A 42,799-nucleotide genomic window follows, 5' to 3' on the forward strand; every position below is an offset into this window, starting at 1 on the left:
CATGCCGAGTTTATCAAGGACAGCAAAGCGACCCTTGAAGCACGCAACTTCTACTTCAACCGTGATTTCCGTCAAGACGGTGCGTCCCAAGCCAAGCGTGAAGAATGGGCCCAAGGCTTTATTCTGCGTGCAGACTCCGGCTACACCGAAGGCACTTTCGGTTTCGGTCTGGATGCCATTGGCATGCTCGGCTTTAAGTTGGATTCCGGTGATGGCACCGCTAACACCGATTTGCTGGTTCCGGATCGCTCCGGCGGTTCACAGGATTACTCCTCTGATCTGGCCGTAGCGGCAAAAGCCAAAGTGTCCAAGACCACCTTGCGCGTCGGCAGCATGCAGTTCAAGAACATGGCCATTGCCTCCAGCGATAGCCGCCTGACCCCGCAGGTTTTCAAGGGCGGCCAGCTGATTTCTCAGGAAATCGACGGGCTGACCCTCGACGGCGGCTATGTGCGGGAAGTGAACAACCGTAACTCAGGTGACTTCGAAGACCTGTCCATGACCACCGGCGGCCGTCGTGGGATTAGTGTAACGGGCGATAGCACCACTGACGCGTTCACCTTCCTCGGTGGCACCTACAAGCTCACTCAGAACCTGACGGGTGCGTATTACTATTCCAACCTGGAGGATTTGTATAAGCAGAACTCCTTCAACCTGGTGCACGTCTTGCCGCTGGCGGACAAGCAGAGCCTGAAGACCGATCTGCGCTATGCCCGCTCCACCGATGACGGGCGCAGCAACGTCGACAACAAGGCGTTGGGTGCCATGCTGACCTACGGCATCGAAGGTCACAGCTTCGGCCTGGGCTACCAGAAGATGAGTGGCGATACGGGCTTTGCTTACTTGGCAACCAGCACGGATCCGTTTCTGGTCAACTATGTGCAGATCAGTGACTTCGCCAACAAGGACGAGCAGTCCTGGCAGGCGCGTTATGACTTCAACTTCGCCAGCATCGGCATCCCTGGCCTGACCTTTATGACCCGTTACCTGACCGGTGACAATGTTGACCGCGGCGCCACTGCCTCCGAAGGGAAAGAGTGGGAGCGCAATACTGAGCTGATGTATGTGTTCCAGGAAGGCGCGCTGAAGAACCTCGGCGTGCGCTGGCGCAATGCGACTGTGCGCTCGAACTTTACTAACGACATCGACGAAAACCGCCTGATCGTCAGCTACACCCTGCCGCTGCTCTGATTGTGGCGGTTTCAGGCTGAGCTGTTGCATCCAGCCTGGCCTGAACAGCAACCAAAACCCGGACTCTGTTCCGGGTTTTTTATCGTCTGCGATTTACCCCTGTGCTGTGTGGCAGGCAGGGCTTGTTATTCAATATATAAAATAATATATTGTTTTTATCTTAACTGAGCCGCTCGCCATGACCCCTGAACATCCGCCACTGGATATCCAGCAACTGCGTGCCAATGCCGATGCGGCGGGGCAGCTGCTCAAGGCCCTGAGCAACCCGGACCGTCTGCTGCTGCTGTGTCAGCTGTCCCAGGGCGAACGCAATGTCAGCGAACTGGAGACGCTGCTGGGTATTCAGCAGCCGACCCTGTCGCAGCAACTGGCGGTGCTGCGGCGTGAGGGCTTGGTGGAAACCCGCCGTGACGGCAAGCAGATCTATTACTGCATCAGCAGTCCGGCCGCCCTGGCGGTGATCAACACCCTGTATCAGCTGTTTTGCGCCGGTGAGCCTCGATGAGCATCGACTGGTACCACTTTACGCCCTGGAGCGCCCTGGCCGGTGGTGCGCTGATCGGCCTGGCCGCCAGCCTGTTCGTCGTGCTGAATGGCCGGGTGGCCGGCATCAGCGGCCTGCTCGGCAGCTTGCTGGCGCGTAGTGAAGGGTGGGGCGAGAAGGGCCTGTTTCTGCTGGGTATGCTGCTCGCGCCGCTGCTCTGGCAGTTGTTTGCCCGCCTGCCCGAGATTGAGATTCACAGCAGCGGGCTGGCATTAATGGTGGCCGGCCTGCTGGTCGGTGTCGGTACCCGCTATGGCGCCGGTTGCACCAGCGGACATGGTGTCTGCGGTTTATCGAGGCTGTCGCCGCGTTCCCTGGCGGCAACCCTGACGTTTATGGCTGCCGGGTTTGCCACGGTGTTTGCCCTGCGTCATCTGTTGGGGGGCTGAATATGCGCAAACTGTTGGCGTTTCTCGCCGGTGTGATTTTCGGCCTCGGCCTGTTGACCGCCGGTATGGCCAATCCGGCCAAGGTACTGGGCTTCCTCGACCTGGCCGGCGCCTGGGACCCATCGCTGGCCCTGGTGATGGCGGCGGCGATTGGTGTGGCGTTGTTGCCCTTCAGCTGGGCGCGTTCGCAGCGCAGCAGCCTGCTCGGCGCGCCGATGCAGTTGCCGGGCACGCGTGCGCTGGATCGCCGGTTGATCGGCGGCAGCCTGCTGTTCGGTATTGGCTGGGGGATTGCCGGCCTCTGCCCGGGGCCGGCCGTGGCGCTGCTGCTCACCGGGCGCTGGCAGGTGCTGCTGTTTGTGGCGGCCATGCTGGTGGGCATGCTGGTATTTACGCTGCTGGAGCGTCGTGTGGCTGGGCGGCGGCCAGCACTATGAGCCTTGCGTCCATAGCGTCTGGAGGTGCTTTACCAGCCCGCATCCAGGCGTTTTTCGACCCCGCCAGCTCGACCTACAGTTATGTGGTCAGCGACCCGGCGACCGCGCAGTGCGCCATTATCGATTCGGTGTTGGACTACGACCCGGCTGCCGGGCGCACCGCGACGGCCAGTGCCGATCGGTTGATCGCCTACGTGCGCGAGCAGCGCCTGAGCGTGCAATGGCTACTGGAAACCCATGTGCATGCCGATCATCTGTCCGCCGCGCCCTATCTCAAGGCTGCCCTGGGTGGGCAGTTGGCCATCGGTGAGCAGATCCGCGTGGTGCAGAACACCTTCGGCAAGCTGTTCAATGCCGGCAGCGAGTTCGCCGTCGATGGTCGCCAGTTCGACCAGCTATTCAGCGATCAGCAGGCGTTCCAGATCGGTTCGCTCAACGCCCGCGCCCTGCATACGCCAGGGCATACCCCGGCCTGCATGACCTACCTGATCGGCAATGCGGCGTTTGTCGGCGACACCCTGTTTATGCCCGATTACGGCACCGCGCGCTGCGACTTCCCCGGCGGCGATGCGCGCAGCCTGTATCGCTCGATTGCCCGGCTGTTTGCCCTGCCAGACAGCACCCAGCTGTTTATGTGCCACGATTACCTGGCGCCGGGGCGCGAGCAGCATCGCTACCAGACCACGGTGGCCGAGCAGCGCGCGCACAACGTGCATGTGCACCAGGGCATCGACGAAGAGGCCTTTGTCGCCATGCGTCAGGCTCGCGATGCCAGCCTGGGCATGCCGGCGCTGATGCTGCCGGCGGTGCAAGTGAATATGCGCGCCGGCCATTTGCCGCCTGCCGAAGACAATGGCGTGCGTTACCTCAAGGTGCCGTTGAATGTTCTCTAGATGGCCGCTGCTGAATACCTTGCGCAGTTACGACCGCGACCAGGCCGGCCGCGATCTGCTCGCCGCCTGCCTGGTCTGCCTGCTGCTGGTGCCGCAGGCGCTGGCCTATGCGCAGCTGGCCGGGTTGCCAGCGGTGGTGGGGTTGTACGCGAGTATTCTGCCGCTGGTGGCGTATGCCTTGATCGGTGCCAGCCCCGGCGTGGCGTTGTCGTTCGGCCCGGTGGCAGTGCTGTCATTGATGACCGCAGCGGCCTTGGCGCCAGTGGCGGTCGTGGGTAGCGCAGCGTATCTGGTAGCGGCCACCACCCTGACTCTGCTGGTCGGCGTGCTGATTGCCCTGGTGGGCTTTGTCGAGTCGGTGTCCATTGCCCAGAGCCTGGCCATGCGCAAGCGTCAGTCGATCAAACCGGATCTGGAGTTGCTCGGCCAGGGCGCGGCCAATATCGCCGCCGCCTGCAGTGGCGGCATGCCGGTGGCGGCGAGTTTTTCCCGCTCGGCGCTGGCGGTGCAAGGCAGTGTCGCCACGCCGTTGGCCGGGGTATTGGCCGCTTGCCTGATGCTGGCAGCGGTGCTGATGCTGGCGCCGTTGCTGCAACACCTGCCGCAGGCGGTATTGGCCGCGAGCATTATCGTCGCCGTAATGGGGCTGATCGACTTATCCAGCCTGCGCCGCACCTGGCGCTATTCCCGCGAGGAAGGCGCGGCACAACTGGCGACGGTGCTCGGCGTGCTGTTGTATGGCGTCGAGGCCGGCATTCTGCTCGGTGTCGGCCTGTCGTTGCTGCTGTTTCTCTGGCGCACCAGCCGGCCGCATATGGCAGTGGTCGGCCAGGTACCGGGCAGCGAGCATTTTCGCAATGTCGAACGCTACCAGGTGGTGGAAAGCCCCAGCGTGCTGTCGCTGCGCGTGGATGAAAGCCTGTACTTTCCCAATGTGCGATATCTGGAAGAACGCATCGCTGCGCTGATCGCCCAGCGCCCCGGGGTACGTCATCTGGTGCTGATGTGTTCCGGGGTCAATCAGATTGATGCCAGCGCCGTGGATACCCTGGAGGCGATCAGCGAGCGCCTACACAGCGCTGGCGTACAGTTGCACCTGGCCGAAGTGAAGGGGCCCGTGATGGATCGGCTGCGGCGTTCGGAGTTTATCCAGCGTTTTGCCGGGCAGGTGTTTATCAGTCAGTACCAGGCCTTGCAGGCGCTTGATCCGGCAAGCGTTGCCCGCGCAGCGAGGCCTCTTTAATAAGGGGCTGTGCAATGACGGGCGGTACGCGGCACCGCCCGTCATAGGCTTCAGCGCTGTTGCGGCGCGGGTTGCTGCTGGGTGATGCAGTGGATATTACCGCCACCCAGGAGAATCTCGCGGCCCGGCACCATCACCACGCGATGCTCGGGGAACAGGCGCCGTAGAATCGCCTCGGCCTCGGCGTCCTTGGGGTCGTCGAATGTGGGCGCGATGATGCCGCCGTTGACGATCAGGAAGTTGACGTAGGAGCCGGCCAGGCGGATCGACGGATCACGCTCCTGGGAGCCAGCCGCCAGGTCGACGCCGGCGCATTCTTCATCGCTGGCATACAGCGGGCCGGGAATCGGCATCTTGTGCACGATCAGTTGACGGCCCTTGGCATCGCGGGCGCTTTCCAGCACGCGCATGGCGGCCTGGCAACGCGGATAGTTGGGGTCGCTGGCGTCATCGGTCCAGGCCAGCAGCACTTCACCGGGGCGCACGTAGCAGCAGAAGTTGTCGACGTGGCCGTCAGTTTCGTCGTTGAACAGGCCGTCCGGCAGCCAGATCACCGTGTCGATGGCCAGATGCTCGGCCAGGTACTGCTCGATCTGCGCGCGGTTCAGGTGCGGGTTGCGGTTGGGGTTAAGCAGGCATTCCTCGGTGGTGATCAGGGTGCCTTCGCCATCGACATGGATCGAGCCGCCTTCGAGGATCAGCTCAGCGGTGCGGTAACGCGCGCAGCCTTCAAGCTGCAGAATCTTGCGCGCCACCTGATCGTCACGCACCCAGTTGGCATACAGGCCGCCATTCAGGCCGCCCCAGGCGTTGAAGGCCCAGTCCACGCCGCGCACTTCGCCACTGTTATTGGTGACGAAGGTCGGCCCGGTGTCGCGTACCCAGGCGTCGTCGGTGCTGATCTCCACCACGCGGATATTGCCGTGGGCCAGGCGCTCGCAGGCGTTCTCGTACTGGCCGGCGGACACGCACACGGTCACCGGCTCGAATTCGGCGATGGCCCTGGCCACGGCGGTAAACGCGGCTTGCGCGGGCTTGCCGCCCAGGCGCCAGTTGTCCGGGCGCTCGGGCCAGACCATCCAGGTTTGGCTGTGGCTTTCCCACTCGGCGGGCATGCGAAAGCCGTCGGCGCGTGGGGTAGTCGTCAGGGTTGTCATAAATTCACCAAAGCATTGAGCGGGAACGGATGGGCTGAGCGTACGCTAGCCGTCGCGGGTAATCATGGGTATCGACGCTGCGCATCTCAACCCATCCTACGAGGTGCTGTTACTCCGAGGCCAGCTGGCCGTCGAGGGTTTTTAGCGGGCCGTAGAGGTTCGGCCGGCGGTCACGAAAGCTGCCCCAGGCGCTGCGGATATGCTCCAGCTGGTCCAGATCGAAGCTGTGCATCAGCACTGCCTCGTCGGTCTGGTTGGCTTCCTGCACCTTGGCACCGAACGGGTCGGCAATAAACGACGAGCCATAGAAGTTGATGTGGTAGTCGCCCTGGTCTTCGCGGCCGATGCGGTTGCTGGCGATCAGCGGCATCAGGTTGGCGCCGGCGTGGCCCTGTTGCACGCGCTGCCAATGGTCGCGCGAGCTGATGCTCGGGTCATGCGGCTCGCTGCCGATGGCGGTCGGGTAGAACAGAAGCTCGGCACCGAGCAGCGCCATGCTGCGCGCGCACTCGGGGAACCACTGATCCCAGCAGATGCCCACGCCGATCTTGGCGTAGCGGGTGTTCCACACCTTGAAGCCGCTGTCGCCGGGGTTGAAGTAGTACTTCTCGTGATAACCCGGGCCGTCCGGGATATGGCTTTTCCGATAAATCCCGAGGTTGCTGCCGTCGGCGTCGATGATCGCGATGCTGTTGAAGCGCGCGCGGCCGGCCAGTTCGTAGAAGCTGATCGGCAATACCACTTGCAGCTCCTTGGCGATGTTCTGGAAGTGCAGGATCGCCGGGTTGCTCTCGGCTGGGGTGGCCAGCTGCAGGTAGTCCGGGTTGGGCTTCTGGCAGAAGTACGGGGCCTCGAACAGCTCTTGCAGCAGGATGATCTGTGCGCCTTGGGCCGCGGCCTGACGCACCAGGCGCTCGGCGTTGGCGAGATTCGCGGCAGTGTCCCAGGAGCAGGCCATCTGGGTAGCGGCGACGGTAACGATACGGGGCATGGTTTGGCACCTCAAGAGCAGTTGGGGCGGTCATCTGGCACCGGCAGACGGTTGTGGCTGGCTTTGGCGTACCGGTGAGATATGGCAGTGGATGGCCTATTTATATCCGATAAAAATCGGCTTTAAAAGTAAAATATACGGCTGCTGTCGGGTTTTAATCGATAAATTGCGAATAAAAATCGGCTTATCAAGCTGCGCTGAAGCTCGAGGCTGATCAAAGACAAGGCGAAACGCCGCCGCGCAGGCTGAAGTGCTGCGGGCGTGAGCGGGCTGTGCAGGGAGTTAAGGCGAGGGGTCAGGCGCTGTAGCGTTTGTGCAGCTCGAATTGTTCGTGGCCGTCGTCCCAGCCGGCTTCCCAGGCGGCGATCAGCACATCGGCGGTGAGTGTACGCGGGGTATTGGTTTGCCCGGTCAGTCCGGCCATATAGCCCTGTTGGTAAGCCTTGTTGAGGCTTTCCAGACTCCAGTGCTGATCATCTTCCGTGTTGAGGTCGGCGCAGGCCATGGCGGCAGCTCGCAGTGGATTTACCCGTGCAATGCTAGCCGCATCGCCTGGAGCGGACTGCGCCGCCGATCATGCTTTTGCCACCGCTGGCAGGTTATGTGATGCAGTTGGCGAAATGCCGGCTGCGCGCGAGCCGGCATTCGCCTGAGTTATACCGCCAGGGCCAGGATGCTGGCCTGATAGGCCGCGGCAAAGCTGTCGAAGTCGCCTTCTTCCTGGGCTTCCAGTTCGGCCTGGTCGTGCAGCGACTGCGCTGTGCTGGCCTCGAAGGCCGCCTGTTGCTCGGCGCTCAGCGGCTGGCTGCGGAAATACGCGGCGTGCAACTTGCTCTGGCGCAGGGCGAACTCGGTAAAGCTGACGCCCTGTTGCAGTTGCGCCAGCACCTGGGCGGACGGGGTCTGGCTGGCATCGGCGACTTTGGCCTGCTGCGCCTGCAGGGCCAGACTATGGGCGTTGTCGCCCTGGTTCTGGTCGAGCAGTTCGGCCAGTGGACGGATTTGCTCAAGTAACTCATTGGCCCAGGTTTGCAGCGCCACCGGCTGGCCATGGCGTTGCAGCTGTAAGCCCGGCTGACGGCCTTGCTTGACCACGGTCAGGAAGTTATCGGTGCAGGCATGGCACTCGCGGCTTTCCAGCAGCGGGCTGTCGGCCAGCGCGCAGAACAGCAGGAAGGCGTCGAGGAAGCGCGATTCGCTGAGATCGATGCCCAGCGGCAGGAAGGGGTTGATGTCCAGGCAGCGCACTTCGACGTACTGCACGCCACGGGCCATCAGCGCCTGGATCGGCCGTTCGCCGCTGTAAGTCACGCGCTTGGGGCGGATGTTGGAGTAGTACTCGTTTTCGATCTGCAGGATGTTGGTGTTCAGCTGCAGCCACTCACCATCTTTCTTTGCGCCGATCTCCACATAGGGCGGGTAGGGCGTGCCGACGGCCTGGCGCAGGCTGTCGGTGTAGCTGACCAGGTCGTTGTAGCAGGGCGTCAGGCCCGCTTGCGCGGTGCTCTGGTAGCCCAGGTCACTCATGCGCAGGCTGGTGGCATAAGGCAGGTAGAGGGTTTCGCCATCCAGCTCCTGCAACTGGTGCGGGCGGCCGCGCATAAAGCCCTTGTGCAGCGCCGGCGAGGCGCCGAACAGGTACATCAGCAGCCAGCTGTAACGGCGGAAGTTGCGGATCAGCGCGATATAGCGCGCCGACTGGTAATCCCGTGCGCTGCGCGTGTCGCCTTCGGCCTGCTGTTGCAGTTGCCACAGCGCTTCGGGCAGGGAGAAGTTGTAATGAATACCGGCGATGCACTGCATGGTCTTGCCGTAACGCAGGGCCAGGCCCTTGCGGTAGACGTACTTGAGTTCACCGATATGCGAGCTGCCGTAGCGGGCGATCGGAATCGTCTCTTCGTCCGGCAGGGCGCAGGGCATCGACGGGCTCCACAGGTATTCGCCGTCCAGCTTGCTGTAGGCGAAGCGGTGGATCTGCTCCAGGTCGGCCAGGGTCGCGGCCGGGTCCGGTTCGGCCGGGGTGATAAATTCCAGCAGCGATTCGGAATAGTCGGTGGTGATCTGCGTGTGGGTCAGCGCCGAACCGAGAGCCGCCGGGTGCGGAGTCAGGGCCAGCTGGCCGTCGCCATCGACGCGCAGGCATTCGCGCTCGATACCGTGCAGGCACTGGGCAAGCAGGGAGAGGTTGGCGCGCTCGCCAAGCTGGGCCAGGCGGCGGGATAACAGGTCGCTCAAGATTGCATTCCTTCACGCATCGGTTGCCCCAATATGGGGACGCCTGGCGCGCTCTACAAGGGGGCGAGAAAACCGCTTTCAGCGGTCGATAGCGCTTTATAACCCGGCGCGGGTGAAGAAGGTTATAGCTGGACGCAGTGCATTTGCGTCAGGACGACGCGTTGCCGTGGATGGTGAGGGTCAGGGGCAAGTGATCGCTGATACCCAGCCAGTCTTGCCTCGTGCCAATTTCAAATTGGCAGTGTGGCAGCAGATTGCTGGCCACGAATGCGTAATCGATGTGGTAGGGCTTTGCAGTGTTGCGTTGCAAAAAGAAGGTCGGTTGTTGCTCGCTTCCCTGCAGCTCGCCGGTTTGCTGATGGTAGATGCTGTGCAGTTTTAGCTCGGTCAGTTCGCGCACCACGTCCGAGTGGCTCCACCATCTGTCGGGCTTATCCCAGATGGCATTGCTGTTTAAATCGCCCAAGATAATCACGTTGTTCTTGGCCAATTCGCTACGGTGAATTTGCAGGTATTTCCACAGTTGCCCGACATAGGCGAATGCTTGGGTGTCGTTACCTTTGGTCCATACGGCGAGTGCGGTCAGGTGTTCATTGATCGAAAACGGCAGGAAGTATTTCAGGTCACGACTGTGCCAGGTATGTGAGGGTGCGGCGCTGGCGAGCCCGCTGATGCTGTATGTGCCAGACCATGCGAGGGCATCAACCCGATGATTATTCTTCGGGAAAACGCCGATGCCTTTGTTTTTTGAATCACCGACCCACAGGTAATTTCCAGCCCATTGTCGATATGCCTCGGTAGACCGAGCCGGATCCTCGCACTCCTGAATGACCAGCACATCGGCCTCTAACGCATCGGCGTGGGCTAGTTTGTTGCGCAGTGCGCCGTTACAGTTCCAGGTCACGATTTTCATAGGGCACTCGAGAAGGTAACGACGAGGCGGGCGGTCTACTTCTTCGGCTGTAGGATGGGTTGAGCAACGCGATACCCATCCGGGCGGTGATGGCTATCGGTGCTGCGCCCCTCAACCCATCCTACGGATTGGCGGCGGCTACTTTTTTAGCTGCTTGGCATTGGCAAACAGCGCTGCCATGCCGCTATTGACCGGCGCGGGTTTGTCTTGGCTGGAATGACGCTCGCTGCGCGGCGCATTGCCGGCCGGCTTGCCGCCACGGGATTGTCCGCCGCGTGGGCCTTCGATCTTCTCGCCAGGCGTGTCGCCCATGCGCATCGACAGGGCGATACGGTTGCGCGGGATGTCCACTTCCATGACCTTGACCTTGACCACGTCGCCGGCCTTGACCGCTTCGTGTGGGTCTTTGATGAACTTCTCCGACAGCGCCGAGATATGCACCAGGCCGTCCAGGTGCACGCCGATATCGACGAAGGCGCCGAAGTTGGTCACGTTGGTCACCACGCCTTCGAGCATCATGCCCAGCTTGAGGTCGCTCAGGGTTTCCACGCCTTCCTGGAACTCGGCGGTCTTGAACTCCGGGCGCGGGTCGCGGCCGGGTTTTTCCAGCTCGCTCAAGATATCGCCGATGGTCACCAGGCCGAATTTATCGTCGGTGAACTGCTTGGGATCGAGGCGCTTGAGGAAGGCGGCATCGCCGATCAGCGAGCGGATATCGCGGCCGGTGTCGGCGGCGATGCGCTGCACCAGCGGGTAGGTCTCCGGGTGCACGGCGGAGGCGTCCAGCGGGTTGCTGCCGTTCATTACCCGCAGGAAGCCGGCGGCCTGTTCGAAGGTCTTGTCGCCCAGGCGCGGCACCTTGAGCAGCTCGGCGCGGCTGTTGAATGCGCCGTTGGCGTCGCGGTAGGCGACGATATTCTGCGCCAGGGTGGTGTTCAGCCCGGAGATGCGTGCCAGCAGCGCGGCGGAGGCGGTGTTTACATCGACGCCGACGGCGTTTACGCAGTCTTCGACCACCGCATCCAGCGAGCGCGCCAGCTTGAGCTGCGACACGTCATGCTGGTACTGGCCGACGCCGATGGATTTCGGGTCGATCTTCACCAGCTCGGCCAGCGGGTCCTGCAGACGGCGGGCGATGGACACCGCGCCGCGTAGCGACACGTCCATATCCGGGAATTCCTTGGCCGCCAGTTCCGAGGCGGAGTACACCGAGGCGCCGGCCTCAGACACCATGACTTTGGTCAGCTTCAGGCCGGGCAGCTGCTTGATCAGGTCGGCCGCCAGCTTGTCGGTCTCGCGGCTGGCGGTGCCGTTGCCGATGGAGATCAGGTCGACCGCGTGCTTGGCGCACAGCTTGGCGAGGGTCGCCAGGGTGCCGTCCCAGTCATTGCGCGGCGCATGCGGGTAAACCGTGGCGGTTTCCAGCACCTTGCCGGTGGCATCGACCACCGCCACTTTGCAGCCGGTGCGCAGGCCCGGATCGAGTGCCAGGGTGGCGCGCGGGCCGGCCGGGGCGGCCAGCAGCAGGTCGTGCAGGTTGCGGGCGAACACGTTGATCGCTTCGTTCTCCGCGGCTTCACGCAGCTCGCCGAACAGGTCGGTTTCCAGGTGGGTGTAGAGCTTGACCTTCCAGGTCCAGCGCACCACTTCGCCCAGCCACTTGTCCGCGGCGCGGCCACGGGCGCTGATGCCGAAACGCTCGGCGATCATGCCTTCGCAGGGGTGCATGGCGCCCGGCAGCTCGTCGCCGACTTTCAGGCTGGCGCTCAAAACGCCTTCATTGCGGCCACGGAAAATTGCCAAGGCGCGGTGCGAGGGCGCGCCCTTGAGCTTCTCGTCGTGCTCGAAGTAATCGCGGAACTTGGCCCCTTCGTGCTCTTTGCCGGCGACTACGCGAGCGCTGAGGATGGCGTTGTCCTTGAGGAAGCCGCGCAGGCTGGCCAGGAGGTTGGCGTCTTCGGCGAAGCGCTCCATCAGGATGTATTTGGCGCCTTCGAGCACGGCCTTGACGTCGGCAAAGCCTTTTTCGGCGTCGATAAAACGCTCGGCTTCGGCTTCCGGGGTCAGGTTCGGATCGTTAAACAGCGCGTCGGCCAGCTCACCGAGGCCCGCTTCCAGGGCGATCTGGCCCTTGGTGCGGCGCTTCTGTTTAAACGGCAGGTAGAGGTCTTCCAGGCGGGTCTTGGTTTCGGCCAGGTTGATTTCACGGGTCAGTTCCGCAGTCAGCTTGCCCTGTTCCTCGATGCTGGCGAGGATGCTGGTGCGGCGCTCGTCGAGTTCGCGCAGGTAGCGCAGGCGCTCTTCCAGGTTGCGCAACTGGGTGTCGTCGAGGCTGCCGGTGACCTCTTTGCGGTAGCGCGCGATAAACGGCACGGTGGCGCCTTCGTCGAGCAGCGCCACGGCGGCGGCGACCTGTTGCGGGCGTACGCCCAGTTCTTCGGCGATGCGGTTGTTGATGCTGAGCATATAAAGCTACCCACAAGGCGATCATGCCAACGGCATGGCGCGCGAAAATTCAGTTGAGTCGGCGTGGCCTGCCCTCATCCGGCGCTTCGCGCCACCTTCTCCCTGGGGGAGAAGGGCAGATTGAGGTTGTCGCTGCGCGACTGCCACGTCGATACGGCCGCGCATTATAAACACTGCCCGGTAGCGCGCCGGGAACCAGTCGGGGAAAAATCTGCTAACAATGGGCTGCACGTCGGCTGCGGCAGCTGAGCCATAATGCCGGTCGTTGCACCCTGCCAGCGCGCCCGCGCCCGGCGGATGCCCGGACAAGGAGCCCTGAATGAGCAGCACTGCACTTCCCGTTGAAGGCGAAAAAATCCTCATCGTCGATGACGACGCCCGTCTGCGTCGCCTGCTTGAACGCTTCTTCGACGAGCAGGGCTACCGCGTGCGCGCGGTGGAAAACGTCGAGCAGATGGACCGCCTGCTGGCCCGCGAGTTGTTCAACCTGGTGGTGCTCGACCTGATGCTGCCGGGCGAGGATGGCCTGTCGGCCTGCCGCCGCCTGCGTGAGGCAAACAATCAGGTGCCGATCATCATGCTCACCGCCAAGGGCGACGAGGCCAGCCGTATTCAGGGCCTGGAGCTGGGCGCCGACGATTACCTGGCCAAGCCGTTCAACCCGCGCGAGCTGTTGGCGCGGATCAAGGCCGTGCTGCGCCGCCAGGCCCCGGTGGTGCCGGGCGCGCCGGGTAGCGAAGATGAGAGCGTGAGTTTCGGCGAGTACGAACTGTCCCTGGCCACCCGTGAGCTCAAGAAGGGTGACGAGGTGCATATGCTCACCACCGGCGAGTTCGCCGTGCTCAAGGCGCTGGTGCAGCACGCCCGCGAGCCGCTGACCCGCGACAAGCTGATGAACCTGGCGCGGGGCCGCGAATGGGACGCCCTGGAGCGCTCCATCGACGTGCAGATCTCGCGCCTGCGCCGACTGATCGAGCCGGACCCGTCCAAACCGCGCTATATCCAGACGGTCTGGGGCGTGGGTTATGTGTTTGTGCCGGACGGTAATAAATAGAACAGCCGTAGGGGGATGACGCTTTACTCATCCACCACCATTTCACCGCGGTGGATCGATGAGGCGCGATCCACCCTACGACCACGTCGAGTCTCCATGAAAACCCCTCTCTGGTTCCCGCAAAGCTTCTTCGCCCGCACCCTGTGGCTGGTGTTGATCGTGGTGCTGTTCTCCAAGGCGCTGACCTTGGTTTATCTGATGATGAACGAGGACGTGCTGGTCGATCGTCAGTACAGCCACGGCGCGGCGCTGACCCTGCGCGCCTACTGGGCGGCGGACCCGCAAGACCGCGCCAGCATCGCCGCCGCCGCAGAGCTTAAGCGGGTGCCGTATGAGCAGGTCCCGGCCACCGAACAGCATTGGCCTTACAGCGAGATCTTTGCCCGGCAGATGCAAACCGAACTGGGCCCGGCCACCGAAGTGCGGGTGAGCGCCAAGCACCCACCGGCGCTCTGGGTGCATGCGCCGAGCCTGGGCGACGACTGGCTGCGGGTACCGCTGTATCCGCACCCGCTGCGCGGCCAGCGGATCTGGAATGTACTCGGCTGGTTCCTGGCCATCGGCCTGTTGTCGACGGCGGCGGCGTGGATTTTCGTCCGTCAGCTCAGCGCACCGCTCAAGCGCCTGGTGTTTGCCGCGCGGCAGATCGGTAAGGGGCGCAGCGTGCGTCTGCCGGTGGGGGATACGCCGAGCGAGATGGCCGAGGTCTACCGCGCCTTCAACCAGATGGCCGAAGACGTCGAGCAGGCCGCCCGCGAGCGAGAGCTGATGCTCGCCGGGGTGTCGCATGACCTGCGCACGCCGCTGACCCGGCTGCGCCTGTCGATGGAATTTCTGCACACCGATTCGGAGCTGACCGAGGACATGGTGCGCGATATCGAGGACATGGACGCGATCCTCGACCAGTTCCTCGCCTTTATCCGCGATGGCCGTGACGAACCGCTGGAGCAACTCGATCTGCTTGAGCTGATCCGCGAAGTGGTCGCGCCCTACAACCAGAAACAGGAAATGGTGCGCCTGTGCCTGGAGCCCGTACCGGCCTTTCCGCTTCGGCGGGTGTCGCTCAAGCGGTTGCTGGTCAACCTGATTGAAAACGCCCTGCGCTATGGCGGCAACGCGGTGGAAGTGGCGGTTTCCCTGTCTGGCGATCACAGCGCGCCTTATGTGGTGCTGAGTGTGCTGGACCGTGGCGCAGGGATCGATCCGGCCGAGCTGGGCAGCATCTTCAACCCCTTTATCCGCGGCGACCGTGCTCGCGGCGGGCAGGGTGCCGGGTTGGGGCTGGCCATAGTCCGGCGCATCGCCGCCTTGCACGGTGGCAGCGTCGAATTGCGCAACCGCTCCGGCGGTGGCCTGGAGGCGCGGGTTTGCCTGCCATTAGGGCTGCTGTTGCCGCGCGACGCGGTGTAAGAAAACCTGGGCATGCTGCCCCTACTGCGCTGAACTATGCTCTAGCAGCGCGACGACATGAGGTCAGCATGCCTGCAGTTCCCCATCGCCTCTCCCTGTGGACCTGGTTGCTGCCGCTGCCAATGCTCCATCTGGCCACTTGGCTATCCCTGGCGACCCAGTTCACCGATGGGGCAGCGCTCTGGTATCCACCGTTTGCCCTGGCGCTGGTGTTTGCCTTGTGGTGGGGGCCACGGGTGCTGCTGGCGGTGTACCTCAATGCCATGTTGTCGATCCCCCTCTGGGATTTGCCCTGGCAGTGGGCCCCGCTCTATGCGCTGTCGGAAACCTTGGGTGTCGCCCTGGCCTGGCTGTTACTCAGGCTGCGCCCGTTTGATCCGGCCTTGCCTGATCTGAGCCATTTGCTGCGGTTTATGCTGCTGGGCGTGTTGTTGCCGGTCATTCCCGTGGCGCTGGGGGTGCAAGGCAATCTCTGGCTCTCGGGTTACGCAAGGTTGCAGGACCTGTCCTCGGGCAGCATGACGCTGTGGCTGGCCGACAGCTTGACCGCGCTGGCCATCGCCACCCCCTTGCTGGCTTATCTGACGCCCTGGCTGCGCCGCCGCAGCTGGCTGGCTGCACCCGTACTCAGCGGTTGCGAGCAGGTGCCCGAGGTGTTGCGCCAGGTGCCACCCTGGCCACTGCTGGTGCTGTTGTTAATCGCTATGCCCTGGCTGCTCGGGGTGTTACCACTGACCCTGAACCTGCCGCTGATTGGCGTGATGATGTTGGCGTTGGCACTGGTCTGGGGCTTTGCCGGCGGCATCTGCGGTGCGCTGCTCAGCGTGCTGGTGGTGCTGATCCTGCCGCTGCTGCGTGGCCTGGGGGATACCGCCGCCTGGCTCGACCCGCAACGCCTGGAACTGCACTTCAGCGTGCTGCTGTTTATGCTCGCCACCCTGCTGGTGGGGCGCAGCCTGAGTGATCTGCGCCAGGCGCTGGCGCGCAGCGCGCAGATGCAACAGCAGTTGGCCCTGGCCAACCTGGCCCTTGAGGCCAGCCCGCTGGGGGTGATCATTGCCGATGCGCGCCAACAAGGGTTGCCGCTGATCTACTGCAACCCGGCGTTCGAGCAGATTACCGGCTACAACCGCGAGGAAATCCTGGGCAACAACTGGAACTTTCTGCTGCGCGATGATCGGCAGCAACAGGAATTGGGCCGTTTGCAGCAGGCGTTACGCGAGGGGGTGGGCTGCGACGTGGTGCTGCGCAACTACCGCAAGAGCGGCCAACCGTTCTGGAATCAATTTACCCTCGCGCCCATGCGTGACGACCAGGGCCTCAGCCATTTCGTCGCCTTGCAGAGCGACGTGACGGCCCGTGAACAACTGGCCACTCAGGTGCGTTCGCAGAGTGACGAGCTGCTCAGGCAGAGCCATCTGTTCAGCCAGACCGAGCATATCGCCAACCTGGGGGGCTGGGTGCTGAATGTCCCGCAGCAGAGCATGGATTGGAGTGCCGGCTGCTTTCGCATCTACGAACTGGACCCGAAAAATGGTACGCCGGATCTAAACAAGGCCCTGAGTTACCTGGATGCCAGTGGCCGCGCCCTGTCAGAGCAGGTGTTGCAACAACTGATCGATGGGCTGGAGCAATTCGATATCGAGGTGCGCCTGCTGACCGCCAAGGGCAATACGCGCTGGTTGCGTATTCGCGGCGTCAGCGAGCGCGACGGCAGTGAGCTGGTGCGGGTGTATGGTGCGCTGCAGGACGTCAGCGCGCGCAAGTATGCCGAACAGCAGCTGCGCGAGCGCGACGAACGGCTACGGCTGTTTTTCGAAGCGCCGCTGATCGGCATGGCCCTGACCAGCCCGAACCTCGCCTGGGAGGAGGTCAACCACAAACTCTGCAGCATTCTTGGGCGTTCGCGCGAACAGCTGCTGGGGTCTAGCTGGGAAGCGCTGTCGCTGGACGACGACCTGCAGATCGAACAGCCGCTGCTCGACCAGGTGCTTAGCGGCAGTCGTGAAGGCTTCGAACTGGAAAAACGCTTTCGCCGCGCCGATAACAGCCTGGTGCATACCCGCGTCAGCCTGCGTGCGGTGCGCCACAGCACGGGCCGAGTGCGCATGTTCCTGCTGTTGGTTGAGGACATCAGCCAGCGCCTGCAAGCCGAGGCGCGCTACCGCACCATCGTCGAGAATGCGCCCGAGGCGATCATGCTGTTCGACCTGCACGGCCGCTTGGTCGAGTGCAACGACAATGCCCTGCGCCTGCTGCGCTACAGCCGCGAAGAAATCGTTAGCAAGTGCGTGTTTGAACTGAGCCCGAGCAAGCAGGCCGATGGCCAGTTGACCGCCGAGCTGGGGCAGCGCTATTTGCAACGGGCGATGGCCGGCGAAGCGCCGGTTTTTGAGTGGTTGCACCGTGACAGTGGCGGGCGGCAGATTCCCTGTGAGGTGCGCCTGGTGCGTATGCCCGGTGAGCCGGTGCTGATTCGCGGCAGCATCACCGATATTTCCGAGCGCCAGCGCTATCAGCGCGAGATCGAACGACTGGCCTTTAGCGACGAACTCACCGGTCTGCCCAATCGGCGCCTGCTGCTCGACCGTCTGCAGCATGCGATGGACCGTGAGCAGCGCGAGAACACCCTGGGTGCGCTGCTGTTTATCGACCTTGATCACTTTAAAACGGTCAACGACAGCCTCGGCCATCTGGTCGGCGATGGCTTGCTGCGCGAGGTTACCACGCGTTTGGCCGGTGGCTTGCGTGCCGAAGACACCCTGGCGCGGATGGGTGGCGACGAGTTTGTGGTGCTGCTCGAAGGGCTCGACAGCAACCCGCGGCAGGCCGCAGAAGCGGCGGCGATCACTGCTGAAAAACTGCTGAAAAGCCTGGTCGGCAGCTGCTGGATCGATGGTCATGAGCTGTCGATCAGCGCCAGTATCGGCATCGCCCTGCATCCGTTCGGCACCCAGATTGCCTCCGATGTGCTGAAACAGGCAGATACCGCGATGTACCGAGCCAAGCAGGGCGGACGCAACGCCCTGCACTTCTTCGCCCCGGAGATGCAGTTGGCCATCGACCAGCGCCTGCAGTTGCAGAGCGAGCTGCGTCAGGCGGTGCAGCGCAATCAGCTGCATCTGGTGTTTCAGCCGCAACTGGCGCTGGCCACCGAGCGTATCGCCGGCGCGGAAGTGCTGCTGCGCTGGGCCCACCCGGAGCGCGGCGAAATCATGCCGGGCGACTTTATTCCGCTGGCCGAAGAAACCGGGCTGATTGAAGAACTCGGCGCCTGGGTGCTGGAGCAGGCCTGCGCTGCGCTGGCGCGCTGGCTACCGCAGTGGCCGCAGCTGGTGCTGGCGGTCAACCTGAGCCCGCGTGAGCTGCGCCAGCGCGGCTGCGTGGCGCGCATCCGCGACTGCCTGCAACGTCATCAGGTGCCGGCCACGGCGCTGGAGCTGGAAATCACCGAGGGCGTGCTGCTGGAGGAGGTCGAGCAGTGCATCAGCAATATGCAGGCGCTCAAGGCGTTGGGTGTGCGCTTTGCCATCGACGATTTTGGTACCGGTTATTCCTCGCTGACCTACCTCAAGCGCCTGCCGCTGGATCGTCTGAAGATCGACCGCAGCTTTACCTGGGACATGGATGGTGAAGACGGTAGTGGCCTGATGCTGGTGCAGACCATCCTGGTGATTGCCGGCAACCTGGGCCTGGAATGCGTGGCCGAAGGCATCGAAAGTCAGTGGCAGCTCGATTGCCTGCGTCAGCATGGCTGCTCGCTGGGGCAGGGTTATCTGTTTAGTCGGCCGCTGCCAGAGGCGGATTTCCAGGCCTGGATGCAGCAGCACCCGCTATAGGCTGAATCCGCATTGCGCCATCCCTGCCGCCTATGGTGAGCTGCACCACCGGCCCGGTCATCCTTGGCCGTGCGTTCGCCTGTGCCCGGTTCACCCCTTGCCCTTGGTGCGGGTCAGGTGCGGGCCGCCGTTCTTCTCGATGTACTGGATGATGATGCCCGCCACATCCTTGCCGGTGGTGGTTTCGATGCCTTCCAGGCCGGGCGATGAGTTCACCTCCATCACCAGCGGGCCGTGGTTGGAGCGCAGGATATCCACCCCGGCCACGCTCAAGCCCATGACCTTGGCCGCACGGATGGCGGTCATGCGTTCCTCCGGGGTGATCTTGATCAGGCTGGCGCTGCCACCCCGGTGCAGGTTGGAGCGAAATTCGCCGGGCTTGGCCTGGCGCTTCATCGCCGCGATCACCTTGTCGCCGACCACGAAACAGCGGATATCCGCGCCGCCGGCTTCCTTGATGTATTCCTGCACCATGATGTCCTGCTTGAGGCCCATAAAGGCCTCGATCACCGACTCGGCCGCCGTCGCCGTCTCACACAGCACCACGCCGATGCCCTGGGTGCCCTCCAGTACCTTGATCACCAGCGGCGCGCCATTGACCATGTCGATCAGGTCGGCGATATCATCCGGGGAGTGGGCGAAACCGGTCACCGGCAGGCCGATGCCACGGCGTGACAGCAGTTGCAGCGAGCGCAGCTTGTCCCGCGAGCGGGCAATGGCCACCGACTCGTTGAGCGGGAACACCCCCATCATCTCGAACTGGCGCAGCACCGCGCAGCCATAGAAGGTTACCGAGGCACCGATGCGCGGGATCACCGCATCGAAGCCTTCCAGCGGCTTGCCGCGGTAGTGGATCTGCGGCTTGTGGCTGGCGATGTTCATATAGGCGCGCAGGGTATCGATCACCACCATCTCGTGGCCCCGCAGCTGCCCGGCTTCGACCAGGCGGCGGGTGGAATACAGGCGCGGGTTGCGCGACAGCACGGCGATCTTCATTGGGCACCAGATGGGTCAGCAAGGGTGGGTTTGTTCTGTACATAGGTCAGCGCCGGGTTGACCAGCAGCTGTCCGTCGACCAGGGCTTTGGAACCGAGCAGCACGCGGTAGCGCATGGTCTTGCGGCAGGTCAGGGTGAATTCCACCGGCCATTCGCGTTCCCCCAGGGTCAGGTGGGTGCGGATCACATAACGCGACTGGGTGTGGCCGTTGGAGCTTTTGATGGTTTTCACTGACACCAGCTGCGCCTCGCAGCGATGGCGGCGCTGCACCAGCGTGCCGAGATGCGCGGTAAAGCGCACCCAGGGCTCGCCATCGCGGTCGAACGGCTGGATATCGCTGGCGTGCAGGCTGGAGGTGCTGGCGCCGGTGTCGATCTTGGCGCGCAGGCCGACCATGCCCAGTTGCGGCAGGTTGATCCATTCACGCAGGCCGATTACGCCCAGTTGGTCGAAAGTCTTCACAGGTGGGGCGTTTCTCCAGATAGTGCGGGCATTCTAGTTGGCACGTGTGACAACTGCATCAGGCAAAATGTCCGCCTGCACAGCAGGCATCAGTGGGGATCAGATGAGCAATAAAGACGACGACAAGGTGCGCCTGGATAAATGGCTGTGGGCCGCGCGTTTCTACAAAACCCGCGCCCTGGCCAAGGCGGCGATAGAGGGCGGCAAGGTGCACCATCGCGGCGAGCGCTGCAAACCGGGCAAGGAGCCGAGAGTCGGTGATGTGTACGTGATCCGCACCGGCTTCGAGGAGCGCAGCGTGGTGGTGCAGGCACTTTCAGTGGTGCGCCGTGGTGCGCCCGAGGCGCAGGCCTTGTATGCCGAAACGGCGGAAAGCATTGAACGCCGCGAGCTGGCCGCGGCGCAGCGCAAGGCCGGAGCCCTGGGCATGCAGACCGATGGCCGACCGAGCAAGAAGCAGCGCCGGCAGATGCACGACTTCAATGATCGGCAAGACGGCGGTCTGCGCCATCCCTGGGCTGACGAAGAAGCCTAGGGGCGTGGCGCCTTGTGTTTAACGCCCGCTGATAACGCTTAGGCGGCCCAGCAGTGGCAACTTGGCCAGGCTCTGGAGCAGCGGTTGAGTGACGTACTCCAGCCATTCGCTGGTTTTGTAGGCAAAGGGGGTAAAGCAGGCCCAGGCCAGGCCCATCAGGGCGAGGAACAGGCCGCCCACCAGGGCATCCGAACCCCAGTGCGCACCGGCCACCAGGCGCGGCAGCATAAAGATCACCGCCATCGACCAGACCAGCAGCAAGCGCCAGTTGCGCGCGAAGAGGCTCATAAACATCGCCCAGAGCAGCAGTACCGAGGCGTGGTCACCGGGGAAGCTACGGGTGGCGCTGTCCTTCATATCCCAGCGCTCTTCCCAGGTCGGGAACAGCTCAGTCAGGCGTGCTGCGCCTTCCACCACCAAGGACGCGCTCGGGCGTTGCCAGCCCATCAGCTTAACCAGCTCGGCGAAGCCGACGCGAAACAGCAACATCACGATCAGTGCCGCGAGAAAGGCATACAGCGCCTTGCGCACCTGGACGCCGCTGAACACCAGGTCAGCCTTGAGCATCACGGCCAGCATCAGCACGCCAACCCCCATGTCCACCGGGCGCATGCTGCCGATCGCCCAGGTCTGCGCCCACAGCCCGGCGCTGTGTACCGGTTCATTAAGCAGGGCAAACAGCTGCAGATCGAATTGGTCCCACAGCGCGCGGCTGGGCGTCCACAGCCAACTGGCGAGCAGCAGCAACGCGACGATATGGCTGGCAATCAGTGGGCGGACACGCCACTGCTGATTAATAAAAGAAGGGTTCATGCAGTGGCATCCTTGTCATCTGTAGGGTTTACGGCGGCCGGCATGCTAGGGATCTGGTCACAAAAATGCAAAGTTTCGCCCAGCCTTTTGTCGCTAACTGTGATGCTGATGGCTATCGATAGCTTCCGCCCGCAGCGCCGATAGATAAGAGGCGCTTGGTCAGATGGGCGTTTGCGCCTAAAATCGGCGGCCGAGTCACATTCAGTGAAGTTGGCATGTCTGATTTTTCCCAACGCTTCTTGTTCGACGACAGCGATATTCGCGGTGAGCTGGTCGGCCTGACCGACAGCTACAGCCATGTGCTGGCCAAACACAGCTACCCGCAACCGGTCGCCCAGCTGCTGGGTGAGCTGCTGGCCGCCGCCTCGCTGCTGATCGGCACGCTGAAGTTCGACGGCCTGCTGATCCTGCAGGCGCGTTCCTCCGGGGCCGTGCCCTTGCTGATGGTCGAATGCTCCAGCGACGGCGAGCTGCGCGGTATCGCCCGTTATCACGCGGAACAGATCACCGCCGAGGCCAACCTGCGCGAACTGATGCCCGATGGCGTGCTGGCCATGACCGTCGACCCGAAATCCGGGCAGCGTTATCAGGGTATCGTCGACCTGGAAGGCGACACCCTGGCCGATTGCCTGAGCAATTACTTCGCCACGTCCGAGCAGTTGCCGACGCGTTTCTGGCTTAGTGCAGACGGTCAGCGTGCGCGCGGCTTGTTGTTGCAACAGCTGCCGGCCGACCGCCTGAAAGATGCCGATGAGCGTGAAGCCAGCTGGCAGCACGCCCTGGCCCTGGCCGATACCCTGAAGGCCGAGGAGCTGCTGGGCCTGGATAACCAAACTCTGCTGCACCGCCTGTATCACCAGGAGCCGCTGCGTCTGTTTGACCCGCGCGCCCTGCAGTTCCGCTGCAGCTGCTCGCGTGAGCGTTCCAGCCGCGCGCTGATCAGCCTCGGCCAGGCCGACGCCGAAGCGCTGGTGCAGGAACATGGCGGCAGCGTGGAAATCGATTGCCAGTTCTGCAATGAGCGTTATCTATTCGATGCCGCCGATGTGCTGCAACTGTTTATCGATGGCAACACGGATGCGCCGTCGAATACGCGCCACTGAATTTCAAACAGGTTCTGGGGCAAATCGCAGGTAAATCGTGTCGGAATGATCTGATCAGAGGCTGCACCCGCAGCCGGCTTTTTCTGGCATAATCCGGCGCACTTTTTTCGCTGTAGTAGTGCTCAGTTTTCTACTACAAAACGTTCGGAAGACTCGGCCGCTTGGCCGACGGGGACCCACATGACGCAAGCCAACAACGCCGTGTACACCGACATCAGCGCTGCCCAACTGGTCGAAGAAGCCCTTCGTCGCGGTGAAGGCGAGCTGGCCGCCAACGGCTCCCTGGTCGTACGCACCGGCCACCGCACGGGTCGTTCGCCGGCTGACCGCTTCATCGTGCAAGAGCCGAGCACCGAGGCGAAAATCGCCTGGGGCGCGATCAACCGTCCGTTCCCGGCTGACAAGTTCGATGCCCTGTGGGACCGCGTACAGGCGTTCTCCGACGCCCAGGACAGCTTCGTGTCCTACGTTCATGTAGGTTCCGCCGACGCCCACTACCTGCCGGTCAAGATGACCACCGCCACCGCCTGGCAGAACCTGTTCGGCCGTTGCCTGTTTATCAACCCGCAGCAGTACAACCCGGCGGGCAAGGACGAGTGGCAAGTGCTCAACGTCGCCAACTTCGAGTGCGTACCCGAGCGTGACGGCACCAACTCCGACGGCTGCGTGATCCTCAACTTCGCCGCCAAGAAAGTCCTGATCGCCGGCATGCGTTACGCCGGTGAAATGAAGAAAGCCATGTTCAGCGTGCAGAACTTCCTGCTGCCGGACGCCGACGTGCTGCCGATGCACTGCGCCGCCAACATCGGTGAAGAAGGCGACGTGACCCTGTTCTTCGGTTTGTCCGGCACCGGCAAGACCACCCTGTCGGCCGACGAAAGCCGCTACCTGATCGGCGACGATGAGCACGGCTGGGGCAAGGGCGTGGTGTTCAACATCGAGGGCGGTTGCTATGCCAAGTGCATCGACCTGTCGGAGAAGAACGAGCCGGTGATCTGGAAAGCCATCCAGTTCGGTGCCGTGCTGGAAAACGTGGTGCTCGATGAAAACCGCGTACCGAACTACGCCGACGACAGCCTGACCCAGAACAGCCGAGCGGCTTACCCGCTGGAGCTGGTCGAGAAGCGCAGCGAGAAGAATCTCGGCGGCGAGCCGAACGCGGTGATCTTCCTCACCTGCGACCTGACCGGCGTACTGCCGCCGGTGTCGATCCTTAACGAAGAGCAGGCGGCTTATCACTTCCTCTCCGGTTACACCGCGCTGGTCGGTTCCACCGAAATGGGCAGCGGCGGCGGCATCAAGTCGACCTTCTCCACCTGCTTAGGCGCGCCATTCTTCCCGCGTCCGGCCGGCGCGTACGCGGAACTGCTGATCAAGCGCATCCGCGGCTTCGGCTCCAAGGTCTACCTGGTCAACACCGGCTGGACCGGTGGTGGCTACGGCGTCGGCAAGCGCTTCAATATCCCGACCACCCGTGGCGTGATTGCAGCTATCCAGAGCGGCGCGCTGATCGGTACCGAAACCGAACTGCTGCCGATTATCAACCTGAGCGTGCCGAAGTCGGTACCGGGCGTGGAAACCAACCTGCTCAACCCGCGCAACACCTGGGAAGACAAGAACGCCTACGACGAAGCCGCCAAAGGCCTGGCCAAGCTGTTTATCGAAAACTTCCAGAAGTTCGATGTCAGCGATGCCATCAAGAACGCCGGCCCGCAGCTCTAAGCTGTAACGGCTGCGTTAAAAAACCGCCTTCGGGCGGTTTTTGCATTTCAAGGCTGAATAAGGAGAGGCCGGCCTACGCTGATTGGTTCCCTCGCCCCTCCGGGGAGAGGGTTAGGGAGAGGGGCTGGCAGTGTGTAACTGGCACATCGCCAACGGAAAAGCCGCCCGGAGGCGGCTTTGGGTGCGTATCTGCTGACAGATCAGGCACGTTTGCGAATGTTGCACGTTGCACTCTTGCTCAGGTGGCCGCTCTGCACGGCCTCAGGTGTTGCTATATGGCTGTTTCGGGCCATAGCGCTAACGGGGTTGGCAACTCAGGCGATTCCCAGGGTCTTTGCCTGCGACTGTCGACTTCAGCATGACTGGCTACTGCCAGGTAGGTGTCGATATGTCACGGGTGGCCGCTGGCGCTTTCGAGTTGTATGGCGGCGTTAGGTCTATGGTTTGGCACAACTGACGGCGAACCTGAGTTCTCCCGACCGGACTGCGCATCGTCCCGTTGTTCGCATCAGCTACTCCGGTTTCACCGGGGTCTTTGCTGAGCGGCCATCTGGCCTGGGTGGTGAGCGATCTAGTGGGTAACCGGCAAGCTGCCGCTGAAACCAGATACCTGCATACTCATCTCCTTTGTTGTTCGCATGGTTTGAATGTACGCCTGTATTGCCCGTGGTGTTAGTTGGATTAGTAATAGCAGCGCGGCTTGTAGGAATTAATCATTGTTTGCCGCCCGTGCGGTCGATGGAGTGACAGCTATGAGTACCCTTGCGCGAGTGTTTGGCTTTCAGCAGCTGCGGCCCGGCCAGGAACGGGTGGTGACGGCCGTGCTGGCGGGTCGTTCGGCGGCGGCGATCTTCCCCACCGGTTCGGGCAAGTCACTGTGCTACCAGCTGCCGGCGCTGCACCTGCCGCACCTGTGCCTGGTGGTGTCGCCCTTGCTGGCGCTGATGCAGGACCAGCTGGCCTTCCTGCATGGCCGTGGCATCAGCGCCGCCAGTATCGATTCGGCGCAAAGCCGCGAGGAGGCCAGCGCGGTGATGACCCGGGCGAAATCCGGTGAGCTGAAGATTTTGATGATCTCGGTCGAGCGCTTGAAGAATGAGCGCTTTCGCAACTTTATCAGTCAGGTGCCGATTTCCCTGCTGGTGATCGACGAGGCCCACTGCATCTCCGAATGGGGGCATAACTTCCGCCCGGATTACCTCAAGCTGCCCGACTACCAACGCCAGTTCGGCATCCCCCAGGTGCTGCTGCTCACCGCCACGGCCACACCGCCAGTAATTGCCGACATGCAGAAGAAATTCGCCATCGCCGCCGATGACGTGGTCACCACCGGCTTTTACCGCGCCAACCTCAATCTGCTGGTGGAGCCGGTCGCAGGCATAGACAAGCAACGCCGCCTGGAGCAGTGGCTGGGCGCCAAGGCCGGACAGCCGAGCATCGTCTACGTCACCCAGCAGAAGACCGCCGAGCAGGTGGCCGCGCGCCTGAGCCAACGCGGCATTGCCGCCAGCGCCTACCACGCCGGCATGGCCTCTGATGCGCGCGAGGCGATCCAGCGCCAGTTTATGGCTGGGCAGATCAACTGCATCGTCGCCACCATCGCCTTCGGCATGGGCATCGACAAGGCGGATATCCGCAATGTGCTGCACTTCGACCTGCCCAAATCCATCGAGAACTACAGCCAGGAAATCGGCCGCGCCGGCCGCGATGGCCAGCCCTCCGACTGCCTGGTGCTGGCCAACCGTGACAGCCTCAACGTGCTGGAAAACTTCGTGTACGGCGATACGCCAGAGTTGGACGGTATTCGCTGGGTACTGGATAAGCTGCTGAGTGACAGTGATAGCGGCGAGTGGGAGCTGATGCTTAACCAGCTTTCCGAGCAGAGCAATATCCGTCAGCTGCCGCTGAAAACCCTGCTGGTGCAGCTGGAGCTACGCGGCATCATCGCCCCACGTTACGCCTATTTCGCCGAATATCGCTTCAAATTTCTTCTGGAGCCCGAGGCGCTGCTGGAAAAATTCGACGGCGAGCGGCGGCAGTTTGTCGAGGCGCTGATCAGCACTTCGCAACGCGCGCGCACCTGGTGCACGGTGAATTTCGACCTGCTCTATGGGCAGCACCAGGCCGAGCGCGGCCGGGTGATCAAGGCGCTGGATTATTTTCAGGAAAAGGGCTGGGTCGAGCTGGAAAGCAAGCAGATGACCGAGGTCTACGCGCTGCTCGACCCAGGCTTTGACCCGGCGACCTTGAGCGTTGAACTGCATGGCTATTTCAGCCAGCAGGAGGCCAGCGAAATTCGCCGGATTCACGCCATGCTCGCGCTGTTTGCCAGCGAGCAGTGCCTGAGCCAGCGCCTGGCCGCCTATTTCGGCGATGCCAATGCGCCGCAGCAGTGTGGGCATTGCTCGGTGTGCCGTGGGCAGATCGCCCGCCTGCCCGCGCCACCGGCCTTACGGCCGTTGGCGGAGCAGGATATACACGGCCTATGCGACGGCTTTGTGCAGAAGTATCAGGCGTTGAAAGGCGCACAGCCCAGCGCCGAGTGCCTGACACGCTTTCTCTGCGGCATCAGCGTGCCGCTGTTTAGCAAGCTTAAAGCGCGGCAGATTGCAGGGTTTGCCAGCCTGGAAGACTACCCCTATGCCGAGGTGCGTAGCTCGCTGGTGGCGCAACAGGGCTAGCGGCTTACTCGCCGATATCCTCGTTCCACAGCGTCGGCTGGGCGGCGATAAAGGCCTGCATCAGCTGCAGGCATTCGCTGTTGTGCAGCACGTCGAGCTGCACGCCGCGCTCGCGCAGCAGCGCTTCTTCGCCGAGGAAGGTCTGGTTTTCGCCGATGATCACCTTGGGGATGCCATACAGCAGGATTGCGCCGCTGCACATCGCGCAGGGCGAGAGGGTGGTGTAGAGCACCGACTCGCGGTAGGTCTGCGCGCTCTGCCGGCCGGCATTTTCCAGGGCGTCCATTTCCCCATGGCGAATGGCGCTGCCCTGCTGCACCCGGCGGTTGTGGCCACGGCCAATAATCTGGCCGTTGTGCACCAGCACCGAGCCGATCGGGATGCCGCCTTCGGCCAGGCCCAGGCGGGCTTCGTCGATGGCTGCTTGCATAAACGTGTCCATGGATCGTCCCTCGCTAAAACAACTCAGTTCACTGCTGCTGCGCCGCCTGACCTTGCTGCACGGTCCATTCCAGCACCTCGCGGGCCAGTTGATCACCGGCCTGGCCGAAGGCGTTGACCACCGCCGGCACCGAGGTGTCGCTGGCCGCCTGGCTGACTGCGAAACGCCGGCTGGCGAGGATGCGCAGGCTGCCGCTCTGCACCAGGCGGGCCTCGAAGACAATGCGCGCGGCCGGGCGACCGTCCTGGTATTCGCTGTGGAAGACGCGCAGGTCGCCATCCAGTTCCAGGTCGGCCTGCAGGCGACTGTCATCGCTGCTCACGGCTTTGAGGCGGCCATCGTCGCGGAAGGCGTCGATCAACCGGTCGCGCAGCAGCAGCGGCGCGCGGTCGCTCCAGCGCACGCCCTGGTAGGCGCTGACCCGGTCGCCCGGTGGCAATACGGCAATCCGCGTGCTGTCGAGCAGTTGGCTGCTGTAGGGCGTGTTCACCCGCAGCGCCCAAGCAGTGCTGACGTCATGGCTGGGCAGGCTGCTGGCCGGCAGGCGGTAGATGCTCAGCACCTGGCCTTTCGGTAATACCGAACAGGCGGCCAGGCTGCCGATCAGCAGCAGGGCGGTGAGCAGGCGAAGGCGACTCATGGTTGAAACTCCTTGATGGTGTCGCTGCGCAGCAGGTAGCCGGCCGGGTCTTCCTCCAGGCGGCGGGCGAAGGAGCGCAGGGCGCTGAGGGTTTCGCGCAGTTCGATAATGGTCGGGCCCAGCTCGCCGATGCCCTGCATGCCGCCGTCGAGGGCAGCGCGGTTGTCGCTCAGCAGGCGTTCGACCTTGCTGCTGCTGCGTTCCAGCGAGGCCAGCAGGCGGCTGGCGCTGTCCAACGCCTCACGGCCCTGGCCGCTGAGCAGCTGGTTGGCGTTGCGCATCAGCTTGGCGGCTTCCTGGCTGGCGTTGCTCATCTGTTGCAGGGCCGTGCGCAGTTCGTCGCGCTGTTCGGCGACGCTGGCGCTGGTCTGTTCGATGTTCTCCAGGGTGCGCGAGATGCGCCCGATATTCTCGGCGGAGAGCAGCTGGTTGGCGCGCTCGAGCAGCTGGGTGACGCTGAGCAGCAGATCCTCGCCATTGGCCATCAGGCGTGACAGTGGCGAGGGGTCGGCGATGATTTCCGCACGCTGATCGCCTTTGCTGACCAGCGCCGGGCTGTCCGGCGAGCCGCTGTGCAGCTGGATCAGCGCCGCGCCGGTGATGCCGGTGATCGACAGGCGTGCGCGGGTATCCTGTTTGATCGGCGTATTGGCGTTGACGCGGATATGCGCGCGCACCTTGCGTGGGTCTTGCGGGTCTAGGCGCAGACTGATCACGTCGCCGACCTTGATTCCGCTGTATTGCACCGCACTGCCTTGGGACAGGCCGCTGACCGCCTCGGTGAAAATCACATCGTAGTCGTTGAGCTCCTGGTCCGAGCTGGCTTTGCTCAGCCACAGGGCAAAGCCCAGTGCGGCGGCGACCATCAGCAGGGTAAACAGGCCAATCAATACGTGGTGGGCACGCGGTTCCATTCAGTGGCTCCCTGGCGCGCCACTGGCGGCCTGTGCGGCTGCGCGTGCGCGCGGGCCGTGAAAATACTCGTGTATCCACGGGTTGTCGGTGGCGGCCACCACATCCAGGCGGTCGGCCACCAGCACGCGCTTTTCCGCCAGCACGGCCACGCGGTCGCAGATGGTGTAGAGCGTGTCCAGGTCGTGGGTGACCAGAAACACGCTAAGACCGAGGGCGTCGCGCAGGGTCAGGATCAAGTGGTCGAAGGCCGCTGCGCCGATGGGGTCGAGCCCGGCGGTGGGCTCGTCGAGAAACAGGATGTCCGGCTCCAGGGCCAGTGCGCGGGCCAGGGCGGCGCGTTTGATCATGCCGCCGGACAGCTCGGTGGGGTACTTGTCGCCGGCTTCGCGCGGCAGGCCGACCAGCGCCAGTTTGACCTGGGCCAGACGCTCAGCGGCAGCGCGCGTGAGGCCGGCATGTTCGAGCAATGGCAGGGCGATATTTTCGCTCACCGTCAGCGAGGAAAACAGCGCGCCGCGTTGATAGAGCACGCCAAACCGTCGTTCCAGTTGTGAGCGCTGTTCGGCGGGCAGGCTCAGCAGCTCCTCGCCGAACACCCGCACGGTGCCGGCGTTGGCAGTGCGCAGGCCGAGGATGCTGCGCAGCAGCACGGATTTACCGGTGCCCGAGCCGCCGACCACGCCGAGTACTTCGCCGCGGTACAGGTCCAGGGCCAGGTCCTGGTGTACGGTCTGCGCGCCGAAACGGTTGAGCAGCCCGCGCACCTCGATAATCGCTTCGCCCGTCACCAGCCCATCTCCATCAGAAACAGCGCCGCCAGGGCGTCGAGCACGATCACCACGAAAATTGACTGGACCACGCTGGAGGTGGTGCGCTCGCCCACCGACTGCGCGCTGCCGGTGACCTTGAAGCCTTCCAGGCAGCCGATCACGGCGATCAGGAAGGCAAAGATCGGTGCCTTGGCCATGCCCACCAGAAAGTGTTTGAGGGCGATATTTTCCTGCAGCATGGCCAGGTACATGGCCGGCGAGATATCCAGGCTCAGGGCGCAGACCACCGCGCCGCCGAGGATGCCACTGAGCATGGCGATAAAGGTGAGGATCGGCAGGGCAATCAGCAGGGCGAACACCCGCGGCAGCACCAGCAGCTCCATGGGGCTCAGGCCCAGGGTGCGGATCGCGTCGATCTCCTCGTTGGCCTTCATCGAGCCGATCTGCGCAGTAAAGGCGCTGGCGGTGCGCCCGGCCATCAGGATGGCGGTGAGCAGCACGCCAAATTCGCGCAGAAAGGAGAACGCCACCAGATCGACCGTGTAGATGCTCGCGCCAAAGTCGGCGAGCACCGTGGCGCCGAGAAAGGCCACCACCGCGCCGACCAGAAAGGTCAGCAGGGCGACGATGGGCACGGCGTTCAGGCCGCTCTGCTGCAAATGGGCGACCAGCGAGGTGATGCGCCAGCGCCCGGGGCGCAGGAGGATGGCGAACATCGCCGCCAGGGTCATGCCGATAAAGCCGAGCAGGGCGATGCCTTGCTGCCAGAGCTCTTCCAGGGCCTGGCCGATCTGCCCGAAGAATTCGCGCCAGGCTGGGATGCGTTTGGGTGGCAGCGCGTCGCCCGCCTCGGCGATGGCATTGCCCACCGCTTGCAGCAGTGCACGGCGCTCGCTGGCCAGGCCCGGTGCATCCTTGGCCAGTTGCGCCAGGCGCTGGCTGCCGAGCAACTCCACCAATAGCGCGGCACCGGCGGTATCCAGTGCGCCAAGGCCTTGCAGGTCGATGCTGGCAGTGCCGTTCAGGGTGCCGCGCAGCGCCAGTACGTCGGCTTCCAGGCGGGCGTAGTGAGGCAGCGTCCAGTCGCCGCCGATGCGCAAACCAGAGGGCGCGTCCGTGCGGCCGGACTCCAGCGGCGTGATAAAGGGGGGTGTGCTCATGACCTCAGCTTAACCCCCTCGCAGCTGTTACGCCCAGCGCAAGGCGCAGGCTTATCCGTCAGCGGTGATTTCGGCAATCAGCTCGCGCAGCACTGCTGCGGCATCCTCGTTGGCCACCTGGCAGGTGCCGGCATTGGTGTGGCCGCCGCCGTTGTAGCTCAGGCACAGCTCGCCGACATTGGTGTTGGAACTGCGGTCGAGGATCGATTTGCCGATGGCGAACACGGTGTTCTGCTGCTTCACGCCCCACATCACGTGGATCGAGATATTGCACTGTGGGTAGAGCGCATAGATAACGAAGCGGTTGACCGCGTAAATCGTCTCCTCGTTACGCAAATCCAGCACCACCAGGTTTTGGTAGACCGTGGCACAGCGCTGAATCTGTGCCTTGGCCTCGCGCTGGTGCTCCAGGTACAGCGCCACGCGCTCATCGACATCCGGTAGTTGAAGGATTTCCGCGATGCCGTGGGTCTGGCAGAAGTCGATCAGCTGCATCATCAGTTGGTAGTTGGAGATGCGGAAGTCGCGGAAACGCCCCAGACCGGTGCGCGCATCCATGATAAAGCTCAGCAGTTCCCAGCCCTGCGGGTCGAGGATATCGTCGCGGCTGAATTGCGCGGCATCGGCCTTGTCCACGGCTGCCATCATCTCGTCCCAGTCACGCGGGAAGGCGTCGTGACCGCCGTAGTGCTTCCACACCACCCGCGCCGCCGACGGCGCAGCGGCGTCGATCAGGTGATTGCTCGCCGGTTGGTTGCGGATGGTCTCGCTGAGGTGGTGGTCGAAGGCCAGGTAGCAGCCGGGGACGTAGGGCAGGTTGGTGGTGATGTCGTTGCTGCTGATTGCCACCTTGCCGTCCTGCATGTCCTTGGGATGGACGAACAGAATCTCGTCGATCAGGTTGAGGTGTTTGAGCAGCGCGGCGCACACCAGGCCGTCAAAATCACTGCGGGTGACCAAGCGGTAAAGACTGGACATAAAGCATCTCCGGATCGGGCAAGCGGCGGGAAAAACCAACAGGCCCCCTTCAAAGTAGCACGCGGATTACCCCTCAGCCCGCACGGGGGAGCTGCGCTTGCAGGCAATTGCGGGTCGACCCCAGAACAGTCCCGGCCAGACGGCGGCTCTAGGCTGGCGTCTGATCTTCTACCGACCCAGGAGCCAGCCATGTCGCCGATTACCGTACTACGTGATACCCAGCCCATCCCGCTGCTAGACGCCTGCAAATGGACGCGCATCGCCGGCGAGCCCCATACCGTCAACCTGAATGCCTATACCTCGGCGGACGGCAGCAAGATCATGGGCACCTGGATCTGCACGCCCGGCAAATGGCAGGTGGCCTATGAAAAGTGGGAGTACTGCCACTTTCAGGAGGGTTACTGCATCATCACCCCCGAGGGCCAGGCGCCAATTCACCTGCGCGCTGGCGATATTTTTATCGTCGAGCCCGGAATGCAGGGCACCTGGGAAGTGGTCGAGACGGTGCGCAAATACTTTGTATTTGCCTGAGTCAGCAGACTTCAGGGCTTGAAGATACGTGCATCCTTGACCCGCTCATCACCGTTTGGGCCTTAGTCGCGGCGAAATACCAGGGCCTTGAGGGCGCTGTGCGGCTGGCTGTCGGGGAATTCCGGCGGGTTTGCCAGGCGTTCGCTAAAGCGCAGGCCCGGCGCTTCACTGGCCATGGCCTGAATCAGGTAATCCGGGCCGATTTCCGGCTCGTTGCTGCAAGCCAGCACTGTGCCGCCTGGGCTAAGCAGCTCGGGCAGGCGGCGCAGGACTTTCGGGTAATCCTTGCTCAGCACAAAGCTGCCGCGCTGGAAGGACGGTGGGTCGATGATGATCAGGTCATAGGGGCCGTATCTGCCTACCTTGCCCCAGGACTTGAACAGGTCGTGGCCGAGAAACACCACCTGGCCCAGGTCATGCTGGTTCAACCGGTGATTATCGCGACCACGGTTGAGCGCGGCCCTGGCCATATCCAGATTGACCACCTGGCGCGCGCCGCCGGCTAGCGCCGCCACCGAAAAGCCGCAGGTGTAGGCGAACAGGTTGAGCACGCGCTTGCCCGCCGCCTGGGCCTGCACCCATTGGCGGCCATAGCGCATATCGAGAAACAGCCCGCTGTTCTGCTTTTTGCCCAGGTCGAGGCGGTAGTGCAGGCCGTGCTCGCAGATATCCCAATGTTCAACCGGCTCGCCCAGCAGCCACTGGGTCGGGCTCTCGGGCAGGTAGCGCTGCTGCAGCAACAGGCTGTGCGCGCCGCTCTGCTGCCAGACGGCGGAGTGGCCGAGGTCGAGCAGCATCTGCTGCAGCGCGGCCAATTCGGTAGCGCCCACCGGCTTGAACAGCGCCACCAGCAGCACGCCTTGCAACCAATCCACGCTGACCTGCTCCAGCCCCGGCCAGCAGCGCCCGCGGCCGTGAAACAGCCGACGGGTTTCACTGGGCGGCGCACTCAGGGCGTCGAGCAGGTGTTGCTGCAGGGTAGTGAGGGCGGTTGGGGTCATGGCGGCGGTCAATTTGGCGAGGCGGCGATTTTAACAGGCGAGCGCCTCGAATCGGCTGTGTCGATGATGGTTATCGGTAAAGGCGTTTGGCATTGGCGTTGCCGAGTGCCTAGCATTGCCCTCTTTCACATCTACATATAAGGAATACCCATGCATATCGATGAAGCCATCCGCAGCCGCCGCGCCGTTAAAGGCTATGACCCGGCCTTTAGCCTGAGTGATGCCGAGAAGGACGAACTGCTGCAACTGGCCCTGCTCGCGCCATCGGCGTTCAACCTGCAGCATGTGCGCCTGGTCGAAGTCAGCGATCCTGCGCTGCGTCAGCAGCTGCGTGAAGTGGCCTGGGGTCAGGCACAGGTGACCGATGCCTCGATGCTGGTGGTGGTGTGCGCCAAACTCGACAGTTGGCAGGAGGATGTCGGCCGGGTTTGGCACGGCGCACCCGCAGAAGTGCAGGCCTATATGGCCGGCGCCATCGACACCTACTACCGCGACAAGCCCCAGGTGCAACGCGACGAAACCATGCGCAGCTGCGGCCTGATGGCGCAGACCCTGATGCTCGCCGCACGCGGTAAGGGCCTGGACTCCTGCCCGATGGACGGCTTCGATTTTGACGCCGTGGCCAAGCTGATCAAGCTGCCGGCCAACCATGTGATCGCCCTGATGGTCGCCGTCGGCAAGAAGACCATCGAACCCAAGCCACGCATCGGCAAACTGCCATTTAATGAAGCGGTGCTGCGCAACAGCTTCTGATCGCTGGGCAGATGTCTGAGCGGTTGGGTCATTGTTCAGCCATAACTGGGGTCAGCCTGCGCCTGCTCACACCACTAAAGGTTGGATGACAAACGTGCTGTTGGGGGTGAATCTGGCGGGCAACTATCGATCTGCAGTCATCACAAGAAGCCCGAGGAGCCCCCATGTCCGCCGAACATCTGGATGTCTTGATCATTGGTGCCGGCCTGTCCGGCATCGGTGCGGCCTATCACCTGATGAAGCACTGCCCCGACAAACGCTTCGCCATCCTCGAAGGTCGGGCAGCCCTTGGCGGCACCTGGGACCTGTTCCGCTATCCGGGCATCCGCTCCGATTCGGACATGTTCACCCTCGGCTACAACTTCAAACCCTGGACCAACCCGCTGGCGATTGCCGACGGCCCGTCGATCCTCAGTTATATCGAAGAGACTGCCGAGGAAAACGGCATTCAGGAAAAGATCCGCTTCCAGCACAGGGTACTCAAGGCCGACTGGTGCAGCGAGCGCGCCACCTGGACCCTGCAGGTGCAGCGTGGCGACGATCTCGAGCCGATCAACCTGAGCTGTCAGCACCTGCTGCTGTGCACCGGCTATTACCGCTACGAAGCGGGCTATACCCCCGAATTCAAAGGCCGCGAACAGTTCCAGGGCGAATTTATCCACCCGCAACTGTGGCCGGAAAACTTCGATTACAGCGGCAAGAACGTGGTGGTGATCGGCAGTGGCGCGACGGCGGTAACCCTGGTGCCGGCCATGACCGACAAGGCCAAGCACGTGACCATGCTGCAACGCTCGCCGACTTATGTGGTGAGCCTGCCGCAGGGCGATCCGATTTCCGCCTTCCTGCGGCGTTTTCTGCCGGAAACCTGGGTCTACCGCCTGGCGCGCACGCGCAACGTGGCGGTGCAGCTGGGTTTCTACAAACTGTCCAAGGCTTTCCCCCGCCTGGTGCGCAAGGCGTTGCTGGGGATGGCGCGGCATCAGCTGGGCAAGGACTTCGACATGCGCCACTTCAGCCCGCGTTACAAACCCTGGGATGAGCGGGTGTGCGCGGTGCCCAATGGTGACCTGTTCCGGGTGCTGCGCGCAGGCAAGGCCTCGGTGGTCACCGAGCATATCGATGGCCTGACTGCCAAGGGCATTCGCCTGAAGTCCGGTGAGGAGCTGCCGGCGGATGTGATCATCAGCGCCACCGGCCTGGAACTGCAGCTGTTTGGCGGCATGCAGGTGGTGGTCGATGGTCAGCCGTTCGAGGCGGCCAAGAGCATGGGTTACCGCGGCATTATGCTGCGCGATTTGCCCAATGCCGCCGTGGTGCTGGGCTACACCAATGCCAGCTGGACGCTCAAGGCCGACCTGTCCAGCGAATATTTCTGCCGCCTGATCAAGCATATGGATGCCATCGGCATGCGCCAGTGCACCCCGCGTGACAGCGCGCGCCAGGTCAAGGAGGCGCCGTTCCTCGACCTGGCTTCCGGCTATATCCAGCGCGCGGCCGACAAGATCCCCAGCCAAGGGGATCGCGCGCCGTGGAAGCTCTACCAGAACTACCTGCTGGACCTGGCGCTGTTGCGTTACGGCAAGGTTGAAGATGGCTATCTGGCGTTCAGTTCGCCGCAGGTCGGCGCGGCTGCTGCGACTGCCGCAGTCGTCTAGACTGCCAAACAATGTAAGCCAAACGCTATAGCTGCTTGGTGCGTTATGCCTACAGAGATGTGGCTGCTTACCGCTTTAGAAGCAGGCACAGGGCCACTATGCTTTGTGACAGCTAGCACGGATGAATGGGCCAGGCCCCCTGGTTGTTGTCACAAAGGAGTCCTCTTGAGGATGAGCAGAATGGAATCGCTTCAGCAAGAACAACGCTACCTGCCGGCACTGCGGGCGCATATCGACAAACTCCTGGCCAAGGGCTGGGTGATTGCTGAACGTAACCCGCTGACCCTGCAGTCCGGGCGCAAGACCTATATGGTTGTGCACGGCATGTTGATTGGTGATAGCGCGTTTTAACCTTAGCCCCACCGTTTTCCCGAGGCCGCTGGCGATCATTCCCTGATCGGCAGCGGCCTTTTTTGTTGTCGGCGCGTCATGCGTTATGCCCGTGGCAGCCCCCAGTGGGTGCTCTCCAGCCAGTCGGCAAATGCCGCCGGCGGTAGCGGTTTGCTGAGCAGGTAGCCCTGGGCGATGTCGCAGCCGAGCTGGTCCAGGCGTTCGAGAATGGCCTCGGTTTCCACCCCTTCGGCGACGATCTTCAGGCCCATGTTGTGGCCCAGCTCGATGGTTGAACGGACGATGATGTCGTCATCGGGATTGCTTAGCAGGTCGAGGACAAAGGACTTGTCGATCTTCAGCTCGTGCACCGGCAGGCGCTTGAGCTGGGCCATGCTTGAGTAGCCGGTGCCGTAATCGTCGATCGACAGCTGCACGCCCAGTTGGCACAGCTGCTGCAATTGGCCCATGGCCAGCTCGGGGTCGGCCATCACCGCGCTCTCGGTGATTTCCACCACCAGGCTGCCCGGTGCCACGCCATGCTCGACCAGTTGCGCGGCGATAAAGCCGGCAAAACCGGGATCGGCCAGGTCCAGTGCGGAGATATTGATCGCGGTCTTCAATTCCAGCCCCTGTTCCTGCCAGACGCGGCTCTGCGCCACAGCGGTGCGCACCACCCAGCGGGTCAGGGCGCAGACGTTGCCGGTCTGCTCGGCCAGGGGAATAAATTCGTCCGGCGGGATAAAGCCGTGCACCGGGTGAATCCAGCGCACCAGGCATTCCACGCCATACAGGCTGCGCGCGCGGATATTCAGCTTGGGCTGGAAGTACAGGCTGAGCTGGCCGCCTTCCACCGCACCTTTCAGCTCGCTCATCAGGGCCAGGCGCAGCAGGCTGTGGCGATCCAGTTCCGGGCGATAGAGGGCGTAGGGCGAGCGCTGCTGCTTGCCCAGGTACATCGCCACTTCGGCATGTTGCAGCAGGCTGCCGGCGCTTTCACCGTGGTCTGGATACAGGGCGATACCGATGGTGGCGTTAAGGGTCATGCTGATGCCGCGCACGGCGAAGGGCTCATGCAGGGCGGCGCGGTAATGCTCGGCAGCGGGGATCAGCCGGCCCGGCTGGCAGGGGCTGATCAGCAGGGCAAACTCGTCGCCACCCAGGCGCGCCAGCTGCTCGCCTGGGCGCAGCAGCCCTTGCAGGCGTGCGGCGAGCTGGCAGAGCAACTGGTCGCCGGCCTCGTGGCCGAGGGTGTCGTTGAGGTCCTTGAAGTTGTCCAGATCCATCAGCAGCACCGCCACGCCTTCGCCCGCCGGGCAGTGCGCCAGGGCCTGTTGCAGCTCGGCGACGAAACGGTTGCGGTTGGCCAGTTCGGTCAGCGGGTCGCGGTAGGCGAGAAAGCTGATGGTGGCTTCGCGCTCGGCAATGCCTTGCTGCATGGCGACGAATTCACGGGCCAGCAGGCCGACTTCACCGCTGGCCGGCACCTGCATAGTTACCTGATAGTCGCCGCTGGCGATACGCCGCACGCTGTCGGCCATCAGGCTCAGCGGCCGGCTGATGGTATTGGCGATCCACAGCGCTCCGAGGCCGGCCAGCAGTAGGGCGATGGCGAAGATAGTTGCCAGTTGCCATTGCAGCGGCTGGTAATCGGCCAGCTCGGCGGACAGCGAGCGCATCAGCAGCACCTGCAAGCCGCCACTGGTACCACTTAACGGCGCGCGCAGGGCCACCTGCTCAAGCGTCTGCAGCTCAAAGCGGAATACACCCTGGTTGTCGGGTAATTGCTGGTCGGCCAGCTCGGCCCGTGGCTGCGCTGCCAGGTTGCTGGCCAGGATGCGGTAGCTGCCTGGGTTGCCGTCGAGCAGGGCGACATCGGCGCCACTGAGGCGCGCCAGCTGCGCAGTAGCTTGATCGTCCAGCTCGAAGGCCATTAGTAGCCAACCCATCAGATTGGGCCGCGGCGCGAAGATCGGCGTGGCGTTGATATGCAGCACCCGTTCGCCAAACACCACCAGGCGTTCGGCGCTCTGCGGGTCGTCTTCATCCAGCAGGTCGTTCCACGGCAGCGCGGCTCCTGGCAGCAGTTCGCCGCTGGTGCCGGCGAGAATCAGCCCCTGCGGCGCACTGACCAGGGCAAAGCTGGCTTGGCTGCGCGAGGCGAAGGACTCCAGCGCGGCAGACAGCGATTGCGCCTCCTGCTGCGGGCTGGCGATCAGGTCGGCAATTTCGCCGAGCAGGGTGAAGTCCTTGGCGATCAGGTCAGCCATGGCGCTCTGCGCCTGACGCCGGCTCTGCAGCTCGTTGCTCAGCACCGCATGGGCGAAGTTCAGCTGCCCAGCCACCTGGCTCAGGGTGTGCTGATAGGTGGAGCGGTAGACCAGTGCCAGCAGCAACACCATCACCGCCAGCAACAGCAGCAGAAAGAAGCCGAGAATCTTGCCGCGTAGGGTCATGGCACGTAGCCGCCTTTACCCTGGGGGCGCATGGCGGGTGCTTTTGGCCGTGGGTCGCGTTTTAGTGCGCTGGTGAGTTGCCAGGTCAGGGTGCTGTCGCTGGCTACGCTGCGGTTCATGGCTTCCTGCGGGGCGGCGATGCGTGGGTGCCAGAGGTGCAGGGTTTGCCCGGCGGCGGCATCGAAGTGCAGGCGGGTCTTGCCCTGGCTGTCGGTCTGGGCGAACCAGGGGCTGTCGAGCACCAGGATAAAACCGAGCATCCAGTCATGGATATTGCAACCCAGGGTGACCAGGCCGGGCTGGTCGAAACGCATCTCCTGCGGTGCGGCCTTCTGCTGGTGCAGGCGCAGTTCGAAGCGTTTGGCCGGCGAGAAGGAGTAGACGTGATGGTTGATCGGGTCGGAATTGGGGAAGCTCACCCTGGTGCCGACCTGCACCGGCAGAATATAGGGGCTGAACTGGCGTTTTTGCTGATCCATCAGCGCCATGGTGGGCTGGTTTTGCGCCGGCCCCGGCTCGACCCAGAGCACCGCGTCGCTGAGCGGTTTGCCCTGGTTGTCGAGGAGCAGGATCTCCAGAGTATTGGCCTGCACCCGTGTGCTCAGCAACGCCAGCAGCAGCGCCAAAACCGATTTCAGCATGACCGATTCCCCAAGACTGCACGACAGTAACCGTCAGTATAGGAAGGCTTTGTTCGGCTGCCGGGCGATCAGCGCTGGGCGATCTGCAGGATCTGCTCGATCAGCCAATGCAGCGCCGGGTCGCGCTGGCGTTGGGCCAGGCTGACGATTTCCAGGTGAAACGGGCCGAGAGCGAAGGGCAGCTCGCACAGTTGCAGCGGCAGCAGGCTGGCAAAGTGGCGCGCCAGTTGAGTCGGCAGCACCGCCGCCAGTTCGCTGCTGGCGACAATATGCGCGGCCTGCAGGTAGTTGGGCGTGGTGTAGAGAATCTCCCGACACAGGCCCTGCTCGCCCAGCCATTGGTCGACCATGCCGCGGGTCTGGCCGCCATGGACCCACAGGTGGCGCAGTTGCAGAAAGGTTGGCAGGTCCATCGGCCCGCCCGCCAGCGGGTGATCGCGGCGCAGCGCCAGTTGCAGGGTTTCGCTCATCCAGTGCTGACGGGCGAAGCGCGCGGGGATTTCCTCGAAGCGCCCCAGCACCAGGTCCAGCTCGCCCTTGTCCAGCGCCTCGGCGGGCAGGCTGGGGCTCAGGTGGCGGATGTCGATGCGCATGCCGGGCGCCTGCTGGCTGAGCTGCTTGAGCAGACGCGGCATGCAAATCAGCTCGACATAATCGGTGACGGCGATGCTGAAATGCTGGCGGCTGCTGGCCGGGTCGAACACTTCGCCGGCGCTCAGGCTCTGCTCGATCTGCTGCAGGGCGGCGCGGATCGGCGTTTCCAGCGCCTGGGCGCGCGGCGTCGGCTGCATGCTGCGGCCCACCCGCACCAGCAGCGGATCGTCGAGCAGTTCGCGCAGGCGACCCAAGGCATTGCTCACCGCCGGCTGACTGAGTGACAGACGTGCGGCGGCGCGGGAGACGTTCTGCTCGCGCATCAGTGCATCGAACACGCGCAGCAGGTTGAGATCGAAGGTTGAGATATTCATCGACTGAATACGACTTATCACAAGACTAAATTTCAAAAATAGTAACGCCTTGCTTATGGTGGTGGGCGAATTTCTTTCGGTAACGGGCAGAGGAGTGGGCATGAGCAAGGCATTTGAGGTTCAGCAGGCCGCCGTGATCGGCGCGGGCACCATGGGCCGCGGTATCGTCATGAGCCTGGCCAACGCCGGCATTCGGGTGCTGTGGCTGGACAACAACCCGCAGATGCTCGAGCAGGCCATGAAGGTGGTGGCCGAGACCAATGCGCACAACCTCAAGCTGGGGCGCATCAGCGCCGAGCAGTCGGCTGCGCGCCTGGCCTGCGTGACCCCGGTGGGCGACTACGCCGCGCTGGCGGATGCCGACCTGGTGATCGAGGCGGTGTACGAGAATCTTGAACTCAAGCAGCAGATCTTCCGCACCCTCGACGCCACCCTGAAGCCAGGCGCGATTCTCGCCAGCAACACCTCGGCGCTGGATATCGACGCCATCGCCGCCGTGACCCAGCGCCCCGAGTCTGTGCTGGGTCTGCACTTCTTCAGCCCGGCGCACATCATGAAGCTGCTGGAAATCGTCCGCGGCGCCAAGACTGCACCGGCGGTGCTGGAAGCCGCGCTGGAACTGGGCCAGCGTATCGGCAAGGTCAGCGTGGTGGCCGGCAACTGCGATGGTTTTATCGGCAACCGCATGCTGCATACCTATGTGCGCGAGGCGCGCATGCTGCTGCTCGAAGGCGCGTATCCGCACCAGGTGGACGCCGTGCTGCAGGGCTTTGGTTTCGCCATGGGCCCGTTCCGCATGTACGACGTGGTTGGCATCGACCTGGAATGGCGCGCCCGTGAGCTGGCCGGCAAGGGCCAGGATGATCCGGCGGTGCAGGTGGATAACCGCCTCTGCGGCCTTGGTCGTTTCGGCCAGAAGGCGCGCATGGGCTATTACCGCTACGCCGAAGGCAGCCGCCAGGCCGAGCACGACCCCGAAGTGGATGCGCTGGTGCTGCAGGTCTCCGAACAGCTGGACTTTGTTCGTCGCGACATCGATCCATCAGAAATTCTCGAGCGTTGCCTGCTGGCGCTGGTCAACGAAGGGGCGAAAATCCTCGAAGAGAATATCGCCGCCAATAGCCAGGATATCGATCGGGTCTACCTCAATGGTTATGGCTTCCCGGCCGACCAGGGCGGGCCGATGAGTTGGGCCGACAGCCAGGGTGCGGCAGATATCCTCACGCGTTTGCAGAGTCTGCAACGCCACTTTGGTACTCACTGGCAGCCGGCGGCATTGATTGAGCACCTCGCCGCCAGCGGCCAGCGCTTTGCCGATGTGCAGGAGGGCCGGGTATGAGTTATCAGGCCCCGTTGCGCGATATGCGTTTTGTCCTGCATGAACTGTTCGATGTCAGTGCCCACTGCGAGTTGCTCGGTAACGGCCTCGACCGCGAGTTGATCGACGGCGTGCTGGAGGAGGGCGCACGTTATGCCGCCGAGGTGGTGGCACCGCTCAATCGCAACAGTGACGAGCAAGGCTGCCAGCTGAATGACGGCCAGGTCAGCACCCCGGACGGTTTTGCCGAGGCCTACCGGCAGTATGTCGATAACGGCTGGGCGAGCATGACCGGGCCCAGCGAATACGGCGGCCAGGCGCTGCCGCAGATGCTCGCGTGCAACTTCCACGAAATGCTGATGGGCGCCTCGCTGTCATTCCGCGTGTACTCCGGGCTGACCGAAGGCGCGGTGCTGGCGCTGTACAAGCATGGCAGTGAAACGCTGAAAGACAGCTACCTGCACAAGCTGGTCAGTGGCCAATGGGCCGGCACCATGTGCCTCACCGAACCGCAGGCCGGCACCGACCTGGCCCTGCTCAGAACCCGCGCCGAGCCCCAGGCGGACGGCAGCTTCACCGTCAGCGGCAGCAAGATTTTTATCAGCGGCGGCGAGCAGGACCTCTCGGAAAACATCATTCACCTAGTGCTGGCGCGTCTGCCGGATGCGCCGGCCGGGGTGAAGGGCATCAGCCTGCTGCTGGTGCCGAAATTTATTGCCGCAGCGGACGGCACGCCGGGCGCGCGCAACGCGCTGTCCTGTGGCGCCATCGAACACAAGATGGGCATCAAGGGTGCCTCCACTTGCGTGATGAACTTCGATGGCGCCACCGGCTGGCTGATCGGTGAAGCCAACCAGGGCCTGGCCTGCATGTTCACCATGATGAACGACGCGCGCTTCCAGGTCGGCCTGCAAGGTCTGGGTATCGGCGAGGCGGCCTTCCAGGGCGCCCTGCGCTATGCCCGCGAGCGCCTGCAGTCGCGCGGCATGAGCGGCGCCGCTGCGCCGGAGAAGGCGGCAGACCCGATCATCGTGCACCCGGATGTGCGGCGCATGCTGCTGACCCAGAAGACCCTGGTGGAAGGTTCACGCATGTTGGCCGCCTCCTGCGCGCGCCAGCTCGACCTTGAGCATGGCGCGGTGGATGCGCCGGCGCGCCAGGCCGC

38 protein-coding genes are annotated in these 42,799 nt (G+C 63.3%); 19 read left to right on the forward strand and 19 right to left on the reverse strand.

Annotated features, from left to right (window positions below):
* The 6 genes from WA145_RS01135 to WA145_RS01160 form a co-directional block, all read left to right on the forward strand.
* The coding region (locus WA145_RS01135) for an OprD family porin (protein WP_422579797.1) at window positions 1–1,191 on the forward strand (1,191 nt) is incomplete at its 5' end.
* Window positions 1,192–1,369: 178 nt separating this feature from the next.
* Window positions 1,370–1,696 carry an ArsR/SmtB family transcription factor gene (locus tag WA145_RS01140; protein WP_422579798.1) on the forward strand — a complete coding sequence of 109 codons (327 nt, stop codon included), beginning with the start codon at window positions 1,370–1,372 and terminating at the stop codon, window positions 1,694–1,696.
* Window positions 1,693–2,124 (forward strand): YeeE/YedE family protein, encoded by a 432-nt coding sequence (locus WA145_RS01145; RefSeq protein WP_422579799.1) that lies wholly within the window; start codon window positions 1,693–1,695, stop codon window positions 2,122–2,124. The genes WA145_RS01140 and WA145_RS01145 overlap by 4 nt, the downstream gene beginning before the upstream one ends.
* Before the next feature lie 2 nt (window positions 2,125–2,126).
* Window positions 2,127–2,561 (forward strand): DUF6691 family protein, encoded by a 435-nt coding sequence (locus WA145_RS01150; RefSeq protein ID WP_422579800.1) that lies wholly within the window; start codon window positions 2,127–2,129, stop codon window positions 2,559–2,561.
* The gene (locus WA145_RS01155; RefSeq protein WP_422579801.1) at window positions 2,558–3,454 is read left to right on the forward strand and encodes an MBL fold metallo-hydrolase; all 897 of its coding nucleotides are present in this window, start codon (window positions 2,558–2,560) and stop codon (window positions 3,452–3,454) included. The genes WA145_RS01150 and WA145_RS01155 overlap by 4 nt, the downstream gene beginning before the upstream one ends.
* Entirely contained in the window at window positions 3,444–4,697 is a 1,254-nt protein-coding gene (locus WA145_RS01160) for a SulP family inorganic anion transporter (RefSeq protein WP_422579802.1), read from the forward strand. The genes WA145_RS01155 and WA145_RS01160 overlap by 11 nt, the downstream gene beginning before the upstream one ends.
* Before the next feature lie 50 nt (window positions 4,698–4,747).
* On the opposite strand, the gene aguA is transcribed toward WA145_RS01160, so the two are convergent.
* The 6 genes from aguA to WA145_RS01190 form a co-directional block, all read right to left on the reverse strand.
* Window positions 4,748–5,854 carry an agmatine deiminase gene (aguA, locus tag WA145_RS01165; RefSeq protein WP_422579803.1) on the reverse strand — a complete coding sequence of 369 codons (1,107 nt, stop codon included), beginning with the start codon at window positions 5,852–5,854 and terminating at the stop codon, window positions 4,748–4,750.
* 109 nt (window positions 5,855–5,963) lie between these two features.
* A complete protein-coding gene (aguB, locus tag WA145_RS01170; RefSeq protein WP_422579804.1) occupies window positions 5,964–6,845 on the reverse strand; it encodes an N-carbamoylputrescine amidase in 882 nt (293 codons plus the stop codon).
* 295 nt (window positions 6,846–7,140) lie between these two features.
* Window positions 7,141–7,350 (reverse strand): ribosome modulation factor, encoded by a 210-nt coding sequence (gene rmf, locus WA145_RS01175; protein WP_422579805.1) that lies wholly within the window; start codon window positions 7,348–7,350, stop codon window positions 7,141–7,143.
* Between the two features lie 149 nt (window positions 7,351–7,499).
* Complete coding sequence (gene gshA / locus WA145_RS01180) at window positions 7,500–9,080, reverse strand: glutamate--cysteine ligase (RefSeq protein WP_422579806.1); 1,581 nt, start codon at window positions 9,078–9,080, stop codon at window positions 7,500–7,502.
* A gap of 148 nt (window positions 9,081–9,228) precedes the next feature.
* Complete coding sequence (locus WA145_RS01185; RefSeq protein WP_422579807.1) at window positions 9,229–9,993, reverse strand: endonuclease/exonuclease/phosphatase family protein; 765 nt, start codon at window positions 9,991–9,993, stop codon at window positions 9,229–9,231.
* A gap of 138 nt (window positions 9,994–10,131) precedes the next feature.
* The gene (locus WA145_RS01190; protein WP_422579808.1) at window positions 10,132–12,459 is read right to left on the reverse strand and encodes a Tex family protein; all 2,328 of its coding nucleotides are present in this window, start codon (window positions 12,457–12,459) and stop codon (window positions 10,132–10,134) included.
* Window positions 12,460–12,778: 319 nt separating this feature from the next.
* Here WA145_RS01190 and ompR point away from each other — a divergent pair, with 319 nt between their 5' ends.
* From ompR to WA145_RS01205, 3 genes are all read left to right on the forward strand, one after another.
* Window positions 12,779–13,513 (forward strand): two-component system response regulator OmpR, encoded by a 735-nt coding sequence (ompR, locus tag WA145_RS01195; protein WP_108489613.1) that lies wholly within the window; start codon window positions 12,779–12,781, stop codon window positions 13,511–13,513.
* A gap of 96 nt (window positions 13,514–13,609) precedes the next feature.
* Window positions 13,610–14,923, forward strand: a complete 1,314-nt coding sequence (locus tag WA145_RS01200; RefSeq protein ID WP_422579809.1) for an ATP-binding protein — start codon at window positions 13,610–13,612, stop codon at window positions 14,921–14,923.
* A 68-nt stretch (window positions 14,924–14,991) separates the two neighbouring features.
* Window positions 14,992–18,762, forward strand: coding sequence for an EAL domain-containing protein (locus WA145_RS01205; protein ID WP_422579810.1), 3,771 nt, complete (start codon window positions 14,992–14,994; stop codon window positions 18,760–18,762).
* A gap of 90 nt (window positions 18,763–18,852) precedes the next feature.
* On the opposite strand, the gene rimK is transcribed toward WA145_RS01205, so the two are convergent.
* Window positions 18,853–19,758, reverse strand: coding sequence for a 30S ribosomal protein S6--L-glutamate ligase (gene rimK, locus WA145_RS01210; protein ID WP_422579811.1), 906 nt, complete (start codon window positions 19,756–19,758; stop codon window positions 18,853–18,855).
* Window positions 19,755–20,189, reverse strand: a complete 435-nt coding sequence (locus tag WA145_RS01215) for an ATP-dependent zinc protease (protein WP_422579833.1) — start codon at window positions 20,187–20,189, stop codon at window positions 19,755–19,757. The genes rimK and WA145_RS01215 overlap by 4 nt, the downstream gene beginning before the upstream one ends.
* A 136-nt stretch (window positions 20,190–20,325) precedes the next feature.
* On the opposite strand from WA145_RS01215, the gene WA145_RS01220 reads away from it, so the two are divergent.
* On the forward strand, window positions 20,326–20,757 hold the full coding sequence (locus WA145_RS01220) for an RNA-binding S4 domain-containing protein (RefSeq protein ID WP_422579812.1): 432 nt from the start codon (window positions 20,326–20,328) through the stop codon (window positions 20,755–20,757).
* A gap of 18 nt (window positions 20,758–20,775) precedes the next feature.
* Here WA145_RS01220 and WA145_RS01225 read toward each other — a convergent pair whose 3' ends face one another.
* Complete coding sequence (locus WA145_RS01225) at window positions 20,776–21,570, reverse strand: phosphatase PAP2 family protein (protein ID WP_422579813.1); 795 nt, start codon at window positions 21,568–21,570, stop codon at window positions 20,776–20,778.
* 215 nt (window positions 21,571–21,785) lie between these two features.
* On the opposite strand from WA145_RS01225, the gene hslO reads away from it, so the two are divergent.
* The 3 genes from hslO to WA145_RS01240 all read left to right on the forward strand — a co-directional run bounded on the left by hslO (window position 21,786) and on the right by WA145_RS01240 (window position 27,076).
* A complete protein-coding gene (hslO, locus tag WA145_RS01230) occupies window positions 21,786–22,673 on the forward strand; it encodes an Hsp33 family molecular chaperone HslO (protein ID WP_422579814.1) in 888 nt (295 codons plus the stop codon).
* Window positions 22,674–22,853: 180 nt separating this feature from the next.
* Window positions 22,854–24,395 carry a phosphoenolpyruvate carboxykinase gene (locus WA145_RS01235; protein ID WP_422579815.1) on the forward strand — a complete coding sequence of 514 codons (1,542 nt, stop codon included), beginning with the start codon at window positions 22,854–22,856 and terminating at the stop codon, window positions 24,393–24,395.
* 752 nt (window positions 24,396–25,147) lie between these two features.
* Window positions 25,148–27,076 carry a RecQ family ATP-dependent DNA helicase gene (locus WA145_RS01240; RefSeq protein ID WP_422579816.1) on the forward strand — a complete coding sequence of 643 codons (1,929 nt, stop codon included), beginning with the start codon at window positions 25,148–25,150 and terminating at the stop codon, window positions 27,074–27,076.
* A gap of 4 nt (window positions 27,077–27,080) precedes the next feature.
* Here WA145_RS01240 and WA145_RS01245 read toward each other — a convergent pair whose 3' ends face one another.
* Genes WA145_RS01245 through WA145_RS01270 form a run of 6 tightly spaced genes read right to left on the reverse strand, consistent with a single transcriptional unit; the run spans window position 27,081 to window position 31,981 of the window.
* Window positions 27,081–27,518, reverse strand: a complete 438-nt coding sequence (locus tag WA145_RS01245) for a nucleoside deaminase (RefSeq protein WP_422579817.1) — start codon at window positions 27,516–27,518, stop codon at window positions 27,081–27,083.
* A 28-nt stretch (window positions 27,519–27,546) separates the two neighbouring features.
* Entirely contained in the window at window positions 27,547–28,158 is a 612-nt protein-coding gene (locus tag WA145_RS01250; protein ID WP_422579818.1) for an ABC-type transport auxiliary lipoprotein family protein, read from the reverse strand.
* Complete coding sequence (locus WA145_RS01255; protein WP_422579819.1) at window positions 28,155–29,072, reverse strand: MlaD family protein; 918 nt, start codon at window positions 29,070–29,072, stop codon at window positions 28,155–28,157. The genes WA145_RS01250 and WA145_RS01255 overlap by 4 nt, the downstream gene beginning before the upstream one ends.
* A complete protein-coding gene (locus WA145_RS01260) occupies window positions 29,073–29,861 on the reverse strand; it encodes an ABC transporter ATP-binding protein (protein ID WP_422579820.1) in 789 nt (262 codons plus the stop codon).
* Entirely contained in the window at window positions 29,858–31,003 is a 1,146-nt protein-coding gene (locus WA145_RS01265; RefSeq protein WP_422579821.1) for an MlaE family ABC transporter permease, read from the reverse strand. Before WA145_RS01265 ends, WA145_RS01260 begins: the two co-directional genes overlap by 4 nt.
* A gap of 51 nt (window positions 31,004–31,054) precedes the next feature.
* Window positions 31,055–31,981: an exopolyphosphatase gene (locus tag WA145_RS01270; RefSeq protein WP_422579822.1), complete on the reverse strand. Its 927-nt coding sequence runs from the start codon at window positions 31,979–31,981 to the stop codon at window positions 31,055–31,057.
* A 189-nt stretch (window positions 31,982–32,170) separates the two neighbouring features.
* On the opposite strand from WA145_RS01270, the gene WA145_RS01275 reads away from it, so the two are divergent.
* The gene (locus WA145_RS01275) at window positions 32,171–32,512 is read left to right on the forward strand and encodes a cupin domain-containing protein (protein WP_422579823.1); all 342 of its coding nucleotides are present in this window, start codon (window positions 32,171–32,173) and stop codon (window positions 32,510–32,512) included.
* Between the two features lie 62 nt (window positions 32,513–32,574).
* Here WA145_RS01275 and WA145_RS01280 read toward each other — a convergent pair whose 3' ends face one another.
* A complete protein-coding gene (locus WA145_RS01280) occupies window positions 32,575–33,513 on the reverse strand; it encodes a class I SAM-dependent methyltransferase (RefSeq protein ID WP_422579824.1) in 939 nt (312 codons plus the stop codon).
* A 150-nt stretch (window positions 33,514–33,663) separates the two neighbouring features.
* Here WA145_RS01280 and WA145_RS01285 point away from each other — a divergent pair, with 150 nt between their 5' ends.
* The 3 genes from WA145_RS01285 (at window position 33,664) to WA145_RS01295 (ending at window position 36,272) form a co-directional block, all read left to right on the forward strand.
* The gene (locus tag WA145_RS01285; RefSeq protein ID WP_422579825.1) at window positions 33,664–34,266 is read left to right on the forward strand and encodes a nitroreductase family protein; all 603 of its coding nucleotides are present in this window, start codon (window positions 33,664–33,666) and stop codon (window positions 34,264–34,266) included.
* A 164-nt stretch (window positions 34,267–34,430) separates the two neighbouring features.
* Complete coding sequence (locus WA145_RS01290; protein WP_422579826.1) at window positions 34,431–35,921, forward strand: flavin-containing monooxygenase; 1,491 nt, start codon at window positions 34,431–34,433, stop codon at window positions 35,919–35,921.
* Window positions 35,922–36,101: 180 nt separating this feature from the next.
* Window positions 36,102–36,272, forward strand: coding sequence for a hypothetical protein (locus WA145_RS01295; protein ID WP_422579827.1), 171 nt, complete (start codon window positions 36,102–36,104; stop codon window positions 36,270–36,272).
* Between the two features lie 83 nt (window positions 36,273–36,355).
* Here WA145_RS01295 and WA145_RS01300 read toward each other — a convergent pair whose 3' ends face one another.
* The 3 genes from WA145_RS01300 to WA145_RS01310 all read right to left on the reverse strand — a co-directional run bounded on the left by WA145_RS01300 (window position 36,356) and on the right by WA145_RS01310 (window position 40,316).
* Window positions 36,356–38,707, reverse strand: a complete 2,352-nt coding sequence (locus tag WA145_RS01300) for a putative bifunctional diguanylate cyclase/phosphodiesterase (protein WP_422579828.1) — start codon at window positions 38,705–38,707, stop codon at window positions 36,356–36,358.
* On the reverse strand, window positions 38,704–39,348 hold the full coding sequence (locus tag WA145_RS01305) for a methylamine utilization protein (protein WP_422579829.1): 645 nt from the start codon (window positions 39,346–39,348) through the stop codon (window positions 38,704–38,706). The genes WA145_RS01300 and WA145_RS01305 overlap by 4 nt, the downstream gene beginning before the upstream one ends.
* A 68-nt stretch (window positions 39,349–39,416) precedes the next feature.
* Window positions 39,417–40,316, reverse strand: coding sequence for a LysR family transcriptional regulator (locus tag WA145_RS01310; RefSeq protein ID WP_422579830.1), 900 nt, complete (start codon window positions 40,314–40,316; stop codon window positions 39,417–39,419).
* A 100-nt stretch (window positions 40,317–40,416) separates the two neighbouring features.
* On the opposite strand from WA145_RS01310, the gene WA145_RS01315 reads away from it, so the two are divergent.
* On the forward strand, window positions 40,417–41,655 hold the full coding sequence (locus WA145_RS01315; protein ID WP_422579831.1) for a 3-hydroxyacyl-CoA dehydrogenase NAD-binding domain-containing protein: 1,239 nt from the start codon (window positions 40,417–40,419) through the stop codon (window positions 41,653–41,655).
* The coding region (locus WA145_RS01320) for an acyl-CoA dehydrogenase family protein (RefSeq protein WP_422579832.1) at window positions 41,652–42,799 on the forward strand (1,148 nt) is incomplete at its 3' end. The genes WA145_RS01315 and WA145_RS01320, both read left to right, overlap by 4 nt.

Source organism: Pseudomonas sp., from assembly GCF_049301935.1.
GTDB lineage: Bacteria > Pseudomonadota > Gammaproteobacteria > Pseudomonadales > Pseudomonadaceae > Aquipseudomonas.

Bases quoted from the DNA above. Each gene is read 5' to 3' on its own strand.
- WA145_RS01140 (WP_422579798.1), top strand. From the start codon at position 1,370: ATGACCCCTGAACATCCGCCACTGGATATCCAGCAACTGCGTGCCAAT.
- WA145_RS01145 (WP_422579799.1), top strand. From the start codon at position 1,693: ATGAGCATCGACTGGTACCACTTTACGCCCTGGAGCGCCCTGGCCGGT.
- WA145_RS01150 (WP_422579800.1), top strand. From the start codon at position 2,127: ATGCGCAAACTGTTGGCGTTTCTCGCCGGTGTGATTTTCGGCCTCGGC.
- WA145_RS01155 (WP_422579801.1), top strand. From the start codon at position 2,558: ATGAGCCTTGCGTCCATAGCGTCTGGAGGTGCTTTACCAGCCCGCATC.
- WA145_RS01160 (WP_422579802.1), top strand. From the start codon at position 3,444: ATGTTCTCTAGATGGCCGCTGCTGAATACCTTGCGCAGTTACGACCGC.
- aguA (WP_422579803.1), bottom strand. From the start codon at position 5,854: ATGACAACCCTGACGACTACCCCACGCGCCGACGGCTTTCGCATGCCC.
- aguB (WP_422579804.1), bottom strand. From the start codon at position 6,845: ATGCCCCGTATCGTTACCGTCGCCGCTACCCAGATGGCCTGCTCCTGG.
- rmf (WP_422579805.1), bottom strand. From the start codon at position 7,350: ATGGCCTGCGCCGACCTCAACACGGAAGATGATCAGCACTGGAGTCTG.
- WA145_RS01185 (WP_422579807.1), bottom strand. From the start codon at position 9,993: ATGAAAATCGTGACCTGGAACTGTAACGGCGCACTGCGCAACAAACTA.
- WA145_RS01190 (WP_422579808.1), bottom strand. From the start codon at position 12,459: ATGCTCAGCATCAACAACCGCATCGCCGAAGAACTGGGCGTACGCCCG.
- ompR (WP_108489613.1), top strand. From the start codon at position 12,779: ATGAGCAGCACTGCACTTCCCGTTGAAGGCGAAAAAATCCTCATCGTC.
- WA145_RS01200 (WP_422579809.1), top strand. From the start codon at position 13,610: ATGAAAACCCCTCTCTGGTTCCCGCAAAGCTTCTTCGCCCGCACCCTG.
- WA145_RS01205 (WP_422579810.1), top strand. From the start codon at position 14,992: ATGCCTGCAGTTCCCCATCGCCTCTCCCTGTGGACCTGGTTGCTGCCG.
- rimK (WP_422579811.1), bottom strand. From the start codon at position 19,758: ATGAAGATCGCCGTGCTGTCGCGCAACCCGCGCCTGTATTCCACCCGC.
- WA145_RS01220 (WP_422579812.1), top strand. From the start codon at position 20,326: ATGAGCAATAAAGACGACGACAAGGTGCGCCTGGATAAATGGCTGTGG.
- WA145_RS01225 (WP_422579813.1), bottom strand. From the start codon at position 21,570: ATGAACCCTTCTTTTATTAATCAGCAGTGGCGTGTCCGCCCACTGATT.
- hslO (WP_422579814.1), top strand. From the start codon at position 21,786: ATGTCTGATTTTTCCCAACGCTTCTTGTTCGACGACAGCGATATTCGC.
- WA145_RS01235 (WP_422579815.1), top strand. From the start codon at position 22,854: ATGACGCAAGCCAACAACGCCGTGTACACCGACATCAGCGCTGCCCAA.
- WA145_RS01240 (WP_422579816.1), top strand. From the start codon at position 25,148: ATGAGTACCCTTGCGCGAGTGTTTGGCTTTCAGCAGCTGCGGCCCGGC.
- WA145_RS01245 (WP_422579817.1), bottom strand. From the start codon at position 27,518: ATGGACACGTTTATGCAAGCAGCCATCGACGAAGCCCGCCTGGGCCTG.
- WA145_RS01250 (WP_422579818.1), bottom strand. From the start codon at position 28,158: ATGAGTCGCCTTCGCCTGCTCACCGCCCTGCTGCTGATCGGCAGCCTG.
- WA145_RS01255 (WP_422579819.1), bottom strand. From the start codon at position 29,072: ATGGAACCGCGTGCCCACCACGTATTGATTGGCCTGTTTACCCTGCTG.
- WA145_RS01265 (WP_422579821.1), bottom strand. From the start codon at position 31,003: ATGAGCACACCCCCCTTTATCACGCCGCTGGAGTCCGGCCGCACGGAC.
- WA145_RS01270 (WP_422579822.1), bottom strand. From the start codon at position 31,981: ATGTCCAGTCTTTACCGCTTGGTCACCCGCAGTGATTTTGACGGCCTG.
- WA145_RS01275 (WP_422579823.1), top strand. From the start codon at position 32,171: ATGTCGCCGATTACCGTACTACGTGATACCCAGCCCATCCCGCTGCTA.
- WA145_RS01280 (WP_422579824.1), bottom strand. From the start codon at position 33,513: ATGACCCCAACCGCCCTCACTACCCTGCAGCAACACCTGCTCGACGCC.
- WA145_RS01285 (WP_422579825.1), top strand. From the start codon at position 33,664: ATGCATATCGATGAAGCCATCCGCAGCCGCCGCGCCGTTAAAGGCTAT.
- WA145_RS01290 (WP_422579826.1), top strand. From the start codon at position 34,431: ATGTCCGCCGAACATCTGGATGTCTTGATCATTGGTGCCGGCCTGTCC.
- WA145_RS01295 (WP_422579827.1), top strand. From the start codon at position 36,102: ATGGAATCGCTTCAGCAAGAACAACGCTACCTGCCGGCACTGCGGGCG.
- WA145_RS01300 (WP_422579828.1), bottom strand. From the start codon at position 38,707: ATGACCCTACGCGGCAAGATTCTCGGCTTCTTTCTGCTGCTGTTGCTG.
- WA145_RS01305 (WP_422579829.1), bottom strand. From the start codon at position 39,348: ATGCTGAAATCGGTTTTGGCGCTGCTGCTGGCGTTGCTGAGCACACGG.
- WA145_RS01310 (WP_422579830.1), bottom strand. From the start codon at position 40,316: ATGAATATCTCAACCTTCGATCTCAACCTGCTGCGCGTGTTCGATGCA.
- WA145_RS01315 (WP_422579831.1), top strand. From the start codon at position 40,417: ATGAGCAAGGCATTTGAGGTTCAGCAGGCCGCCGTGATCGGCGCGGGC.